This window comes from Burkholderia sp. BKH01 (genome assembly GCF_025685725.1).
Lineage (GTDB): Bacteria > Pseudomonadota > Gammaproteobacteria > Burkholderiales > Burkholderiaceae > Burkholderia > Burkholderia pyrrocinia_C.
This window is the reverse complement of the sequence record NZ_JAOTQT010000034.1, coordinates 1-55,791: the sequence shown is the minus strand read 5'-3', so window position 1 is coordinate 55,791 and position 55,791 is coordinate 1. Positions and strand designations below refer to the sequence as shown.

Annotated in this window: 55 protein-coding genes, 1 tRNA gene, 1 pseudogene and 1 riboswitch (1 of these 58 only partly in view); of the genes and pseudogenes, 22 read left to right on the top strand and 35 right to left on the bottom strand. The window is 68.1% G+C overall.

Annotated elements, in window-relative coordinates; translation table 11 throughout:
- Nucleotides 1-287 carry the beginning of an NADP-dependent malic enzyme gene (locus tag OEJ37_RS31940; RefSeq protein ID WP_175920845.1) on the bottom strand. 1,984 nt of this gene lie to the left of the window's left edge, so 287 of the gene's 2,271 nt are visible here — the first part of the coding sequence; its start codon is at nt 285-287; the stop codon falls past the left edge of the window.
- 459 nt (nt 288-746) lie between these two features.
- Here OEJ37_RS31940 and OEJ37_RS31935 point away from each other — a divergent pair, with 459 nt between their 5' ends.
- The 7 genes from OEJ37_RS31935 to OEJ37_RS31905 all read left to right on the top strand — a co-directional run bounded on the left by OEJ37_RS31935 (nt 747) and on the right by OEJ37_RS31905 (nt 8,250).
- On the top strand, nt 747-1,433 hold the full coding sequence (locus tag OEJ37_RS31935) for an orotate phosphoribosyltransferase (RefSeq protein WP_034183954.1): 687 nt from the start codon (nt 747-749) through the stop codon (nt 1,431-1,433).
- Nucleotides 1,434-1,675: 242 nt separating this feature from the next.
- Complete coding sequence (locus OEJ37_RS31930) at nt 1,676-2,269, top strand: YbhB/YbcL family Raf kinase inhibitor-like protein (protein WP_175920843.1); 594 nt, start codon at nt 1,676-1,678, stop codon at nt 2,267-2,269.
- Between the two features lie 219 nt (nt 2,270-2,488).
- Entirely contained in the window at nt 2,489-3,061 is a 573-nt protein-coding gene (locus OEJ37_RS31925) for a flavodoxin family protein (RefSeq protein ID WP_174421962.1), read from the top strand.
- A 154-nt stretch (nt 3,062-3,215) separates the two neighbouring features.
- Nucleotides 3,216-4,166, top strand: coding sequence for an N-acetyl-gamma-glutamyl-phosphate reductase (gene argC / locus OEJ37_RS31920; RefSeq protein ID WP_174421963.1), 951 nt, complete (start codon nt 3,216-3,218; stop codon nt 4,164-4,166).
- Between the two features lie 430 nt (nt 4,167-4,596).
- The gene (locus OEJ37_RS31915; RefSeq protein WP_263348894.1) at nt 4,597-6,018 is read left to right on the top strand and encodes a DUF2957 domain-containing protein; all 1,422 of its coding nucleotides are present in this window, start codon (nt 4,597-4,599) and stop codon (nt 6,016-6,018) included.
- Nucleotides 6,019-6,158: 140 nt separating this feature from the next.
- Nucleotides 6,159-7,400 (top strand): DUF2957 domain-containing protein, encoded by a 1,242-nt coding sequence (locus tag OEJ37_RS31910; protein WP_263348892.1) that lies wholly within the window; start codon nt 6,159-6,161, stop codon nt 7,398-7,400.
- Nucleotides 7,401-7,416: 16 nt separating this feature from the next.
- Entirely contained in the window at nt 7,417-8,250 is an 834-nt protein-coding gene (locus OEJ37_RS31905) for an OmpW/AlkL family protein (protein ID WP_174421966.1), read from the top strand.
- Between the two features lie 184 nt (nt 8,251-8,434).
- Here the strand turns inward: OEJ37_RS31905 and OEJ37_RS31900 are convergent, their stop codons facing one another.
- Nucleotides 8,435-9,364: a LysR family transcriptional regulator gene (locus OEJ37_RS31900; RefSeq protein WP_263348891.1), complete on the bottom strand. Its 930-nt coding sequence runs from the start codon at nt 9,362-9,364 to the stop codon at nt 8,435-8,437.
- Between the two features lie 97 nt (nt 9,365-9,461).
- Between OEJ37_RS31900 and OEJ37_RS31895 the strand changes: the two genes are divergently transcribed.
- A complete protein-coding gene (locus OEJ37_RS31895) occupies nt 9,462-10,745 on the top strand; it encodes an MFS transporter (protein WP_263348889.1) in 1,284 nt (427 codons plus the stop codon).
- An 85-nt stretch (nt 10,746-10,830) separates the two neighbouring features.
- Here the strand turns inward: OEJ37_RS31895 and OEJ37_RS31890 are convergent, their stop codons facing one another.
- The gene (locus OEJ37_RS31890) at nt 10,831-11,472 is read right to left on the bottom strand and encodes a LysE family translocator (protein WP_263348887.1); all 642 of its coding nucleotides are present in this window, start codon (nt 11,470-11,472) and stop codon (nt 10,831-10,833) included.
- Nucleotides 11,473-11,551: 79 nt separating this feature from the next.
- On the bottom strand, nt 11,552-12,628 hold the full coding sequence (locus OEJ37_RS31885) for an NAD(P)-dependent oxidoreductase (protein ID WP_263348884.1): 1,077 nt from the start codon (nt 12,626-12,628) through the stop codon (nt 11,552-11,554).
- On the opposite strand from OEJ37_RS31885, the gene OEJ37_RS31880 reads away from it, so the two are divergent.
- Nucleotides 12,518-13,276 (top strand): Mut7-C ubiquitin/RNAse domain-containing protein, encoded by a 759-nt coding sequence (locus tag OEJ37_RS31880; RefSeq protein ID WP_263348880.1) that lies wholly within the window; start codon nt 12,518-12,520, stop codon nt 13,274-13,276. The genes OEJ37_RS31885 and OEJ37_RS31880 overlap by 111 nt on opposite strands.
- A 77-nt stretch (nt 13,277-13,353) precedes the next feature.
- Here the strand turns inward: OEJ37_RS31880 and OEJ37_RS31875 are convergent, their stop codons facing one another.
- Complete coding sequence (locus OEJ37_RS31875; RefSeq protein ID WP_263348879.1) at nt 13,354-13,770, bottom strand: hypothetical protein; 417 nt, start codon at nt 13,768-13,770, stop codon at nt 13,354-13,356.
- 219 nt (nt 13,771-13,989) lie between these two features.
- Between OEJ37_RS31875 and OEJ37_RS31870 the strand changes: the two genes are divergently transcribed.
- Genes OEJ37_RS31870 through OEJ37_RS31855 form a run of 4 tightly spaced genes read left to right on the top strand, consistent with a single transcriptional unit; the run spans nt 13,990 to nt 18,252 of the window.
- Nucleotides 13,990-15,195, top strand: coding sequence for an efflux RND transporter periplasmic adaptor subunit (locus OEJ37_RS31870; RefSeq protein WP_263348877.1), 1,206 nt, complete (start codon nt 13,990-13,992; stop codon nt 15,193-15,195).
- 7 nt (nt 15,196-15,202) lie between these two features.
- Nucleotides 15,203-15,901 (top strand): ABC transporter ATP-binding protein, encoded by a 699-nt coding sequence (locus tag OEJ37_RS31865; protein ID WP_263348874.1) that lies wholly within the window; start codon nt 15,203-15,205, stop codon nt 15,899-15,901.
- Nucleotides 15,902-15,922: 21 nt separating this feature from the next.
- Nucleotides 15,923-17,077, top strand: coding sequence for an ABC transporter permease (locus OEJ37_RS31860; protein ID WP_175920832.1), 1,155 nt, complete (start codon nt 15,923-15,925; stop codon nt 17,075-17,077).
- 8 nt (nt 17,078-17,085) lie between these two features.
- Nucleotides 17,086-18,252, top strand: a complete 1,167-nt coding sequence (locus OEJ37_RS31855; protein WP_174422316.1) for an ABC transporter permease — start codon at nt 17,086-17,088, stop codon at nt 18,250-18,252.
- 13 nt (nt 18,253-18,265) lie between these two features.
- Here OEJ37_RS31855 and OEJ37_RS31850 read toward each other — a convergent pair whose 3' ends face one another.
- Genes OEJ37_RS31850 through OEJ37_RS31840 form a run of 3 tightly spaced genes read right to left on the bottom strand, consistent with a single transcriptional unit; the run spans nt 18,266 to nt 20,551 of the window.
- On the bottom strand, nt 18,266-19,597 hold the full coding sequence (locus tag OEJ37_RS31850; RefSeq protein ID WP_263348871.1) for a carotenoid oxygenase family protein: 1,332 nt from the start codon (nt 19,595-19,597) through the stop codon (nt 18,266-18,268).
- Nucleotides 19,598-19,613: 16 nt separating this feature from the next.
- A complete protein-coding gene (locus tag OEJ37_RS31845) occupies nt 19,614-20,234 on the bottom strand; it encodes a DUF2239 family protein (protein ID WP_263348867.1) in 621 nt (206 codons plus the stop codon).
- Entirely contained in the window at nt 20,231-20,551 is a 321-nt protein-coding gene (locus tag OEJ37_RS31840) for a hypothetical protein (RefSeq protein ID WP_263348865.1), read from the bottom strand. Before OEJ37_RS31840 ends, OEJ37_RS31845 begins: the two co-directional genes overlap by 4 nt.
- Here OEJ37_RS31840 and OEJ37_RS31835 point away from each other — a divergent pair.
- Entirely contained in the window at nt 20,550-21,890 is a 1,341-nt protein-coding gene (locus OEJ37_RS31835; protein WP_111015538.1) for an MFS transporter, read from the top strand. The two genes, OEJ37_RS31840 and OEJ37_RS31835, sit on opposite strands and share 2 nt — an antisense overlap.
- 62 nt (nt 21,891-21,952) lie before the next feature.
- Complete coding sequence (locus OEJ37_RS31830; RefSeq protein WP_263348862.1) at nt 21,953-23,350, top strand: enolase C-terminal domain-like protein; 1,398 nt, start codon at nt 21,953-21,955, stop codon at nt 23,348-23,350.
- A 165-nt stretch (nt 23,351-23,515) separates the two neighbouring features.
- Here the strand turns inward: OEJ37_RS31830 and OEJ37_RS31825 are convergent.
- The 5 genes from OEJ37_RS31825 to OEJ37_RS31805 all read right to left on the bottom strand — a co-directional run bounded on the left by OEJ37_RS31825 (nt 23,516) and on the right by OEJ37_RS31805 (nt 25,965).
- Nucleotides 23,516-23,591 (bottom strand) — tRNA-Ala (locus OEJ37_RS31825).
- A 66-nt stretch (nt 23,592-23,657) separates the two neighbouring features.
- The gene (locus OEJ37_RS31820; RefSeq protein WP_411859302.1) at nt 23,658-24,005 is read right to left on the bottom strand and encodes a c-type cytochrome; all 348 of its coding nucleotides are present in this window, start codon (nt 24,003-24,005) and stop codon (nt 23,658-23,660) included.
- An 11-nt stretch (nt 24,006-24,016) separates the two neighbouring features.
- Nucleotides 24,017-24,808 carry a BON domain-containing protein gene (locus OEJ37_RS31815; protein ID WP_174421640.1) on the bottom strand — a complete coding sequence of 264 codons (792 nt, stop codon included), beginning with the start codon at nt 24,806-24,808 and terminating at the stop codon, nt 24,017-24,019.
- A gap of 17 nt (nt 24,809-24,825) precedes the next feature.
- The gene (locus tag OEJ37_RS31810) at nt 24,826-25,410 is read right to left on the bottom strand and encodes an SIS domain-containing protein (protein ID WP_263348859.1); all 585 of its coding nucleotides are present in this window, start codon (nt 25,408-25,410) and stop codon (nt 24,826-24,828) included.
- A 126-nt stretch (nt 25,411-25,536) separates the two neighbouring features.
- Nucleotides 25,537-25,965, bottom strand: a complete 429-nt coding sequence (locus OEJ37_RS31805; protein WP_174421657.1) for a YraN family protein — start codon at nt 25,963-25,965, stop codon at nt 25,537-25,539.
- 46 nt (nt 25,966-26,011) lie between these two features.
- Here OEJ37_RS31805 and rsmI point away from each other — a divergent pair, with 46 nt between their 5' ends.
- Nucleotides 26,012-26,890 carry a 16S rRNA (cytidine(1402)-2'-O)-methyltransferase gene (gene rsmI, locus OEJ37_RS31800; RefSeq protein WP_152862348.1) on the top strand — a complete coding sequence of 293 codons (879 nt, stop codon included), beginning with the start codon at nt 26,012-26,014 and terminating at the stop codon, nt 26,888-26,890.
- Nucleotides 26,891-26,968: 78 nt separating this feature from the next.
- Here the strand turns inward: rsmI and OEJ37_RS31795 are convergent, their stop codons facing one another.
- Nucleotides 26,969-27,580: a septal ring lytic transglycosylase RlpA family protein gene (locus OEJ37_RS31795; RefSeq protein WP_152862350.1), complete on the bottom strand. Its 612-nt coding sequence runs from the start codon at nt 27,578-27,580 to the stop codon at nt 26,969-26,971.
- 655 nt (nt 27,581-28,235) lie between these two features.
- Here OEJ37_RS31795 and OEJ37_RS31790 point away from each other — a divergent pair.
- The 3 genes from OEJ37_RS31790 (at nt 28,236) to OEJ37_RS31780 (ending at nt 30,086) form a co-directional block, all read left to right on the top strand.
- Nucleotides 28,236-28,880 carry an MBL fold metallo-hydrolase gene (locus tag OEJ37_RS31790; RefSeq protein ID WP_175948438.1) on the top strand — a complete coding sequence of 215 codons (645 nt, stop codon included), beginning with the start codon at nt 28,236-28,238 and terminating at the stop codon, nt 28,878-28,880.
- Nucleotides 28,877-29,536, top strand: coding sequence for an exonuclease (locus tag OEJ37_RS31785; protein WP_174421637.1), 660 nt, complete (start codon nt 28,877-28,879; stop codon nt 29,534-29,536). The genes OEJ37_RS31790 and OEJ37_RS31785 overlap by 4 nt, the downstream gene beginning before the upstream one ends.
- 79 nt (nt 29,537-29,615) lie before the next feature.
- Entirely contained in the window at nt 29,616-30,086 is a 471-nt protein-coding gene (locus OEJ37_RS31780; protein ID WP_006477376.1) for an Lrp/AsnC family transcriptional regulator, read from the top strand.
- A gap of 42 nt (nt 30,087-30,128) precedes the next feature.
- Here OEJ37_RS31780 and OEJ37_RS31775 read toward each other — a convergent pair whose 3' ends face one another.
- The 3 genes from OEJ37_RS31775 to OEJ37_RS31765 form a co-directional block, all read right to left on the bottom strand.
- Entirely contained in the window at nt 30,129-31,286 is a 1,158-nt protein-coding gene (locus OEJ37_RS31775; protein WP_175920814.1) for a cation diffusion facilitator family transporter, read from the bottom strand.
- Between the two features lie 239 nt (nt 31,287-31,525).
- Nucleotides 31,526-31,819, bottom strand: a complete 294-nt coding sequence (locus OEJ37_RS31770) for an H-NS family nucleoid-associated regulatory protein (RefSeq protein ID WP_152862471.1) — start codon at nt 31,817-31,819, stop codon at nt 31,526-31,528.
- 355 nt (nt 31,820-32,174) lie between these two features.
- On the bottom strand, nt 32,175-32,834 hold the full coding sequence (locus OEJ37_RS31765) for a HugZ family protein (protein WP_174421635.1): 660 nt from the start codon (nt 32,832-32,834) through the stop codon (nt 32,175-32,177).
- A 445-nt stretch (nt 32,835-33,279) separates the two neighbouring features.
- Here OEJ37_RS31765 and OEJ37_RS31760 point away from each other — a divergent pair, with 445 nt between their 5' ends.
- Complete coding sequence (locus OEJ37_RS31760) at nt 33,280-34,497, top strand: MFS transporter (protein WP_175948441.1); 1,218 nt, start codon at nt 33,280-33,282, stop codon at nt 34,495-34,497.
- Between the two features lie 85 nt (nt 34,498-34,582).
- On the opposite strand, the gene OEJ37_RS31755 is transcribed toward OEJ37_RS31760, so the two are convergent.
- Nucleotides 34,583-35,725: a branched-chain amino acid ABC transporter substrate-binding protein gene (locus OEJ37_RS31755; protein ID WP_263348849.1), complete on the bottom strand. Its 1,143-nt coding sequence runs from the start codon at nt 35,723-35,725 to the stop codon at nt 34,583-34,585.
- 443 nt (nt 35,726-36,168) lie between these two features.
- Complete coding sequence (locus OEJ37_RS31750; RefSeq protein ID WP_174421632.1) at nt 36,169-37,248, bottom strand: NAD(P)H-dependent flavin oxidoreductase; 1,080 nt, start codon at nt 37,246-37,248, stop codon at nt 36,169-36,171.
- A 233-nt stretch (nt 37,249-37,481) separates the two neighbouring features.
- Here OEJ37_RS31750 and OEJ37_RS31745 point away from each other — a divergent pair, with 233 nt between their 5' ends.
- Both OEJ37_RS31745 and OEJ37_RS31740 read left to right on the top strand, forming a co-directional pair.
- Complete coding sequence (locus OEJ37_RS31745) at nt 37,482-38,174, top strand: dienelactone hydrolase family protein (protein ID WP_174421631.1); 693 nt, start codon at nt 37,482-37,484, stop codon at nt 38,172-38,174.
- Between the two features lie 81 nt (nt 38,175-38,255).
- On the top strand, nt 38,256-39,734 hold the full coding sequence (locus tag OEJ37_RS31740; RefSeq protein WP_263348960.1) for an amidase: 1,479 nt from the start codon (nt 38,256-38,258) through the stop codon (nt 39,732-39,734).
- A gap of 87 nt (nt 39,735-39,821) precedes the next feature.
- On the opposite strand, the gene metF is transcribed toward OEJ37_RS31740, so the two are convergent.
- The 16 genes and pseudogenes from metF to OEJ37_RS34970 all read right to left on the bottom strand — a co-directional run.
- A complete protein-coding gene (metF, locus tag OEJ37_RS31735) occupies nt 39,822-40,652 on the bottom strand; it encodes a methylenetetrahydrofolate reductase [NAD(P)H] (protein ID WP_152862366.1) in 831 nt (276 codons plus the stop codon).
- A 13-nt stretch (nt 40,653-40,665) separates the two neighbouring features.
- The gene (locus OEJ37_RS31730; RefSeq protein WP_011882923.1) at nt 40,666-41,019 is read right to left on the bottom strand and encodes a phage holin family protein; all 354 of its coding nucleotides are present in this window, start codon (nt 41,017-41,019) and stop codon (nt 40,666-40,668) included.
- Between the two features lie 157 nt (nt 41,020-41,176).
- Nucleotides 41,177-42,595: an adenosylhomocysteinase gene (gene ahcY, locus OEJ37_RS31725; protein ID WP_152862368.1), complete on the bottom strand. Its 1,419-nt coding sequence runs from the start codon at nt 42,593-42,595 to the stop codon at nt 41,177-41,179.
- Nucleotides 42,596-42,627: 32 nt separating this feature from the next.
- Nucleotides 42,628-42,755, bottom strand: a riboswitch (S-adenosyl-L-homocysteine riboswitch).
- Between the two features lie 85 nt (nt 42,756-42,840).
- Complete coding sequence (locus tag OEJ37_RS31720; RefSeq protein ID WP_085041358.1) at nt 42,841-43,575, bottom strand: RNA polymerase sigma factor FliA; 735 nt, start codon at nt 43,573-43,575, stop codon at nt 42,841-42,843.
- Between the two features lie 22 nt (nt 43,576-43,597).
- Nucleotides 43,598-44,416 carry a MinD/ParA family protein gene (locus OEJ37_RS31715; protein ID WP_175920800.1) on the bottom strand — a complete coding sequence of 273 codons (819 nt, stop codon included), beginning with the start codon at nt 44,414-44,416 and terminating at the stop codon, nt 43,598-43,600.
- On the bottom strand, nt 44,409-46,193 hold the full coding sequence (gene flhF, locus OEJ37_RS31710) for a flagellar biosynthesis protein FlhF (protein ID WP_263348836.1): 1,785 nt from the start codon (nt 46,191-46,193) through the stop codon (nt 44,409-44,411). The genes OEJ37_RS31715 and flhF overlap by 8 nt, the downstream gene beginning before the upstream one ends.
- Nucleotides 46,190-48,289 carry a flagellar biosynthesis protein FlhA gene (gene flhA / locus OEJ37_RS31705; protein WP_174422194.1) on the bottom strand — a complete coding sequence of 700 codons (2,100 nt, stop codon included), beginning with the start codon at nt 48,287-48,289 and terminating at the stop codon, nt 46,190-46,192. Before flhA ends, flhF begins: the two co-directional genes overlap by 4 nt.
- Nucleotides 48,286-49,485, bottom strand: a complete 1,200-nt coding sequence (gene flhB / locus OEJ37_RS31700) for a flagellar biosynthesis protein FlhB (protein WP_175920794.1) — start codon at nt 49,483-49,485, stop codon at nt 48,286-48,288. The genes flhA and flhB overlap by 4 nt, the downstream gene beginning before the upstream one ends.
- 343 nt (nt 49,486-49,828) lie before the next feature.
- Nucleotides 49,829-50,209: a DUF805 domain-containing protein gene (locus tag OEJ37_RS31695; protein ID WP_174422192.1), complete on the bottom strand. Its 381-nt coding sequence runs from the start codon at nt 50,207-50,209 to the stop codon at nt 49,829-49,831.
- A gap of 419 nt (nt 50,210-50,628) precedes the next feature.
- Nucleotides 50,629-51,126, bottom strand: coding sequence for a VOC family protein (locus OEJ37_RS31690; protein WP_065498774.1), 498 nt, complete (start codon nt 51,124-51,126; stop codon nt 50,629-50,631).
- A 161-nt stretch (nt 51,127-51,287) separates the two neighbouring features.
- The gene (locus tag OEJ37_RS31685; protein ID WP_263348828.1) at nt 51,288-52,538 is read right to left on the bottom strand and encodes a DUF3443 domain-containing protein; all 1,251 of its coding nucleotides are present in this window, start codon (nt 52,536-52,538) and stop codon (nt 51,288-51,290) included.
- A 16-nt stretch (nt 52,539-52,554) separates the two neighbouring features.
- Nucleotides 52,555-53,058: a DUF2844 domain-containing protein gene (locus OEJ37_RS31680; RefSeq protein ID WP_174422189.1), complete on the bottom strand. Its 504-nt coding sequence runs from the start codon at nt 53,056-53,058 to the stop codon at nt 52,555-52,557.
- A gap of 273 nt (nt 53,059-53,331) precedes the next feature.
- Nucleotides 53,332-54,063: a protein phosphatase CheZ gene (cheZ, locus tag OEJ37_RS31675; RefSeq protein WP_174422188.1), complete on the bottom strand. Its 732-nt coding sequence runs from the start codon at nt 54,061-54,063 to the stop codon at nt 53,332-53,334.
- Between the two features lies 1 nt (nt 54,064).
- Nucleotides 54,065-54,460 carry a chemotaxis response regulator CheY gene (cheY, locus tag OEJ37_RS31670; RefSeq protein WP_026045350.1) on the bottom strand — a complete coding sequence of 132 codons (396 nt, stop codon included), beginning with the start codon at nt 54,458-54,460 and terminating at the stop codon, nt 54,065-54,067.
- Between the two features lie 67 nt (nt 54,461-54,527).
- Entirely contained in the window at nt 54,528-55,619 is a 1,092-nt protein-coding gene (locus tag OEJ37_RS31665) for a chemotaxis response regulator protein-glutamate methylesterase (RefSeq protein ID WP_152862380.1), read from the bottom strand.
- A pseudogene (locus tag OEJ37_RS34970) lies at nt 55,616-55,791 on the bottom strand (chemoreceptor glutamine deamidase CheD); the annotation flags it as partial. The pseudogene OEJ37_RS34970 and the gene OEJ37_RS31665, both read right to left, overlap by 4 nt.

The following is a 55,791-nucleotide window of genomic DNA, read 5'->3' as shown; positions in this document are numbered from 1 at the left end:
CAGCCCTTGCCTTCCATCACCGGCTTCGCGGCGAGCGGGCCGATGTTGCCGAGGCCGAGCACGGCCGTGCCGTTCGTGATGACGCCGACGAGGTTGCCGCGCGACGTGTACTTCTGCGCGTCGAGCGGATCGGCGTGGATCGCCTCGCACGCCGCGGCGACGCCCGGCGAATACGCGAGCGACAGATCGAGCTGGTTCGACAGCGGCTTGGTCGGGGTGACCGAAATCTTGCCGGGTTTCGGGTTCAGGTGATAAGCGAGAGCGGCCTGCTTCAGTTGTTCGTCCATGATTGACCTGCGAGAGACATGCGAAATTTTGACGGTTCAGTACACAGCACCTTCGGCCGCGTCTGCTTGAATCGAGGGGATGGTCGACTGAGAGACGGCACGCGACGCGCCGGGTCGGCGCGCCATCGAACCTTGGCGGGTGGCAAGAGGAAAGTACAAAGTACTGAACGATTTCTAAGGGTCGCCTAGTGTACACCCCGCGCATGACACATGTTGGTGCAGCGCCGCATCCCCGGCATCGGGGCGCCGCGGTCGGTCCCCGTTTGTTTCGCCAGTGGTGAGCCGCACCGCGAACCTGCGCGAATTCCGCCGAAAACCAGCCTGAATCGGGTAAAATAGCGGGCTACGCGCGCAGCGATGCGATTGGCCCTCCGATCGCGCCCCGGCCCCCTGGGCAGGTTCCCCTTGCTGCGCCACCGGGCCCGCGCCCGCTCCTCGCTCAACACCCAAGGAATGCCCATGACAGGCTACGATCGTCAGTCGATCTCGGATACGACCGCCAAAATCCTGCTCGAAGTGCAGGCGGTGCACTTCAACGCCGAAAAACCGTTCATCTTCACGTCCGGCTGGGCAAGCCCCGTCTATATCGACTGCCGCAAGCTGATCTCGTATCCGCGCGTGCGCCGTGCACTGATGGAAATGGCGGAAACGACGATCACGCGCGACATCGGCTTCGAGCAGATCGACGCGGTGGCGGGCGGCGAGACGGCCGGCATCCCGTTCGCGGCATGGATCGCGGACCGGATGATGGTGCCGATGCAGTACGTGCGCAAGAAGCCGAAGGGTTTCGGCCGCAACGCGCAGATCGAAGGCCATCTGGAAGAAGGCTCGCGCGTGCTGCTGGTGGAAGACCTGACGACCGACAGCCGCAGCAAGATCAACTTCGTCAACGCGCTGCGCACCGCGGGCGCGACGGTGAACCATTGCTTCGTGCTGTTCCACTACGACATCTTCAAGGAAAGCGTGTCGGTCCTGAAGGACATCGACGTCGACCTGCACGCGCTGGCGACGTGGTGGGACGTGCTGCGCGTCGCGAAGGCATCGGGCTACTTCGAAACGAAGACGCTCGACGAAGTCGAGAAGTTCCTGCACGCGCCGGCCGAGTGGTCGGCCGCGCACGGCGGCGCGACGGGCGCCCAGGAGTGAGACGCCGCGCCGGCATGCATGCCGGCGCCCTGGCTGAAAAAGCCGCCTGCTTCATCGCAGGCGGTTTTTTTTCGTCCGTCGCTTCACGCAATGACCGATCTCAATCGCCGGCCCCGGTGTGCGTCGCTCATCGAACCCTAATGCTAGACTTGATCCATCGCCGCCATCAGCTACGCGGGCAACGCACAACGCCAACAACGCCGGGAGCATCAGTCCGGCCCACGTGACGGGAGAAGCGCCATATGCGTGTGGATCGCCGGATCACTCCGCCTGCGCCATCGGGTCGCCCGTCTCCGTTTCTCGCCCTCCTCCTTTGCAGCGCCGTCTTCGCGGCGCCGCCCGCCCATGCGGAAGGCCCGTTCACCGTGTCGAGCGACGACCTGACGCCCGGCGGGCACGTCCGCGCCGCGAACGTGTTCGACCGCGGCGACTGCAAGGGCGCGAACCGCTCGCCGCAACTCGCGTGGCACAACCCGCCGCCCGGCACGCGCAGCTACGCGGTCACGATCTTCGATCCCGACGCGCCCGGGCGCGGCTGGTGGCACTGGGCGGTGGCGGGCATCCCGGCCACGGTCACGAGCCTGCCCGCCGACGCGAGCGCGTCCGGCTTCCTGCGACGCATCGGCGCGATCGAGGCGCGCAACGACTTCGGGATCGACGGTTACGGCGGCCCGTGCCCGCCGCCCGGCAAGCCGCACCGTTACGTGATCACCGTCTACGCGCTGAAGGGCAGCGACCTGCGCATCGCACAGGGCCGCCCCGCGCCGATGTTCGAGCACGAGATCGGCACGCTCGCGATCGGCAACGCTCAATTCACGGTCAACTACGGGCAGTGACCACGGTAACGGGCGCCACGCGCCGCCATGTCGCGATTGCCGGCCGCCGCGAATTTCGGTGCGCCGCATGCGCGCGTTTTCCCGTCATTTCGGCTTGCTAGACTCGTCGTCACCGGTCGCGGCATCACTCGCCGCGCATCCGTCGCGCCGCCCGCCGGCGACGCGTGACCCGGCAGGCCGCTGCGGCCGCCGTTCCCGTCCCTTTCCGGAGAACGCTTCATGTCGAACATCGTCATCGTCTATCACAGCGGCTACGGTCACACGCAGAAACTGGCCGAGGCCGTTCACGCGGGCGCTCAGGACGCCGGCGCGACCGTACGCCTGATCGCCGTCGGCGACCTCGACGACGCGGGCTGGGCCGCCCTCGACGCGGCCGACGCGATCGTCTTCGGCGCGCCAACCTACATGGGCGGCCCGTCGGCACAGTTCAAGCAGTTTGCCGACGCGACGTCGAAAGCGTGGTTCACGCAGAAGTGGAAGGACAAGATCGCCGCGGGCTTCACGAACTCCGCGACGATGAACGGCGACAAGTTCTCGACGATTCAATATTTCGTCACCCTGTCGATGCAGCATGGGATGGTGTGGGTCGGCACGAGCCTGATGCCGGCCAACTCGAAGGCGGCCACGCGCAACGACATCAACTACCTCGGCGGCTCCACGGGCCTGCTCGCGCAGTCGCCGGCGGATGCAACACCCGACGAAGGCCCGCTGCCGGGCGACCTCGAGACCGGGAAGGTATTTGGCCGGCGCATCGCCGAAGCGACTGCCCGCTGGGTTGCCGGCAACCGCTGAGCCCGCCCCGGCGCCCGCGCCGTCAGGCATCAAAGGGACACAAGGCGGCCCGCCGGCCGCCTTTTTTTCGCCCCGCGCGGTGCAGGCGCGCCGGATGACGTCTTAAAATGGCGGTCTCCGGGCGCGGGCCCCCGTTTCATCCAGTGAGAGCGAAATGAGCACCAAAGTTTTTGTCGACGGCCAGGAAGGCACGACCGGCCTCAAGATCTTCGAATACCTGTCGGCACGCCACGACATCGAGATCCTGCGCATCGATGAAGCGAAGCGCAAGGACGTCGACGAGCGCCGCCGCCTGATCAACGCGTCGGACGTCACGTTCCTGTGCCTGCCGGACGTCGCGTCGCGCGAATCGGCATCGCTCGTCGAGAACCCGAACACGACGCTGATCGACGCGAGCACCGCGTTCCGCACGAACGCCGACTGGGCCTACGGCCTGCCCGAACTGACCCGCGCGCAGCGCGAGAAGATTCGCACGTCGAAGCGCATCGCAGTGCCGGGCTGCCACGCATCGGCCTTCGTGCTCGCGATGCGTCCGCTCGTCGATGCGGGCATCGTCGCGCCGACGTTCGCCGCGCACAGCTACTCGATCACCGGCTACAGCGGCGGCGGCAAGTCGATGATCGCCGACTACGAAAACGCGGCACCGGGCGGCAAGCTCGCGAGTCCGCGCCCGTATGCGCTCGGCCTCGCGCACAAGCACCTGCCGGAAATGGCTGCACACACGGGCCTCGCGAACCCGCCGATCTTCACGCCGATCGTCGGCCCGTTCCTGAAGGGCCTCGCGGTGACGACCTACTTCACGCCCGAACAGCTTGCGAAGCGCGCGACGCCGCAGGACGTGCAGCGCGTGTTCGCCGAGTACTACGCGGACGAAGCGTTCGTGCGCGTCGCGCCGTTCGACGCGGACGCGAACCTCGACAGCGGCTTCTTCGACGTGCAGGCGAACAACGACACGAACCGTGTCGACCTGTTCGTGTTCGGCAACGAAGAGCGCTTCGTCACGGTCGCACGCCTCGACAACCTCGGCAAGGGTGCGTCGGGCGCCGCGATCCAGTGCATGAACCTCAACATCGGTGCGGCCGAGGATGCGGGCCTCACGCGCTGATCATCCTCTCTTGCGATGCAAAGCCGGCCGCTGGCCGGCTTTTTATTTACCCGTATCACGCAATGAATAAAATCCTGTTCGCGCATTTACAAATATTTACAAGCTTTCCATTGCGCGATTACCAGCGGATTAACTCCACCCTTCTTTCTCCAGTCAATCCCGAATAGGGATAAACCGGATACCGCCGCTTTAAACGCTGCCGTTGTGCGCGGGAAGGTTCTTCGCCAGCCTTCCGCGCGTGGCACATCCCCCACTCCGGCAGCTTTTGCCAGCCCCTCGCGCGTTTTAATTCTTACTGAATTCCGCGTCGTACAAGGATTCAAAACACGACATCCGTTTCAATCGCCTTTTTTAGACGAGTTCATCAATTGACAGCAAAAATCAAGGCAGCGACATTAGCTCGCACAATTAAACGATTGGAGACAGCGGCATGTCGCACGCCTTATCGAAGGGGGTGGCAACGGCCTTTGCCATTGCCCCTTTCCTGGTTGCATGTGGTGGAGGGGATTCCGGCGGCGCGCTCGCGCCGATCAATGCGCCCCAATGTTCCGGATCGAGCTGCGGCACGCAAGGGCCGCCGCCGTCACAGCCCGTCAACGGTTCGCTTTGTCCGGCCAACGCCGACATCGTGAAGAGCACGTATCTCGGCGGTGCCGGTAGCGGCGAGATCGTCAGCGTCAACATCGACGCGGTCGCGATGACGTACACGCTCAAGTGGCTCGAATCGCCGATTCCGCTGAAGACGGGCACCGTCACGCCCAGCCGCGTCGGCACGACGATCACCGGCAAGGTCATCCACCCGCCGACCGGCACGCTGCCGACCGCCGAGCAGACGCGCTGCGCGTTCGTCCTCACGCCGGGCTCGGGCCCCGCGCCGGACGGCTCGACCTATTCGACGGCCGCCGACTTCAACCAGGCGAACCCGCCGATGCTGCTCGTCGGCATGGGCGTCGCGGGCGGCGGCATCCCCGGCGCGACGATCCAGTACGACGGGCTGACGATCATCCCGGGCCTCGTGCAGAACGTCGGCCAGGTACCGAACCGCCACTTCGATTTCTATCCGTTCCTCGGCTTCGCGAACACGACGACCGACCTGTCGAAGCTGCCGGGCACGTACAACGCGCTGATCTACCATCTCGTGCCGTCGAGCAACTACGCGACGAAAGGATCGAACTCGAGCGAGACGTTCGATGCGAACGGCGCGTGCACGTCGACCGGTTCGGGCGGCTGCCAGACGACCGGCGATCCGTGGAAGACAAGCGCGAACGGCGGCTACTTCGACAGCACGAAGGCACCGCAGATCCTGCCGCAGACGCAACTGCCGATCGTTGGCGCGACCGGCAAGTCGGCGACCGCGCACATGGTGATCGGCCAGCTCAACGGCGCGACGGTGCCGGTGATCGTGCGCACGGGCAACGTGAACCTCGGCACGCCGCCGCTGCACACCGACGCGCAGGTCGACGACGAATCGGGCATCGCGGTGCTCGGCGCGGCGACGGCAATCACGTCGGGCGCGATCGACGGCGGCTACGCGGGCGCGGATTCGAACTTCAAGTACACGGCTGCGCTGATCCGCGGCAGCAACGCGTCGTTCATCAACCCGACCACGCAGGCCGAGGAGGACGGCTTCACGCTCGACTACGGCCAGGCGACGCCGGGCCTGCTGAACGCGAAGACGACGCCGCCGAGCGGCGCGACCTACCCGTCCGCTTCGGGCGTGTTGATCGCGACGGGCGGGCTGTACGCGGCACTCGTGCAGGGCACGGTGAACGGCGGCGTCACGTCGACGTCGGCGAACTCGACGACTTCGTCGACACCGTACTTCGGCGTGGGTGCGCAGATCAGCAAGTAGCGATCGGGAACGCGGCGGCGGCACACCCGCCGCCGCGCGACGGACGAAGCGCATGGCACGGCGCACGCAGGACGAGCACAAGCAACAGAAGCGGCCGACAGGGAGCTGGCCGCCACACAAGACAAATCTGGAGGAGCAACATGAAGCGCAACCTCATTCTGGCGGCGGCCCTTGCCGCCCCCCTTCTTTCCGCCTGCGGCGGCGGCAGCGACAACCCGCCCCCGCTCGTCGAGGATCGGCTCTGTCCTGCGTCGCTCGACTACAGCACCGTGTTTACGGGCGGCGCGGGCAGCGGCGAACTCGCCAAGGTCCAGCTCGACACGACCAAGATGACCTGGCAGGTCACCTACATCGAATCGGCGGTTCCGCAAACGACCGGCACCGTCGTGCCGACCCGCGCGGGCACCGTCGACAGCGGCACGCTCACGCAGGAAACGCTGCTGCCGACCAACAAGCTGAACCAGTGCGCGTTCCGCCTGAACGGCGCGAGCCTCGACTCGACGCGCCCGGCGCGGATCTTCGTCGGCTTCGGCGTCGCCGGCGGCACGATTCCCGGCAAGGAAATCCAGTTCGGCGGCGTGCTCGGCCAGGCCGCGGTGCCCGACACGAAATTCCCGTACTACCCGTTCATCGGCTTCTCGTCGATCGAGACCAACATCGCGAACGTCGCGGGCACGTACAGCCATGTCGGCTTCGGCGAGGTGCCGTCGCAGAACTTCGCGCCCGCGTCGATCGACGCGAAGGTGACGATCAACGCGGACGGCTCGTGGACCAAGTGCGACACGACTGGCCAGTTCGCCGGCGGCGCGTGCACGCAGCAGGGCACGAACTTCGTGCAGTCCGCGGACGGCAGCGGCGCGTTCCAGTCGAACAACTACCAGAGCCAGTTGAAGCCGACGCTGTCGGCGACGCCGCAGGGCAAGGGCTTCATGATCGTCGGCAAGCTGCGCAACCAGCTCGTGCCGATCCTCGTGCGCACCGGCGTCGCGAACCCGAACCCGACGCCGGACCGCAACGGCGTGCCGGGCCTCACCGCCGACGACGAATCGAGCATCTCGATCCTCGCGCCGCAGACGGCGGTCGCGGCCGGCTCGCAGAACGGCGAGTACATCGGCGTCGACAGCGAGTTCAACTACCGGACCACCGCGCTGATCAACACCCAGGCGACGCTGCTCGATCCGTTTCAGCCGTCGCAGGCCTCGCTCACGCGAGTGCTCGACCTCGACTACACGCAGAAGGTGCCGGGCACGGTCACGACGATCCACACGGGTTCGGGCAGCACGTCGCCGACCGGCAAGTTCATCTTCTCGGGTGGCGTGTTCGGTTTCCTCGATAACGCGGGATCGACGCCGTATTTCACGATCGGCGCGTTCGTCCAGTAAGCGGAGGGAAGCCGTGATGAAGAAAACCCTTCTCTGCGCGGCGGCCGGCGCCGCCGCACTGGCGCCGCTCGCGGCGCACGCGCAGAGCGCCGGCAGCAACGTCGTCACGCTGGGCTGGTTCCACGTGATGCCGCAGCAAAGCAGCACGCCGATGACGACCAACGTCGCGCCGACGCCGATCAACACGCCGCTGCGGCTGCCGCCGTCGTTCACGTCGCCGGGCACCGGGTTGCGCACGAGCGGCGCCGACACCGTCGGCCTGACGATCAGCCACTTCCTGACCGACCACATCGCGGTCACGTCGGTGGCCGGCGTGCCGCCGGTGTTCAAGGTGTCGGGCCAGGGCACGATCAAGCCGCCCGGCCCGGCCGGCGCGCTCGGCACGCAGAACATCGGGCTCGCGTCGGTCAACCCGATCGTGAAGAGCGTGCGGCAGTGGAGCCCGGCCGTGCTGCTGCAGTACTACTTCGGGCAGGCGACCGCGAAATTCCGGCCGTTCCTCGGCCTCGGCGTGTCGTACAACTGGTTCAGCGACCTGCAGCTCAACACGAACTTCATCAAGCAGACGCAGGACAACCTCGGCGCGATTCTCGCGGCGGGCGCGGGCAAGCCGGGTACGACATCGGTAGAGGCGAAGGCGTCGTCGTCATGGCAGCCAGTGTTCAACGCGGGCCTGCAGTACAACATGACCGAGCATTTCGGGCTGATCGCGTCGGTGACGTACATCCCGCTGAAGACGACGTCGACGGTGACGATCAAGGCGGCCGACGGTTCGGTGCTCTCCGAGTCGAAATCGGACCTGAAGGCCGACCCGATCATCAGCTACGTCGGGATGACGTACAAGTTCTGAGCCCGGCGACGGACCACGAACGGAAAGCCGCGGCAAAATCGCAGGCAAAAAAAAGCCCGCCTAAGAGGCGGGCTGAATCCATATCAGAGGAGACATGGAGGAGACAGGTGCAACTATAGCGAATCGGTTTCCGCAATGCAACATTTCCGTAGAGAAAATAAGGATTTTCCCTCGAATGCTGCCTCTAGTTCGTTTCCACTGCATCTGACCCCTTCCCGTTCTCCCGGTCGAGCACCTCACCCAGCGCGTCGCGCAGTAGCGCGACGGGCCGCACCAGCCGGCCCGGCAGCGCGCCGTGCACGATCCACACGTTGATCCGCGTCTCCAGCCCCGCCGTTTCCACCACCCTCAGCGCAGCGCGATGCGCGCTTCGCGCCAGCGCGTTCGGCGGCGCAATGCCGATTCCGGCGCCGCGCGCGACGAGCGACAGCTGCAGCTCCGAGCCGAACGCCTCGACCGCGACGTCGAACGGCAGCCCGGCCGCGCCGAGCGCGCGGCTCAGCGCCGAACGCATCCCACAGCCGTCCTGGCTCAGCACCCACGGAAAACCCGACAGCGTGTCGAGCGACAGCGGACCGTCCGGCAGCGGGAAGTCGCGCGCGGCGACGAGCACCGTCGGCTGCGTGGCGAGCAGCGTCGCCGTGAAAGCGTCGGGCAGCACCGCGCTCGCCGGCACCATCACGGCCGCGACGTCGAGCGTGCCGCGCTCGATGCCCTGCATCAGCGCCGGCGACCAGCCGGCCGTCACGCGCAGCGTCAGGCGCGGGAATGCGTCGCGCAGCCGGTCGATCGGCCGCTCGAGCGCCAGCTCGGACAGGAACGGCGGGACGCCGATGCGCAACTCGCCCGACGGCTCGCTGTCCGGCGCGCCCGCCGCCATCAGCTCGTCGACCGCGCCCAGCACGTTGCGCGCGAGCGCGTAGACGTCGCGCCCGGCGGCGGTCGGCTTCAGCGGCTTGCTTTGCCGTTCGAGCAGCGGCATGCCGAGCAGCGTTTCGAGATTCTGCACGCGCCGCGTCAGGCCCGGCTGCGTCAGATGGAGCTTCGCGGCAGCGGCGACCATCGACCCACTGTCGACCACCGCGACGAACGCCAGGAGATCACGCGTATTCAAAACAAACTCGCATAATCATGTTAGACATATTTCAATTGTCGCATAAACATCGGCCGCCTACGATGGGAATTCCTTCGACCCACACCCCAGGCTTCCGATGAACTGCCCTGCCGACTCCTGTCCCGCCGCCGTTCGCACGCCCGTCGACGCGCCGCCCGCGCTGAGCGCGGGCATGACGCTGTTCTTCGCCGCGACGGTCGGCGTGATCGTGATGGACCTGTTCGCCGCGCAACCGCTGACAGGCCCGATCAGCGCCGACCTGCACCTGCCGGCGGGCCTCGCCGGCCTCGTCGCGATGCTGCCGCAGCTCGGCTACGCGGCCGGGCTCGTGTTGCTCGTGCCGCTGGTCGACCTGCTCGAAAATCGCCGCCTGATCGTCACGACGCTCGTCGCATGCGCGGCCGCGCTCGCGCTGCCCGCGTTCACGCGGTCGGGCACCGTGTTCCTGCTGGCGACGCTCGCCGCCGGCGCCGCGTCGAGCGTGATCCAGATGCTCGTGCCGATGGCCGCTTCGATGGCACCCGAAGCGCAGCGCGGCCGCGCGGTCGGCAACGTGATGAGCGGACTGATGCTCGGCATCCTGCTGTCGCGGCCGCTCGCGAGCCTGATCGCGGGTACGGCCGGCTGGCGCGCGTTCTACGCGCTGGCCGCGCTCGCGAACGCGGCGATCGCCGTCGTGCTCGCGCTGCGCCTGCCGTCGCGCACGCCGTCGATCACGGCCGGCTACCGCGCGCTGCTCGCGTCGATGGGGCGCCTGCTCGCCGACGAACCGGTACTGCGCCGGCATGCGCTGTCGGCCGCGCTCGCGATGGCCGCGTTCAGCGCATTCTGGACCGCCGTCGGGCTGCGGCTCGCGCAGCCGCCGTTCGGACTCGACCTGCACGGCATCGCGCTGTTCGCGTTCGCCGGCGCCAGCGGCGCGATCGTCACGCCGCTCGCCGGCCGCGCCGGCGACCGCGGCCACGGCCCGGCCGCGCAGCGGATCGCGCACGGCACGATGCTCGCGGCGCTCGTCGTGCTTGGCATCGCGGGCGCCGGCTGGTTCGGCTTCGACGCGCACGCGCATCGCGGCCTCGCGCTGGCGCTGCTTGCCGGCGGCGCGGCGCTGCTCGACGCGGGCGTCATCGTCGACCAGACGATCGGCCGCCGCGAGATCAACCTGCTGAACCCGGCCGCGCGCGGGCGCCTGAACGGGCTGTTCGTCGGGCTGTTCTTCGTCGGCGGCGCGCTCGGCGCGGCGCTCGCGGGCAGCGCGTGGGCATGGGGCGGATGGGGTGCTGTGTGCGGCGCCGGGTTCGCGTTCGCCGGTGCGGCGGCCACGTTCGGCCTCTCGGCCGGGCGTGGGGCCGGCGCGACGGCGTTGACTCGCCCGCGTGCATGAGCGGATGTGAAGCGGACGCGAAAAGACGAACGCCCCGCCCCCTTGCGAGGGGCGGGGCGTTCGGCGCGCCTGAGTCAGTCGGGAATCAGTGACGGACCAGCGCCATCATCGCGCCGAAGCCGACGAACAACCCGCCCGTCAGCCGGTTGAAGATCTTCGCGACACTCTGGCTCTTCAGCGTCGCGCCGATGCGCGTGCCGAACGACGCGTAGACGAGATACCAGCTCACCTCGATCACCGCGAACGTGACGACGAGGATGCCGAACTGCGGCAGCGTCGGCTCGGCCGCGTTGATGAACTGCGGCAGCAGCGCGGCCGCGAACAGGATCGCCTTCGGGTTGCTGCCGGCGACCAGGAAGCCGTTGCGGAACAACACCCAGCGCGACGCCGGTACTGCCTGGCGCGGCACGGTTTCGACGTCGGCGGCCGACGGCGCGTCGTCGACGCGTGCGCGCCACGCCTTCACGCCGAGATAGATCAGGTAGGCCGCGCCCGCGAAGCGCAGCGCGTTGAACATCGCCGGCCACGCTTCGAGAAACACGCCGAGGCCCGCCGCCGACACCGACAGCATCAGCACCAGCGCGCTCAGGCAGCCGGCCATCGTCGACGACGAGCGCCGCAGCCCGTGCCGCGCGCCGTGCGTCATCACGAGCAGCATGTTCGGGCCCGGAATCGCCGACACGACGAACACCGTCGCCATGAAAAGCCACCACGTATGCAAGTTCATACCCGCCTCTGCGTGAAAGAAAAAAGAAAGACGAAGCGTCGATTATGCCGCGCGCGCCACGCTTCTGTCGCGCCCGGGGTCAGCGGCCCGCGCGGCGCAGCGCGACTTCGCCGAGCACCGCGAAATCCTGCTCGCCGCCGCCGTGCGCGAGCGCATCGAGCAGGCTGTCGCGCACGACGCTCGCCACCGGCAGCGGCACCGACGTGGCGTCGCCGGCCTCCAGCGCGAGCCGGACGTCCTTCAGCCCGAGGCGCGCCTTGAAGCGCGCGGGCTCGTAACGCCGCTCGGCGATCATCGAACCGTAGCCTTCGTAAACAGGCCCCGGAAACACGCTGCTCGTGATCACGTCGAGGAAGTCGCGCATCGCGACGCCGTGCGCGCCGAGCAGCGCGGACGCCTCGCCGAGCGTCTCGATCGCCGACGCGAGCGTGAAGTTCGCCGCGATCTTCGCGATGTTCGCGTGCTGCGGCAGCGAACCGAACCGCCAGGTCTTCTGGCCGATCGCGTCGAACAGCGGCTGCACGCGGTCGATCGCCTCGGCCGGGCCGCCCGCCATGATCGTCAGGCGTGCGGCGGCCGCGACGTCGGGCCGCCCCATCACCGGCGCGGAGACGTAGTCGATGCCGCGCGACGCGTGCGCATGCGCGAGCGATTCGGCGAGCGCGACCGACACCGTCGCCATGTTCACGTGGATCAGGCCGCGCGGCGCCTGCGCGAGCAATGCGTCGTCAAACACGGCGCGCGCAGCCGCGTCGTCGCCGAGCATCGAGAACACGGCATCGCCCCGAAATGCGTCGACCGGCGTGTCGACGATCTGCGCGCCGAATGCCGCGAGCGGCTCGGCACGCTCGCGCGACCGGTTCCAGACCCGCACCGTGTGCCCCGCCTTCAGCAGGTTCGTCGCAACCGCCTGCCCCATTTCGCCCAGCCCGATAAACCCGAGATCCATTGCCCGCTCCTTCGCTCCGTGAAGCCGCGAGTTAAACACAGATGCCGGCCGTCTGCAGCGCCTGCCGCCGGCCGCGCGCGGTGCGATACTGCACTGATGGCGACCGCGACCTTCCGCTTCCACGGCGAACTGAACGCCTTTCTTCCGCGCGCGCGGCGCGACCGCGCGTTCGGGCACGCGTGCGCGTGCGATGCGACGGTGAAGCATGCGATCGAGGCGCTTGGCATCCCGCATACCGAAATCGGCCGGCTCCGCGTGAACGACGCGCCGGCCGCGCTCGACCGGCCGCTCGACGACGGCGACCGTGTCGAAGCCTTTCCGGAGCGCGCGCAGCGGGCTGCGAACACGGCAACGGCGCCGCAATCGGAGCAATGGCGCTTCGTCGCCGATGCGCATCTCGGCGGCCTCGCGCAACTGCTGCGCCTTGCGGGCTTCGACACCTGCTACGACAACCACTACCGCGACGACGAGCTCGCTGCGCTCGCGGGCCGCGAGGGCCGGATCGTGCTGACCCGCGACCGAGAGCTGCTCAAGCGGCGCGCGGTCGCGCGCGGCTGCTACCTGCACGCGGTGCTGCCGGGCGACCAGCTACGCGAACTGTTCGAACGGCTCGATCTCGCGCCGCACATGCGGCCGTTCCGGCTGTGCCTGCGCTGCAATGCGCCGCTGCATCCGCTCGACGCGGAGGCCGCCGCGCCGCACGTGCCGGACGGCGTCCGGCAGCGGCACCGGCGCTTTGCCGCGTGCGACGTGTGCCGGCGCGTGTTCTGGGAAGGCTCGCACTGGCGGCGCATGCGTTCGGTGGTCGACGCAATGCGCGCGCCCGCGCCTCTGTCCGGCCCCGGCGACGCCTGAAAAAACAAAACCCCGCATGCCGGAGCATGCGGGGTTTTTCGACGGACGGCCGGCAGTGCCGGCCCCGGCCGAGGCGCTTAGTTTGCCGCGCCCTTGTCGTTCGTGCCGGCTGCCGAAGCGGCGGCGGCCTTTGCCTTGCCCTTGGCCGAACCGTGTTGCTTCAGCTGGTGCTTCGGCTTGCTGTGATCCTTCTTCATCGGTGCCGAAGCGGGAGCCATCGCGTCAGCTGCCGGCGCGGACGCCTGTGCGAATGCCGAAACCGATGCGAGTGCGAATGCTGCGGTCATGATCGAAGCGAGCGTCTTCTTCATTGTTCTTCCTTTAGCGGAGAAAAAATCAAACGTACCGGTAAGAGATGCGAGGCATTCGCATCGGAACGCCAGTCGCGCCGGGGGTTCCGGTCGCCGCCGGGCGGCCGGCTTGCGCCGTTTCGCCGCGACAAAGACTGACGTACTGGCTCCATAACGCGCTGCCTTCGCGGCAAGTTGACACACGGCTTGCGCCTCGCGGGTTTTCCCCGAGGACGCCGGTTTCCGCCCGCCCCGGCACGCGTGTCCGGCATCGAGCGGCCCGCCCGCCGGCAGCCGCGGCGGCCCGGCAAACCGGCTCTCGCGCGCTGCCCCGCGACGCTATACTGGGCGTCCATCCGTCCCTTTCCCCGGAAACCGGATCGCGGCCGGTCGCCAGACCGCCGCCGTCGCGAGGCGCTCAAATTGCCCGATCACAATCTGGACAAACTGAAAATCGACCGGCGTCCAATCGCACCGGCGCCACGCCGGCGCCGGTGGGCCCGCTATGCGGTCGCCGCCGCGATCGCCATCGTCGCGATCGTCGCCGGCGTCGCGCTCACCGGCCGGCCGACGGTCGAAACGACGTCCGTCACGTCCGCCTACCCGTACCAGAACGACGCGCAACTCAATGCGACCGGCTACGTCGTGCCGCAGCGCAAGGCCGCGGTCGCGTCAAAGGGCCAGGGGCGCGTCGAATGGCTCGGCGTGCTCGAGGGCACCCGCGTGAAGAAGGATGAAATCATCGCGCGCCTCGAAAGCCGCGACGTCGAGGCGTCGCGGGCACAGGCGCTCGCGCAGGCGAAGGTCGCCCGCGCGAACCTCGGCGTGCAGCAGGCCGAGCTGAAGGACGCCGAAATCGCGTTGCGCCGCACCGCGGCGCTCGCGCCGAAGGGCGCCGTGCCGGCCGCGCAGCTCGACATCGACACGGCCCGCGTGAACAAGGCTCGCGCGTCGCTCAGCAGCGGCGAGGCCGCGATCGCGTCCGCCGACGCCAACGCACAGGCCGCGCAGGTCGCCGTCGACCAGACGGTGATCCGCGCGCCGTTCGACGGCATCGTGCTCGCGAAGCATGCGAACGTCGGCGACAACATCACGCCGTTCTCGTCCGCGTCGGACAGCAAGGGCGCGGTCGTGACGATCGCCGACATGGACACGCTCGAAGTCGAGGCCGACGTCGCCGAATCGAACATCGCGAAGATCCGTGCCGAGCAGCCGTGCGAGATCCAGCTCGACGCGCTGCCCGACATGCGCTTCGCGGGCCGCGTGTCGCGCATCGTGCCGACCGTCGACCGCTCGAAGGCCACCGTGCTCGTGAAGGTGCGCTTCGTCGACCGCGACGACCGCGTGCTGCCAGACATGAGCGCGAAGATCGCGTTCCTGTCGAAGCCCGTGTCGGCGCAGGACCGGCAGCCCGTGACGGCCGTGCAGGCGAGCGCCGTCGTCGAGCGCGACGGCCGGCCGGTCGTGTTCGTCGTGAAGGACGACACCGTGCGCGCGGCGGCCGTGACGACGGGCATGCGGATCGGCGAGCTGGTCGCGATCCGCGGCGTGAAACCCGGCGACACGGTCGTGCTCGCGCCGGGCGCGAAACTGAAGGACGGTGCGAAAGTGACCGTCGCGAAGAAGTAGCGCCAGCGTGAACGACACGCCGCCGCCCCTCGTCGAGCTCAGCCACGTCGCGAAGTCGTACCGGCGCGGCAACCAGATCGTGCCCGTGCTGACCGACATCACGCTCGACATCGGCGAAGGCGACTTCGTCGCGCTGATGGGGCCGTCGGGCTCCGGCAAGAGCACGCTGCTGAACCTGGTGGCCGGCATCGACCGGCCCGACAGCGGCGAGTTGCGCGTGGGCGGCCTCGACATCTCGCAGCTCGCGGAAGCGCAACTGGCCGAATGGCGCGCGGCGAACGTCGGCTTCATCTTCCAGTTCTACAACCTGATGCCGGTGCTCACCGCGTTCGAGAACGTCGAGCTGCCGCTGATGCTCACGCACCTGTCGCGCCGCGAGCGGCGCGAGCGCGTCGAGCTCGTGCTCGACATGGTGAACCTCGGCGACCGGACGACCCATTACCCGTCCGAGCTGTCGGGCGGCCAGCAGCAGCGTGTCGCGATCGCGCGTGCGCTGATCTCCGATCCCGTGCTGATCGTCGCCGACGAGCCGACCGGCGACCTCGACCGCGCGTCGGCCACCGACGTGCTCGCGATGCTGCAGCGGATGAACGCCGAGCTCGGCAAGACGATCATCATGGTGACCCACGACGCGCACGCGGCCGGCGCCGCGCGGTCGCTCGTGCATCTGGAAAAAGGGGAGCTGATCGATGGGCACGCCAGCTGACCGACTGCGGGAGCGCGCGCGATGTACGTGCTGAAGCTGATCGCGCGCAACGCGCTGCGGCACCGGCTGCGCACGCTGCTGACCGTGCTCGGGCTCACCATCGCGGTGCTGGCGTTCGGGCTGCTGCACACGGTCGTCGACGCGTGGTACGCGGGCGCGGCCGCCGCGTCCAGCGGACGGCTCGTCACGCGCAATGCGATCTCGCTCGTGTTTCCGCTGCCGGTCAGCTACGAGAACCGGATACGCGGCATCGACGGCGTGACGGCCGTGGTCCGCTCGAACTGGTTCGGCGGCATCTATCGCGACCCGAAGAACTTCTTCGCGAGCTTCGCGGTGTCGGAGAACTATCTCGACCTGTATCCGGAATTCATCGTGCCCGCGCAGCAGCGCGCCGACTATGACCGCGACCGCCGCGGCTGCCTGGTCGGGCGCCAGCTCGCGACACAGTTCGGCTTCAAGGTCGGCGACGTGATCCCGCTGAAGGGCACGATCTATCCCGGCACGTGGGATTTCGTCGTGCGTGGGATCCTCGACGGCCGCGACGACTCGACGATCACGCGCCAACTGGTGTTCCACTGGGATTACCTGAACGAGACGGTGCGCCAGCGCACGCCGAAACAGGCCGACCAGGTCGGCGTATTCGTGCTCGGCGTCGCGAACCCCGACGACGGCGCGACGATCGCGCGCAACGTCGACGCCGTGTTCAAGAACTCGCTCGCCGAGACGCTGACCGAGACCGAGCAGGCGTTCCAGCTCGGCTTCGTCGCGATGTCGAACCAGATCATCGCGGCGATCCGCCTGGTGTCGTACGTGGTGATCCTGATCATCATGGCCGTGATGGCCAACGCGATGGCGATGAGCGCGCGCGAACGCACGGCCGAATACGCGACGCTGAAGGCGCTCGGCTTCGGCCCCGGTTTCCTCGCGCTGATCGTGTTCGGCGAATCGGTCGTGATCGCGGTGGCCGGCGGCGGGCTCGGGATTCTCGCGACGCCGCCCGCCGCGAGCCTGTTCAAGCAGGCGGCCGGCGGCATCTTCCCGGTGTTCAAGGTGTCGGCCGAGACGGTCGCGCTGCAGGCCGCATGCTCGGTCGCGGTCGGCATCGCAGCCGCGATCGTGCCGGCGTGGCAGGCGGCGCGCGTGCGCGTCGTCGAAGGCCTGCGGGCGATCGGATAGACACGCGCATGGCGATCCCGCTCACCTACATCGCGCGCAACCTGTGGACCAGGCGGCTCACCACCGCGCTCACCGCGGGCGGGATGGCGCTCGTGATCTTCGTGTTCGCGACGGTGCAGATGCTCGACGCGGGGCTCACGCAGACGCTCGTGTCGACCGGCGAACCCGACAACGCCGTGGTGATCCGCAAGGGCGCCGAAACCGAGATCCAGAGTTCGATCGACCACCAGCAGGCCAACGCGCTCGAGATGCACCCGGCCGTCGTGCTCGGCCCCGACGGCCGGCCGCTCGTGTCGAAGGAAGCCGTGGTGCTGATCTCGCTCGTGAAGACGTCGAGCGGCAAGCCGTCGAACGTCGTGATCCGCGGCGTGTCGCCGTCCGGCCTCGCGCTACGCCCGCACGTGAAGCTGGTGGCCGGCCGCATGTTCGTGCCCGGCTCGTCGGAAATCATCGTCGGTAGCGCGATCGCGAAAGGCTTCAGCGGCACGCAGCTCGGCGACAGCCTGCATTTCGCGCAGCGCGACTGGACCATCGTCGGCATCTTCGACGCGGGCGGCAGCGGCTTCGATTCGGAGATCTGGGGCGACGTCGACCAGCTGATGCAGTCGTTCCGGCGCACGAGCTACTCGTCGATGGTGCTGCGCATCCCGAGCGCCGACGGCTTCGCGCGCTTCAAGGCCGACATCGACGTCGACCCGCGGCTGACCGACGAGGCGAAGCGCGAGCAGACCTTCTATGGCGACCAGTCGAAGGCGCTGTCGAAGTTCATCAACATCCTCGGCATCACGCTGTCGACGATCTTCTCGATCGCCGCGATGATCGGCGCGATGATCACGATGTATGCGTCGGTCGCGAACCGCGTCGCCGAGATCGGCACGCTGCGCGCGCTCGGCTTCAAGCGCATGAGCGTGCTCGCCGCGTTCCTGCTGGAGGCGCTGCTGCTCGGCTTCGTCGGCGGCGTCGCGGGGCTCGCGTGCGCATCGCTGATGCAGTTCGCGTCGTTCTCGACCACCAACTTCCAGACCTTCGCGGACCTGTCGTTCCGTTTCGTGCTGACGCCCGCGATCGTCGTGAAGACGCTGCTGTTCTCGCTCGTGATGGGGCTCGTCGGCGGGTTCCTGCCGGCGATGCGCGCCGCGCGGCTGAAGATCGTCGACGCGCTGCGCGCGCAGTGACGCGCGCCGCCGCTCAGCGCACGCGCGGCACCCACGCGCCGTGGAACCCGGCCGGCACGCGGCGCGGCAGGTGCACGGTCGCGATCGGCCCCGCCTCGAGCGCGCGCGCATCGAGGATCACGACGTCGCTCGTATCCGTCGCCGCGCGGTAGACCATCACCAGCAGCCAGCCGTCGTCCTCGTCGACGCCGCCCGGGCGCGGCACGAACACGGGCTCGCCGTTCTGGTCGCCGGCCGGCACCGCGTAGCGCGTCGTCGTGCCGCGGATGTGGTCGAAGCGCATCACGCCGCGCATTTCCGCATGGTTCGGCTGCTCGGCCGCATACAGGTAGCGGTAGCGGCGCCCCATCCGGCTTTCGTTGATGCGCGGCAGCTCGATGCCGCCGTCGGCAAGCGGCCCTTCGTCGATCAGCCCGTTCGCCGTGTCGATCACGTAGCGCCACAGCTCGCCGACCGGGTTGTCGGCGAAGCGGCCCGTGCGCGCATCGAGCCGCAGGTACCACGGATAACGCACCGCATCGAGCACGATGCATGACGCGTCGCAATCGTACGCGTTCACGACGTGCTGGATGAAGCACGGCTCGATGCCGAACCAGCGCACGTCGCCGCCGTGGCGCGCGATCACGCCGATGCGCGCGGCCCGGTCGTCGTGCCAGCGCAGCGGCATCCGGTGGCCCTGCTTCAGCATCGAGAAGTCATAGCCGACGTTCAGGTCGAGCAGCAGGCTGCGGGTTTCCGTGATCGCGAGATCGTGCATCATCGACGGCGCAGGCAGGTCGACGGCGATGTCGACGCGCTGCACGCCGTGCGCGTCGACGACGCCGTAGCGCAGCCACGGCGCGCGCCAGTCCGCACGAAACGCGATCAGCTCGCCCGTTTCCGGATCGACCTTCGGATGCGCGGTCATCCCGCCATCGAAGCCCGCATGCCGCGCCGACACGCCGAGCGAATCGAGCGCGGCGGTGATCGCGAACGGCGCGCCGCCCTCCGCCAGCGCGAGCAGTTCGCCGGCGTGCTGCAGCACGTTCACGTTCGGATTGGTGTCGGGCAGATGCGGCGCCTGCGCGGGCGCATGCACGGCGGCCCAGCGGCGCGTGCGCGCCCAGCGATTCCGATAGCCGGCCGCGCGGCCGCGTTCGAACGCGATCGCGTGCAGCATCGCGGCTTCCGGCCACCACGACAGCACGTCGTTCCCTTCGAAGCGGCCGCCCGGCGGATTCGGGCCGTTGCGCAGCAGCGTGCCGTCGAGTTCGCGCGGGATGGTGCCGGTCACGCGCAGGTCGACGAGATCGACCTCGTCGGCGACCGGCGCGATCGCGCCGCGGTTCAGATCGAATGTGGTCATCGCGTCGGGCGTTCCGTCAGCAGTCTTCGGTGGACGGCGGCAGGTCGCCGCGCGCCAGCGCGAGCGCATGGTCGCGCACGTCGCCCGGCCAGCCGGCGATCAGCTCGGCCAGCCGCGCCGGGTCGTTCGCATACAGCGCCCGCGCGGCCTCCTCGAACCCGGGCAGGTCGCCTGCCATCGCCGACATGAAGTGGTATGCGCGTGCCTGCGCGTCGCGGCGCCGGTCGGCCGCCGCATGCGTGCGCCGCGCGTCCTCGACGAGCTTGCGCAGCGCGACGGACGCGCCGCCCGGCTGCGCGCCGAGCCATTCCCAGTGACGCGGCAGCAGCGTGACCTCGCGCGACACGACGCCGAGCTTCGGTCGGCCGCGGCCGCGCTGCTCGCCCGCGCCGGCCGGCTCGCCGGCGGCACCGGACACGCCGCCCGGCGGAGCGTAGCGCGCGCGGATATCGTCCGCCGTGCCGCGCAGGTCGAGATCGATCGAGCGGCCCGTCGTGTCGTCGAAGATCAGGATCGTGCCGGACATTGCGTCGCCGGCTTGCCTGACCGCGAGCGCGACCGTCGCGAGCGGGCCCGACGCGAGCCGCCGGTGGCCGTCGAAGGCGGTGTATGAAGGAAGAATCGTGGAGGTTGTCATCGTGGTCGCCCGCAGGCAGGAATCGGAATGTCGTTATTTTTATCCGGGTATAAATAGAATGTCAATATCACCCGGGTAAAAACATGACGGCGTACCGCCGCTGGCCGCGTCGCGACCATCGATTCAAATGCTGAATCGATCAAGTCAGCAATTGGCATGAAAGTGCAAATATCGACATGACAGAATGGCCTGGACGCCCTGCCCGCATCGGCGTCCGGCGCCCGGCCTCCGGCCGGCGGCGCCTTCACAAACAACGCGCGCACCCGACGCGCCTGCCGCACGACGGCAACCTTCCGCCATTCGGAGGAGACAGTCATGAATCCGCTTCAAGCGCTGCCGGCGTCCGCGTCGGCAACCGCCCGGCGCACGCGCGTGCGCTGGCTCGTGCTGGCCGTCCTGTTCGCGGTCACGACGATCAACTACGCGGATCGCGCGGCGATCGCGATCGCCGGACCGAGCCTCGCCCGCGCGCTGCACCTCAGCCACGTGCAGATCGGCTTCATCTTCTCCGCGTTCGGCTGGTCGTACGTGGTCGCGCAACTGCCGGGCGGCTGGCTGCTCGACCGCTACGGGTCGCGCATCGTCTACGCGTTCAGCATCTTCTTCTGGTCGCTGTTCACGCTGCTGCAGGGCGCGATCGGCTTCTTCGGCGGCGCGGCCGCGTTCGCGCTGCTGTTCGGGCTGCGCTTCCTGGTCGGCGCGGCCGAGGCGCCTTCGTTTCCGGCCAACAGCCGGATCGTGTCCGCGTGGTTCCCGGCCGCCGAGCGCGGCACCGCGTCGGCGATCTTCAACGCCGCGCAGTACGCGGCAACCGTCGTGTTCGCGCCGCTGATGGGCTGGCTCGTGCACGCGTTCGGCTGGCAGTCGGTGTTCGCGGTGATGGGCGTGCTCGGCTTCGCGTTCGTCGCGGTGTGGAACCGCACGATGTACGACCCGAAGGACCACCCGAACATCAACCGCGCGGAACTCGACTACCTCGCCGAAGGCGGTGCGCTCGTCAACATCGACCAGGCGACGGGCGCGCACGGCGGCGGCCCGTCGATGCGTCACGTGAAGGCGCTGCTGAAGAGCCGGATGCTGATCGGCGTGTATGTCGCGCAGTACTGCATCAACGCACTCACCTATTTCTTCATCACGTGGTTTCCCGTCTATCTCGTGCAGGCGCGCGGGATGTCGATCCTCAACGCGGGGCTCGTCGCGTCGATCCCGGCCGTGTGCGGGTTTCTCGGCGGGATTCTCGGCGGCGTCGTGTCCGACGCGCTGCTCAGGCAGGGCCGCTCGCTGTCGGTCGCGCGCAAGGTGCCGATCGTGTTCGGCATGCTGCTGTCGATGTCGATGATCGTCTGCAACTACACCGATTCGCACGTGCTCGTCGTGCTGTTCATGGCGCTGTCGTTCTTCGGCAAGGGGCTCGGCGCGCTCGGCTGGGCCGTCAACGCGGACACCGCGCCGCGCCAGATCGCGGGGCTGAGCGGCGCGCTGCTCAACACGTGCGGCAATCTGTCGAGCATCACGACGCCGATCGCGATCGGCTATATCGTCGACCGCAGCGGCTCGTTCAACGGCGCGCTCGTCTATGTCGTCGCGCACGCGCTCGTCGCCGTGATCTGCTACCTGTTCGTCGTCGGCGAGATCCGCCGCGTCGAGCTTCATTGAACGGCGCGGGCCGCGCCGGTGCGTCGGGCGGCCCGCGCGCCACCGGAACCAGGAGCGAACCGATGTCCGAATCCCACCGTGCCGGCACCCCGCGCGTCACGCGCATGCAGGTGATTCCCGTCGCCGGCCGCGACAGCATGCTGCTCAACCTGTGCGGCGCACACGCCCCCTACTTCACGCGCAACCTCGTGATCCTCGACGACAGCAGCGGCCACACCGGCGTCGGCGAGGTGCCGGGCGGCGAAGGGATCCGCCATGCGCTCGAGCGCATGACGGATCTCGTGGTCGGCCAGTCGATCGGGCGCTACCAGGCGACGCTCAATGCAGTGCGCGCGGCGCTGTCCGGCGCAGGCGCGGGTGCGGGCCGCACGATCCGGCACGAGGTGACGTCGGCCGGCGAAGCGGCCGTGCTGCGCCAGCCACACGAGATCAACCTGCGGCTCGACAACGTGATCACCGCGATCGAGGCCGCGCTGCTCGACCTGCTCGGCCAGCATCTCGACGTGCCGGTTGCGGCGCTGCTCGGCGAAGGCCAGCAGCGCGACGCGGTGCCGATGCTCGCGTACCTGTTCTATATCGGCGACCGGCGCCGCACCGATCTGCCGTATCGCGACGAGACGCACGCATCGGACGCGTGGTTCCGGCTGCGCAACGAAGCGGCGCTCACGCCGGCCGCGATCGCGCGGCAGGCCGAAGCCGCGGTCGAGCGCTACGGCTTCGCCGACTTCAAGCTGAAGGGCGGCGTGATGGCCGGCGCCGACGAGATGGAAGCGATCGCGGCGATCAAGGCGCGTTTCCCGGACTCACGCACGACGCTCGACCCGAACGGCGCATGGTCGCTCGACGAGGCCGTCGCGCTGTGCCGTGGCCAGGGCCACCTGCTTGCGTACGCGGAGGATCCGTGCGGGCCGGAAGGCGGTTATTCGGGCCGCGAGGTGATGGCCGAATTCCGCCGCGCGACGGGCATTCCGACCGCGACCAACATGATCGCGACCGACTGGCGGCAGATGGATCACGCGGTGCGGCTGCAGGCGGTCGACATCCCGCTCGCCGATCCGCATTTCTGGACGATGCAGGGCTCGGTGCGGCTCGCGCAGTTGTGCCGCGACTGGGGGCTCACCTGGGGCTCGCACTCGAACAACCACTTCGACGTGTCGCTCGCGATGTTCACGCATGCGGCGGCGGCCGCGCCCGGCACGATCACCGCGATCGACACGCACTGGATCTGGCAGGAAGGCGACGCGCGGCTCACGCGCGAGCCGCTCGCGATCGTCGGCGGCAAGGTGGCCGTGCCGGAGCGACCGGGGCTCGGGATCGAGCTCGACATGGCACAGGTCGAGGCCGCGCATGCGCTGTACAACGAGGTGGGTGGCACCGCGCGCGACGACGCGGTCGCGATGCGCTATCTCGTGCCGGGGTGGACGTACGATCCGAAGCGGCCCAGTTTCGGGCGGGGGTGACGGGAGGGCGGGTGACGGGTGACGGTGCGGCATTCGCGGCGCTGTCGGTACCGACGTGCAAGGCCGTCAACGATCTGCTGCACTAGCCGCCGCGCAAGCGCCGCAAGGCGGCCCCGCCAAAAAACAAAAAGGCCCGATCTTGCGATCGAGCCTTTCGAATTCCGTTGGTGGAGCGGAGGAGGATCGAACTCCCGACCTTCGCATTGCGAACGCGACGCTCTCCCAGCTGAGCTACCGCCCCAACAGTCAGTAATCATACACACGCATTTCCGCGCTTGGCAATAGGGGTTTCAGCACCCATAAAGCGTTACTTTGACGGCGCGCCGGCCAGCACCCATTCGACCACCGAACGGATGTCGGCGTCGCTCATGCGCGGGTGCGCCGGCATCGGAATCGCCCCCCAGACGCCGGAACCGCCTTCCTTCACCTTCTTCTGCAGCTTCGCCACGGCCTGCGGATCGGACTTGTAGCGGGCGGCGATATCCTTGAACGACGGGCCGACCAGCTTGCGGTCGACCGCGTGGCAGCCCATGCACGCGTTGCCGCGCGCCACCTTCAGGCCGTCGCCGACGTCCGCGTGCGCGGCGCCCAGCGTGCCGGCCACGAGCGCCACGGCCGCGGCGCCCTGCACCATCCACTGTTTCATCTGCTTCATCCGCACGATCTTCATTGCGACGGTGCCTTCGGGTTGCCCGGGTGCACGTTCGACGAATTCGAGATCGGCGCGGGCGGCTGCAGCGGCGTGGACTGCACCGACGCGTCGGGCACCGCACCGACCGTCGCGGTGTCCGCCGGCGCGGCGGCAGCCTGCGTGCCGGACGCGGGCGACGCGGCCTGCAGCGCCTGCGCATCCTGCGGCTTGACGTACTGGAACACCTTCACGACCTTCTCGACGCCCGGCACCTGGCTCGCGGCTTCGGCGCCGCGATTGCCTTCGTCGACCGTCACGAGGCCCATCAGGTAAAGGTTGCCGCGCTCGCTGACGACCTTGTAGTAGTTCGCCGAAATGCCCTTCGTCGCGATCAGCTCGGACTTCACGCGCCCTTCGAGGTACGAGTCGTTCGCGCGCGACGACAACGACGCCGCCGGCTCGACCGACAGCTCGTTGACGATGCCGTTCACGTTGTTGATGCCGCGCACGATCTCCTCGGCGCGCTGCTTCGACGCATTGTTCGGCACTTCGCCCGTCAGCAGCACGCGGCGGTTGAACACCGTCACGTTCACGTGCGACTGGTCCGGCAGCCCGTTGTTGATCTGCGAAAGTGCCTTGACCTGGATCTCGCGATCTTCCGTCTGCGCACCGAGCGTACGGCGATCGGTCGCGATCAACGCGCCGCCGCCGGCCGCTGCACCCACGACCCCGAGCACACAACCCTGCAGCGACACGGCGAGGCCCGCCGTCAGCGCGGCGAGCAGCGTGGTTCTGACGAGCGTCTGTTTGACGCGGCTTTGATTCATCGACGGCTCTCCTTCGTTCAATCCTCACCCAGCAGCATCGCGTCGATGCCGTCGCACAGGCAGTGGATAGTCAGCAGATGGACTTCGTGGATGCGCGCCGCGCGAATGGCGGGCACGCTGATCGGAATATCGGTGTCGGACAGCGCGGCCGCGACCGCGTGGCCGTTGCCACCCGTCAGCGCGACGACGGTCATCTCGCGCTCGTGCGCTTCGTCGATCGCCGCGAGCACGCGCGGCGATGCGCCGCCCGGGTCGAGCACCAGCAGGATGTCGCCGGTCTGGCCGAGCACGCGCACCTGCTGCGCGAACAGTTGCTCGGCGGCGGCCGCGCCCGCGAGGCCGGCCTGCGACGCATCGGTGGCGAGCGCGATCGCGGGCAGGCCCGGACGCTCGCGCTCGAAGCCGCCGACGAGCGACGCCGCGAGATAGTGTGCGGCGGCGGCCGACGGGCCGTCACCGCACGCGACGATCTTGTTGCCGTTCGCCAGCGCGGCGAACATCGCGTCGACCGCGGCTGCGATCGGCAACGACAGCGCGTCGGCCGCTTCGGCGTGAAGCGCGGCGCTGTCGCGAAATTGTTGCTGAATACGTTCGACTGACATCGATTCCTGGTGAACTGGGCGCGTGGCACGCATCGCGCGACATCGTGGGTGCGGCGAGTTTACCGTACTCCGGCACCCTCTCCAGCGGTCCGGCAAGAACTCTTTACATCTCGTCACAGCTCGCGGCTACGCATCGTCGGTACGAAATGCGTCGCGCAGCCACACGAGCCGCCCGGCTTCGAACGCGACGACGTCGAAACGGCACGCGGCGCCGGCACCGTGCCGCGCCCAGAACTGGAGCGCCGCGGCGACCAGACGCCGCCGCTTGCGCCAGCCGACGCTCGCGGCCGCGCCGCCATGCCTGACGCTGCGCCGCGCGCGCACTTCGACGAACACGAGCATGCCGTCGGGCTCGCGCATCACGAGATCGAGCTCGCCGCCGCGCATCGTCACGTTCGCCGCAACGAACACGAGCCCGCGGCGTTCGAGAAACTGCCGTGCACGCTGCTCGAATGCCGCGCCGACCGGTTTGGATCGCGCCGCACCGGAAAAGTTGTCGCCCGCGCGCGGCAAACCGCGCCCGCCATCCGGCCGCGCCGGCGCCGCGTGGCACAATGCCGTCCTTGTTCCGCTTGCGCCGCGATTGCGCGCATTGCCTGCCATGACTGCCCTCCTCGAACTCGCGCATACGCAGCACTACCCGAGCGCCACGCTCTACGTGGTCGCCACGCCGATCGGCAACACCGCCGACATCACGCTGCGCGCGCTGCACGTGCTCGGCCTCGCCGACCGCATCGCGGCCGAAGACACCCGCAACACGGGCCAGCTGCTCGCCCGCTACGGGATCTCGAAGCCGCTCCTTGCCGTGCACGAGCACAACGAACGCGAAGCCGCTCAGCGCGTGATCGAACTGCTGCGCGCCGGCGAACGCGTGGCGTACGTATCGGACGCCGGCACGCCGGGCATCTCGGACCCCGGCGCGCGGCTCGTCGACGCGGTACGCACCGCCGGCTTCGCCGTGATTCCGCTGCCGGGCCCGAGCGCGGCCGTGACCGCGTTGAGCGTGGCCGGCGACTGGGCCGGCTCGTTCACGTTCGCGGGCTTCCTGCCGCCGAAGGCCAAACAGCGCGCAACCGCGCTGCAGGCGCTGGTATCGCACCCGTACGCGCTGGTGTTCTACGAAGCGCCGCACCGGATCGCCGAAACCGTCGCCGCGCTCGCCGACGCGTTCGGCCCCGCACGCCGGCTGCTGATCGCGCGCGAGCTCACCAAGCTACACGAGCAACTGTTCCAGGGCACCCTGGCCGAAGGACAGATCTGGCTCGCCGGCGATGCGAACCGGCAGCGCGGCGAATTCGTGCTGGTCGTCGAAGGCGCGCCGGCGGCGAGCGGCGAAGCCGACGACACCGCGCACGACGCGCTGCTCAGGCTGCTGCTGGAAGAAGTGCCGGTGAAGAGTGCGGCCAAGCTCGCGGCCGCGCTGACGGGCGCGTCGCGCAACACGCTGTATGCGCGCGCGCTCGCGCTGAAGGAAGGCTGACGCGCGACGGCGCCGCGCGGAAACGACAAAGGGCTGCCGGAAGGCAGCCCTTTGTACATGAGCGGATGATCCGCCGCGTTACTTCGCCGAGACCGACGCGAACATTTCGTCGCGCGCGTCGCGCGCTTCCCGCGGCGACAGCCCTTCGATCTTCACGCGGCCGGTGCCGGCGTGCACGAGGCCGATCATCTTGGCGGCGGCATACGACAGGTCGAGCACGCGGCCGCGCTTGAACGGCCCGCGATCGTTGACCTTCACGACGACCCACTTGCCGGTCGACGCGTTCGTCACCTTGATGTACGACGAAAGCGGCAGCGTGCGGTGCGCGGCGGTGAGCGCGTTCATGTTGAAACGCTCGCCGTTCGCGGTGCGGCGGCCGTGGAAATCCCGCCCGTACCAGGAGGCGCGACCCGTCTGGCGGAAGTCGGACACATCCTTGCCGTCGATCGGCTCGGCGTCCGCCAGCGACGGCTTCTTCGCGTCCTTGCTGTCGGCAGCCGGCATCGACGCCAGCGCGGAATCGAAATTCAGTTGTTGCTTGTCGTTGTCCGCCTTCGCGGCAGCGGCCGTCTTGTCGACCGCGTTCTTCTGGTTCGCGCTTCCGGTGGTCTGGCTGGGTGGCACCGCACAGCCCGTCAACGCAAAAAATAATGCAATGGTCCCGAATCGACTCGGAAATCGTACGTTCATCGACGTGTCGCCTTCTGGTTCGGGCCGCCGCGTCAAAACGCTGCTTAACAACGCAGACACGCAGCCCGGACGGCAAATGCGTGCACGCCCCGCTCGAATGCGAGCAGGCGGCTAGCATGGGCGCGGCTTTCGTCTATGCCGCAACCGTCCTGATTAGCTTTCACGTCTGGCGCAACCTGTCCCCAACAGCCTGACCAGACCCCACATGCCGCCATCGAACATGGCTTCACGTTCGCGCGCGTCGATACGACCGACTCACAGGAACGGCGGCACAGGCCTCATCCGGCGGCGCGGCAGCAGGGCCGCAGGCGGGCGCGCAGCACCCGGCCGGACAAGACGTGAGCACCGACTACTCGGTGCTGGATACACCGCCGGACTCCCCGGCGGCTGATGCTTGACGGTGAATCCGACGCCCCATTTAACGGGGCCGAAACACCAGCGAATTGCGTAAAACTCACGCTCAATGGGGCGCATTATACATAAACCAAAACGCCGTCTCGAAAAGCGGCCCGTCCGGAGCATTGATTCTCGCTATGGCGGTAACAATCGACATGCTCCGGGATTGCCCGTAGACACGCGTCGCGCGGTGCGCCGCTCGGGCGGCAGGCAGCGCGCGCGACCGGTACAATCGCTCCTTTTAGCCGCCGGTGCCTCCATGAAAGTCACGCTCATTCCGGTCACGCCGTTCCAGCAGAACTGCTCGCTGCTCGTCTGCGAGAAGACGGGCCGCGCCGCCATCGTCGATCCGGGCGGCGATCTCGACCGGATCGAACAGGAAGTCGCGCGGCAGAACGTGCAGGTCGAGAAGGTGCTGCTCACGCACGGACACATCGATCACTGCGCGGGCGCGAAGACGCTCGCGACGCACTACGGCGTGCCGATCGAGGGGCCGCAGGAAGAAGAGCGCTTCTGGATCGAGAAGCTGCCGACGCAGAGCGAGCGCTTCGGCTTTCCGGCCGCCGACGCCTTCGAGCCGGACCGCTGGCTGAACGACGGCGACACCGTGCGGTTCGGCGACGAGACGCTCGAGGTCTATCACTGCCCGGGCCACACGCCGGGCCACGTCGTGTTCTTCAGCCGCGCGCATCGCGTCGCAATCGTCGGCGACGTATTGTTCGCGGGCTCGATCGGCCGTACCGACTTTCCGCGCGGCAATCACGCGGATCTCGTCCGTTCGATCAAGGAAAAACTGTGGCCGCTCGGCGACGACGTCACGTTCGTGCCGGGCCACGGCCCCGTGTCGACGTTCGGCGACGAGCGCCGCACGAACCCGTTCGTGTCCGACAAGGTATTCGGATGAACCAGACCGCCATTCAGGAAATCTACGTCAGCACCGACGTCGAGGCCGACGGCCCGATTCCCGGCCCGCATTCGATGCTGAGCTTCGCATCGGCCGCCTATACCGAGGACAAGCAGCTGATCGCGACGTTCTCGGCGAACCTCGAGACGCTGCCCGGCGCACAGGCGCATCCGGTTCAGGAAGCGTGGTGGAAGACCGAGCCCGATGCATGGGCTGCCTGCCGGCGCGACCTGCAGGCGCCCGAGGCGGCGCTGGTCGCGTACGTCGACTGGGTCGAGGCGCTGCCCGGCAAGCCCGTGTTCGTCGCGATGCCGGCCGGTTTCGACTTCACGTTCATGTTCTGGTACATGATGCGCTTCGCGGGACGCTGCCCGTTCTCGTGGTCGGCGCTCGACATCAAGACGCTCGCGTTCGCGATGACGGGCCTGCCGTACCGCAAGGCGATCAAGCCGCGCTTTCCGAAGCACTGGTTCGACGACCACCCGCATACGCACGTCGCGCTCGACGACGCGATCGAGCAAGGCGCGCTGTTCTGCAACATGCTCGCCGACCTGCGCCGGCAGCAGGCCGCGCTCGCGGGCCTCGCCGTGTCGGATACCGATCGGTCGGAAAACGCGGGGGTGGGACAAAATCCCACGGATCCGCGAGCAAATTAGCGAATCTCGCTCAACAGCGCCGCGCCAGATTGCCTTTCCTTTCCCGGCCCTCTAACATTCAGCGTGTTGTAGCTGCCGCATGGAGGCGCAGGTGACGCTCGATTCCTTTTCGCAAAAAATCCTTCGCCTGTTGCAGCTCGACGCGCGCCGTTCCGTACAGGAAATCTCCGATCAGGTCGGCCTGTCGAGCACGCCGTGCTGGCGCCGCATCAAGGACATGGAACAGTCGGGCGTGATCCAACGCTACACGGCGCTGCTCGATCGCGAGAAGCTCGGCCTGCACGTGTGCGCGCTCGCGCACGTGCACCTGACCCGCCACAACGAAGGCGGCGTCGAGCAGTTCGAGCGCGAGATCGCGACCTGCCCGGAAGTCACCGAGTGCTACAGCACGACCGGCGAAGCCGATTACATCCTCAAGATCGTCGCACCCGACATCAAGGCCTACGACGTGTTCCTGCACGAACGCATTTTCAAGATTCCGGCCGTGTCGCAAGTGCGCACGAGCGTCGTGCTGCGCGAGATCAAGTTCGACACGCAACTGCCGCTGTAACACGCGGGCCCGCACGGACGGCCCGCGTTCGCGGGCATCGCGTCACGCCTGCGCGGGCACCGTGCGCGTGAAGCCGATCCGGCGCGCGCCGAACTCGCGCTTCAACGCGTCGGCGTCGAGCCGGCCGGCCAGCGCCGCATCGGTGTCGCCCGGATCGCTGGCGAGCGTCACGTCGATCTCGAGCCCCGTACTCAGGTAATGCAGGTTGATCGCCGCCGCGCGCAGCCCGCGCTGCGCGAGCGCCGCCTCGAGCCGTGCCGCGATCTCGCCGCGCGGCGGCAGCGCGAGCGCCGGACGGCGCGCCGCGTCGTTCTCGGGGTCGACGTGGATCAGCGCATCGAGCACGCGCGGGTCGGACAGCACGCGTGCGCGCGCGGTCTCGGCGATGTAATGCCCTTCGGACACGGAGATCTTCGGGTCGACGAGGATGTGCGCGTCGACGAGCGCGGCATCGCCCATCTTGCGCGTGCGCAGGTCGTGCACGTCGCGCACGCCGGGGGTCGCCGCGAGCAGCGCGTGGATCTCGGCCGTGTCGGCCGTGTCGAGCGCGCGGTCGGAGAGGTCCTGCAACGCGTCATAGCCGAACGTCCAGCCCATGCGCGCAACCATGAAGCCGACGATCGCCGCCGCGATCGGGTCGAGCAGCCGCACGCCGGCCAGGCTGCCGACGATGCCGATCGCGACGACGAGCGACGACGCGGCGTCCGAACGCGCATGCCATGCGTTCGCGACGAGCATCGCCGAGCGGACGCGCCGCGCCTCGCGCAGCATGTAGCGAAACAGCGCTTCTTTCGACACGAGCACCGTCAGCGCGACGATCAGCGCGGAAAAATGCACGGCCGGGATGTTTTCGAGATTAACGAGCCGGTCGCCGGCGCGCCAGAGCATGCCGATTCCGACCGCAATCAGGATCGCGCCGAGAAACAGCGACGCGACCGTCTCGTAGCGGCTGTGTCCGTAATTGTGGTCGGCGTCCGGCGATGCGCCGCTATGCCGATTCGCAACCAGCACGACGAAATCCGAGATCAAATCGGAAATCGAATGCACACCGTCGGCAATCAACGCCTGCGAATGCGCAATCGTGCCGACGACGATCTGAAATGTCGCAAGCACGACATTCAGCACAATACTGACGAGCGTGCTCTTGCGCGCAACTGCGTGCTTATCTGCGCTTTGCGCGTCGCCGGAAAACGTGGACATGAAATATGAGATATCGGTGTGCGATACGCAATTCTATCAAAGGCGCCCCGCAAGCTCCGCCAATACCCACAAATTTCTCATTCAAATCAACCGCTTATACGAACGTGTCGCATTTTCATTCACACGGCATTATTACAGTTCCATGACACTTCCCGCGCACCGGCCGGTGTCCGGAAACAAAAAAGCCGCGCTCCTGAACGGACACGCGGCTCTTTTGAGCAGACGACTTAAACAAGCGTTTAAATCGCAAACTGTTCGCGGTTCTTGCCGGCGATCCAGCGCGGCGGCTTGCCGCGGCCCGACCACGTCGCGCCCGATTCCGGATCGCGGTATTTCGCGGCCACGCCTGCGCGCGGACGGCCAACCTTACCTGCCTTCGCGCGGTTGAGGCCGAGTTCGGCGAGCGAAAAGCCGTAGTCGGCAATTTTCTGCTTCACGTCATTCAGCACTTCAGCGTATTCACGCGACTTCGCTTCTTCGATTTGCTTCTCCAGCTTTTCCCGCTGGGCCAGCAGGTCCTTGTAAGAAGACATAGTTTCCCTTTCTATCTGACTAATGGCGCCGGTCTGCAGCCAGCTCACCATTCATGAAATATATGTGCCTCGGATTTTCGAAGGCAGAGATTAGCACAAAAAAGATTTGATAGAAGCGAGATTCATGAAAATCCCTAGATCAATTGTAATTCGCACATGTCATTTTGACCGGACACGGCCTTTTCTCAAATTTTTACGCTCCTCCACAGAGATTAGGACATTAGCGATCGTCTATTAAGGCTATCAACATACGCAATTACCCTGCATACTAAAAATCAAAGCTTTCATAGGACGACAGGTTTGCGAAAATCGGATGGTGCGGCTTGCTGAACTGACAAACCGGTAACCCGCGGCGTCACGTCACATCCCGCGCGCATGCGATCAGCCGGTCGCGCAGTGCGCCGGCATCGGCCGGCGGCGCATCGAACTGCGTGCGCACGCGGCGGCCGTCGCACCGCCAGTCGGCGCCCTGGCGATCGACGCCGAGCAATTCGAGCCCGTCGCGGCGCGCATCGCCGGCATCGTATGCGTCCCACAGTGCCTGCTCCTCGTCAAACCCGAGCGGCGGCAGCGTATCGAGATGCTTGCCGTCGACCCAGCCCATGCGCCCGAAGCCGCCGATATAACGCAGCCGCTCGATATCGAGCGCGCGGAACGTGAAATCGCCGAGCGCGAGATAACGCGCGGCGTCCGGCTCGTAGCGCAGGTAGCGCGCGGTGACGTGCGGATCGTCGCCGAGCGGCACGAAACGGCCGAGCAGCGTCGCGCGTTCGGCGTTCAGCACGTCGCCGTCGGGCGCGTCGACGACGAGGAAGCCCGCGCGCGGATCGGCGTCGAGATTGCGCGTGTGTTCGGCGAGGCCGCTCACGAGGATCACGGGACGATGGCTTGCATCGGGCACAAACGGGACGACCGTCGGATACGGGAAGCCCTGCGGATCGCGCGCATGGGTGGCAAGCGTGCCGAGCGCGCAGCGGTGCAGCAGATGCAGGGCGAAGGCGGGATCGATGTTCAAGAGGACTCCTGCGGTCGAAGGGCGGCGCTTCGGGCACGCCGCATGCGCTTCGATGTTACCCGCGGGCGCTGCGCGTCGCGTATCGGCCGAATGGCCGATACGGTGCCAGGCACCGGACGGACGGCGCGCTGCCGCGACGTGGCCTGATCGCCTGATCGCCGGTTCGCCGGTTCGCCGGTTCGCCGGTTCGCCGGGTCGCCGGGTCGCCGGGTCGCCGGGTCGCCGGGTCGCCGGGTCGCCAGTTCGCCAGTTCGCCAGTTCGCCAGTTCGCCAGTTCGCCAGGTCGCCAGGTCGCCAGGTCGCCAGGTCGCCAGGTCGCCGGATCGCCGGATCGCCGAACTATCCACCGAACGAGCAGCGCCCGGCAGGATCGTAAGCGGTTCGATAGAATCGGACGATTCCGACGGGCGCCGCGTGCGTCCGCGCATCCTTTGACGAGCCTTCCGTGTCCGAATCCTCCTCCCCCGAATCGTCGTCCCCGTTCGCCGCACCGCCCGACTCGCATCGTGTGCTGTCGCTCCCGGCCCGCCAGCGTGCACGCACGGCGTCGATGGCGCTGTTCTTCGTCGCCGGCATGATGTACGCGTCGTGGGGCGTGCACGTGCCGACCGTGCGCGACAAGTTCGTGCTGAGCCCCGGGCTGCTGTCGATCGCGCTGTTCGCGGTCGCCGGCGGCTCGATCGCGGCGATGCTGACCATCGCGCGCTGGATCGCGCGCGTCGGCTCGCGCACCGCGTGCCTCGCCGGTGGGCTCGTGATGTCCGCGTGCGCGGCGCTGATCCTCGTCGTGCCCGACTACTGGATGCTGCTCGGCGTGCTCGCGCTGTTCGGCTTCTCGATGGCGACGCTCGACGTCGCGATGAACGCCGAGGCCAGCGCGGTCGAGATCGCGCTCGGCAAGCCGATCATGTCGTCGCTGCACGGCATGTTCAGCATCGGCGGGATGTCGGGCGCGGCGGCCGGCGGCGCGCTGCTGTCGGCCGGCATGGCGCCGGCCGTGCATCTCGCGCTTGCGGCGGCGGCAAGCGCCGCGGTGCTCGTGGCCGCGAGCCCGGCCGTGCTGCCGCATGTGCCGCACCACGAACACGCGCACGGCGGCGGCAACCGCTGGCGCTCGCCCGCGCTGTGGATGCTCGGCGGCATCGCGCTCGTTGCGTTGATCGCCGAAGGCGCGATGTACGACTGGGCGACGGTCTACATGCGCGACGTCGTCGCGGCGAGCCCTGCGCTTGCAAGCGCCGCGTACGCGGCGTTCTCGGGCGGGATGGCCATCGCGCGCTTCGCGGGCGACGCCGTGCGCGCCCGCTTCGGCGCGCCGCAGCTCGTGTTCGCAAGCGCGTCGCTCGCGTGCGCGGGGATGATCGGCGCGCTGCTGCTGCCGTATCCGCCCGCCGTGCTGACCGGCTTCACGCTGATGGGCCTCGGCCTCGCGAACATGATGCCCGTGCTGTTCGCGGCCGCCGCGCGCGTGAAAGGCATCCACGCGGCCGAAGGGCTCGCGCATGTGGCCGGGCTTGCGTATTTCGGACTGCTGTTCGGCCCGGTCGTGATCGGCGCAGTCGCGCAGGCCGCGAACCTGACGATCGGCCTGTCGGTCGTCGCGCTGTGCGCGGCGCTCGTCGCAGCCGTCGCGCCGAAGGTGCTCGCGCACCTGAAGATCTGACGGCATGGCGCCCGTCAGCCAGAAAGAAAGCGCGCATGCGTTGCCGCATGCGCGCTTTCGCCCCTACTGTTGACCGCCTGTTGCGTTACATCTTCACTTCGTCGAGCAGCGTCTTCTTGCCGCTCTTGTAGTTGTACAGCGAGATCACGCCGTGCTGCAGGTCGCCCTTCGAGTCGAAGGTCGTCGTGCCGATCACGCCCGTGTAGTTCGTCGCCGGCATCGCCGCGAGGATCTTCGCCGGGTCCGTCGAGTTCGAGCGCTTCATCGCGTCGACGACGATGTACACGGCGTCATACGTGAACGGTGCGTAGATCTGGATCGGCTGGCCGAAGCGCTTCTCGAACTTCGCCTTGAACGTGCTGCCGCCCGGCATCTTCTCGAGCGAAGCGCCCGCTTCCGAGCACACGACGTTGTCGGTCGCGTCGCCGGCCAGGTCGGCCAGCTTTTCCGTGCACACGCCGTCGCCCGCGAGGATCTTCGCGCGCACGCCAAGCTGCTTCGCCTGCTTCGCAAACGGGCCGCCGGTGGCGTCCATGCCGCCGTACATGATCGCGTCCGGGTTCTCACCCTTGATCTTGGTCAGAATCGCGCGGAAGTCGACCGCCTTGTCGTTCGTCGCGTCGTGCGACATCACCTTCAGGCCGAGCGCCTTCGCCTTCTTCTCGAACTCGTTCGCGAGACCCTGGCCGTATGCGGTCGAATCGTCGACCACCGCCACGCTCTTCACGCCCTTCGACTGCGCGTAGCTCGCGAGCGCCGGGCCTTGCTGCGCGTCGGTCGCGACGACGCGGTAGGTCGTCTTGAAGCCTTGCTGCGTGTAGGTCGGGTTCGTGGCCGACGGCGAGATCTGCACGATGCCGGCGTCGCTGTAGATCTTCGACGCCGGGATCGACGTGCCCGAGTTCAGGTGGCCGATGACGGCGACGACCTTGTCGTCGACGAGCTTCTGCGCAACCTGCGTGGCCTGCCGCGGGTCGGCCGCGTCATCCTGCGGGTCGAGTTGCAGCGTGATTTTCTGGCCGCCGACCGTGAGACCCTTGGCGTTGATCTCCTCGACTGCGAGACGCGCACCGTTTTCGTTGTCCTTGCCCAGGTGGGCAATGCCGCCCGTCAAGGGCGCGACGTGGCCGATCTTGACGACTTGATCGGCGGCCGCGTTGCTTGCAGCTGCAACGCACAGCATCGCCGCAGCGGTGATCGGCAACAGCTTCTGCATTTTGATATTCATGTAAGTCTCCAGTTTCGGTCCCAAAAAACGCCATCGCCCGGTGCCCCGCTGCCATCCCTGTGTTTGCATTCACTGGACGATTCGCCGGTTGCATCCTTCATGCACTTGGCCTCAAGCACGTGAAAACAGCCGCTTTTAGCAACCGCCCGTCCGTACTTGCGCGCAAGTGTAGGTGATCAAATTAATTTGTGGGACTTTTTTGGGGTAGTGGTAACACTACCGATATGCGCACTTTGGAATGATGACTCGAATATCGCTACAAGCCACGCCGAATAAGGGTTTCCGCTAGTTTCCGGCAGCTTGTCGAAAGGTGGTTTCAAAAGACTCCCGGGGCATTTCGATTCGGTATTTTGTGCCCGCGATCATTGAATGAAACGCGCGTGACAACACGCGCGTTTCGTCGCTCGATACGAACGGTTCAGGCGGTCGATGAAGCGTACCGTTCAGGCGGCCAATGCGCGCCATTCGGCGTCAAGTGCAGCGACGAGCTGCGACGTCGTCGGTGCATCGCCGCGCCGCCGTGCGAGCGGCGCGCCCTGCCCGGCCCACAGCGACAGGTAGTCGCCGTCGTTCGCGCGCGCGGCGGCCTGGCGCAGCGGCTGCGTCAGCGCGTTCTGCACCGGGTACGGCGCGGCGTCGGCCACGCGTTCGCCGAGCCGCGCCATCAGCGTGTTGCGCAGCCCGCGCGCATGGCGGCCGGTGATCGCGCGCGTGACCTGCGTCGACGTATCCGCGCAAGCCAGCAGGCGTGCCTTCCAGTCCGCCGCGATCGCGCTTTCCGCGCAGGTCAGGAACGCGGTGCCGAGCTGCGCGCCCTGCGCGCCGAGCGCGAGCGCGGCCGCGATCCCGCGGCCGTCCATGATGCCGCCCGCGGCGAGTACGGGCAGGCCCGTCGCGTCGACGAGCTGCGGCACGAGCGCGAACGTGCCGATCAACGCGTCTTCGGCGGCGCCGATGAACGTGCCGCGATGGCCGCCCGCTTCGGCGCCCTGCGCGGACAGCGCGTCGGCGCCGGCCGCCTGCCACGCGAGCCCTTCGGCGACGTGCGTCGCGGTGCCGATCACATAGGTGCCGGCGGCCTTGAGCCGCGCGACGTCGGCCGCATCGAGCACGCCGAACGTGAAGCTCGCGACCGGCACGCGCAGCGACACGAGTGCATCGAGCTGTGCGCGGAAGTCGGGCGCGTAGCGCGCGGGCGCGGCGCCCGGCGGCAGCCCGAGCGTCGCGTTCAGCGGGTCGATCGCCGCGAGTGCACGCGCGACGGTCGCCGCATCGGGTGCGACGTCCGGCAGCACGAACAGGTTGACCGCGAACGGGCGATCGGTCGCCGCGCGAATCGCCGCGACTTCGGTCGCGAGACGATCGGGCTCGAACGCGCCGGCGCCGAGGCTGCCGAGCGCGCCGGCGTTCGACGCGGCGGCGACCATCGCGGCCGTGGTCGCGCCGACCATCGGCGCCTGCACGAGCGGCAGGCGCAGGCCGAAACGTTCGGAAAAGGGCGTGGAATACTGGCGGGCAGACATGACGAATCCTTCGATGACGATGCGCGAAAGCGCTTTGTAAAAACCGGCACATCGACTCTAGCGAAGCGGCTTGCCGCCGAAAAATGAATAATCGAGATCGAAACGATCGCTGCGCGAGAAGCTGGCGCACGCGTTGCGCGTGCCCTGCAACACCAGACGATTGGTGGCACACTAGGCCGCCCTATTCCACCCGGGGCGCGCTCGGCGCACCCCGTTCGCCAGGAGTTCAAAACGTGACTGCCCAATGGATCGACATCCCGACCGGTAACGACAGCTTCGGCGGCTATCTCGCGCTGCCCAAGCGCGGCAAGGGCCCCGCCGTCATCATCATCCAGGAGATCTTCGGCGTGAACTCGCACATCCGCGCGGTCGCCGACCAGTACGCATCCGACGGCTACGTCGCGCTCGCGCCGGACGTGTTCTGGCGCACGCAGCCGCGCGTCGAACTGACCTACGAAGGCGCGGATCGCGACAAGGGCATCGAGCTGATGAAAAAGACCGACGTCGGTCTCGCGGTCGCGGACATTGGCGCGGCGGCCGACGCGTTGCGCGCGCGCCCCGAAGTGGCCGGCAAGCTCGCCGCGATCGGCTACTGCTTCGGCGGCCAGCTCGCGTACCGCGCGGCCGCGACCGGCAAGCTCGACGCGGCGGTCGCCTATTACGGCGGCGGCATCCAGAACGCGCTCGATCTGGCCGGCAAGGTCACGCAGCCGATCCTGTTCCACTACGCGGAAAACGACCACGGGATCCCGCTCTCGGCCGTCGATCAGGTGAAGGCCGCGTTCGCCGGCCACGGCCACGCATCCTTCCACGTGTATCCGGGCGCCGAGCACGGCTTCAACTGCACCGATCGCGCGTCGTACAACCAGCGCGCGGCGGCGCTCGCGCACGGCCGCACGCTGACGTTCCTCGCCGAGCACCTGTAACAACGCCCGTCCGCGGGCCCATCGCGCCGGGCCCGCGTTATTCTCCCTTCATCGCCACGAGTCACAACGGGGGTGACAGCGATGCACTCGGACTATCTCGCGCATGACGCGATCGGCCTCGCCGCGCTCGTGCGCGACCGCAAGGCCAGCCCGCGCGAATTGCTCGATGCCGCGATCGGCCAGGCCGAAGCGGTCAATGGCGCGATCAACGCGATCGTGCTGCAGGACTACGAAGCCGCGCGCCAGCGCGCGGCCTCCGCGCCCGAACCCGGCGTCGACGCGCCGTTCGCGGGCGTTCCATATCTCGTCAAGGATCTCGGCGCGGCGGTCGCCGGGCTGCCGCTGTCGATGGGCAGCCGGCACTACCGGTACTACGTGCCCGCCGACGATTCGCCGGTGATCGCGCGCAGCCGTGCGGCCGGCCTCAACGTGTTCGGCAAGACCAACACGTCGGAGATCGGCCAGATGCCGTACACGGAACCCGAACTGTTCGGCGCGTGCCGCAACCCGTGGAATCTCGACCACACGCCCGGCGGCTCGAGCGGCGGCGCGGCGGCGGCTGTCGCGGCCGGCATCGTGCCGCTCGCGCATGCGTCCGACGGCGGCGGCTCGATCCGCATCCCGGCATCGTGCTGCGGGCTGTTCGGCCTGAAGCCGAGCCGCAACCCGATGCTCGTCGACCAGCCGTCGAACGGCGAGCTCGTCGTCCAGCATGCGGTCTCGCGCAGCGTGCGCGACAGCGCGCTGCTGCTCGACGTGACGACCGGCCAGACGCTGCCGCGCGGCGCGCCCGGCACGTTCCTCGGCGAACTCGATACGCCGCCCGGCCCGCTGCGGATCGGCCTCGTCGTCGACCCGATGCTTGCGCCGGCGCTCGCCGACGACACGCGCGCGGCGCTCGACGATGCGGCCGCGCTGCTCGAATCGCTCGGCCACCACGTCGAGCCGGCGACGCTGCACATCGACTACGCGCGCGCGGCCGAAACTTTCCTCACGCTGTGGGCGACGATCGCCGAGGAGATGGTGCTCGGCGCGCGCGAGCTGACCGGCCGCGCGCCGCGGCGCGGCGAATTCGAAGCGGCGACGTGGGCGATGGCCGTGGTCGGCCGGCGCCTCGCGCGCACGCGCCTGCCGGACGTGCTCGAGTGGCAGCGCCAGCTCACCGTGCAGGTGGCCGGCCTCGTGTCGCGCCATGACGCGATCCTGTGCGCATCGCTCGCGGGGCCGCCGGTGAAGATCGGCGAACTGCAGCCGACGCCGTTCGAATCGGCGCAGATGAAGCTGCTCGCCGCGCTGCCGGTAAAGCCGCTGCTGAAGGAAATGCTCGCGAAGTCGTCGGAGAAGGCGTTCGCGTGGGCCGGCTGCACCGAGCTGTTCAACCTGACCGGCCAGCCGGCGATGTCGGTACCGCTCTACTGGAATGCGCGCGGGCTGCCGATCGGCGTGCAGTTCGCCGCGCGCCACACCGACGACGCGCTGCTGCTCAGGCTCGCGCGGCAGCTCGAACAGGCACGGCCGTGGTTCGACCGCCGCCCGCCGCTGATGCAGGCGCAGCGCTGACGCGCGCGGCCGCTTCCGCAAGCATCGAAAAAAAACCCCGCCGGCAAGACCGGCGGGGTTTTGCGCATGCAAAACGCGCGGCGGCGCTTACACGCCGAGCCGTTCGCAGATCGTCCGCGTCGCGGTCGCTGCGTTCAGCGTGTAGAAATGCAGCCCCGGCACGCCCGCGTCGATCAGGCGGCGGCACAGATCGGTGACGACATCCGCGCCGAACGCGCGGATCGCGTCGCGATCGTCGCCGAAGCTCTCGAGCCGGCGCGCGACCCAGCGCGGCACTTCGGCGCCGCACATCTCGGAGAAGCGCATCAGCTGCGAGAAGTTCGTGATCGGCATGATGCCCGGCACGATCGGCACGTCCACGCCCAGCTTGCGCACATCGTCGACGAAGCGGAAATACGCGTCGGCGTTGAAGAAGTACTGCGTGATCGCGGAATTCGCGCCGGCTTTCACCTTGCGCGCGAAATTCTCGAGATCGGCCTTCGGCGAGCGCGATTGCGGGTGGTACTCGGGGTAGCCCGCGACCTCGATGTGGAACCAGTCGCCATGCTCGGCGCGGATGAAGCTGACGAGCTCGGACGCATAGCGCAGCTCGCCCACCGCGCCCATCCCCGACGGCAGGTCGCCGCGCAGCGCGACGATATGCCGGATGCCGTGCGAGCGGTACTGGTCGAGGATCGCGCGCAGGCTGTCGCGCGACGAGCCGATGCACGACAGGTGCGGCGCGGCCTCGAGGCCGTCCTTCTGCATGTCGAGCACGGTATCGAGCGTGCCCTGCTGCGTCGAGCCGCCGGCGCCGAACGTCACGGAGACGAATTTCGGCTTCAGCGGCAGCAACTGCGCACGGGTTGCGCGCAGCTTTTCGACGCCGTCCGCCGTCTTCGGCGGGAAGAATTCAAACGAGAGTTCGATCGGTTTCATGATTCGAAAGGGGTCAGCCGATGTCGCGCTGGCCGAAGATCAGCGCGGACAGCAGCCAGGACACGATGCTGTACAGGATCGAACCGAAGAACGCGGACCAGAATCCCGACACCTCGAAGCCCTTCAGCAGCGACGACGCGAACCAGAAGCACAGCGCGTTCACGACGAGGATGAACACCCCGAGCGTGACGATGGTGACGGGCAGCGTCAGCAGGATCAGCACCGGGCGGATCACCGTGTTGATCAGCCCGAGCACGACCGCGACGATCAGCGCGGTGCCGAAGCTCTTGATGTGGATCGACGGCACGAGGTACGTGATGATCAGCAGCGCGAGCGCGTTGATGACCCAGGTGAGGATGACGCTCATGGAGTGCTCCGGTTCGGTTGTCGATCTGTGCGATCAGTGGCCGCCGCCGGCCGCCGCGCGCGCCCGAAGGCGCAACGCAACGGCCGGCGATCCACCGTGCCGCCGCCGCACCGCGGGCCCCGCAGCGGGGCGCGAGCGGCACGGCGGCGGCGGCGCATCAGTAGCGGTAGTGGTTCGGCTTGAACGGGCCGTCCTTCTGCACGCCGATGTACGAAGCCTGCTCGTCCGACAGCACGGACAGGTTCGCGCCGATGCGCGCGAGGTGCAGGCGCGCGACCTTTTCATCGAGATGCTTCGGCAGCACGTACACCTTGTTCTCGTACTCGCCGCCGCGCACGAACAGCTCGATCTGCGCGAGCGTCTGGTTCGCGAACGAGTTCGACATCACGAACGACGGGTGGCCGGTCGCGCAGCCGAGGTTCACGAGGCGGCCTTCCGCCAGCAGGATCACGCGCTTGCCGTCCGGGAAGATGATGTGGTCGACCTGCGGCTTGATGTTTTCCCACTGGTACTGGCGGGTCGACGCAACGTCGATTTCCGAGTCGAAGTGGCCGATGTTGCAGACGATCGCGTTGTGGCGCATCGCCTTCATGTGATCGTGGTTGATCACGTGGTAGTTGCCGGTCGCCGTCACGAAGATGTCGGCCTTGTCGGCCGCGTATTCCATCGTCACGACGCGGTAGCCTTCCATCGCCGCCTGCAGTGCGCAGATCGGATCGATTTCGGTGACCCACACGGTCGCGCCCAAGCCGCGCAGCGACTGCGCGCAGCCCTTGCCCACGTCGCCGTAGCCCGCGACGACCGCGACCTTGCCCGCGATCATCACGTCGGTCGCGCGCTTGATGCCGTCGACGAGCGATTCACGGCAGCCGTACAGGTTGTCGAACTTCGACTTCGTAACCGAATCGTTCACGTTGAACGCCGGGAACGGCAGGCGGCCGTCCTTTTCCATCTGGTACAGGCGGTGCACGCCGGTCGTGGTTTCTTCGGTCACGCCCTTGATGTGCGCGAGGCGCTTCGAGTACCAGGTCGCGTCGATGTCGAGGTGCTTCGCGATCGACTTGTACAGCGCGACTTCTTCCTCGTTGGTCGGCTTCGCGATCACCGAACGGTCCTTCTCGGCCTTCGAGCCGAGGATCAGCAGCAGCGTTGCGTCGCCGCCGTCGTCCAGGATCATGTTCGCGAATTCGCCGTTCGGCCATTCGAAGATGCGGTGCGAGAACTCCCAGTATTCGTCGAGCGATTCGCCCTTGAACGCGAACACCGGCGTGCCGGATTCGACGATCGCGGCCGCTGCGTGGTCCTGCGTCGAGAAGATGTTGCACGATGCCCAGCGGACGTCCGCGCCGAGCGCCTTCAGCGTCTCGATCAGCACGCCCGTCTGGATCGTCATGTGCAGCGAACCGGCGATGCGCGCGCCCTTCAGCGGCTGCTGCGCCTTGTATTCGTCGCGGATTTGCACGAGGCCCGGCATTTCGGTCTCGGCGATGTTCAGTTCCTTGCGGCCCCAGCCGGCCAGCGCCATGTCGGCGACGACGTAATCCTTGGAAGCTTGCGAATCGATAATGGCGTTCATCACGCCCTCCTTTCTAAAAAAGTTCTAGATTGGTGACGTGAGCGCCGTTCAGGAAGCGGAGCCGGCGCGACGGTCGCGAAACGCGCGCCGCACGGCTGCTTGGTGAAGCCTTCCGAGCCTGGCGGACGCAGGGTGGTCCGTCGCAACGCTCCTCGGAAAACGGGAGGGATTGTAGCAAATCGGCGCGCAAAATGCGCAAGCGACTCAAGCGCGCGGCGTCGGCGCGCGTTGCCGCCCGGAAAGGGTCAGGATTCCGCGCCGACCCACGCCTGTTCGCGCAGCCGCGCGCGCAGGCGCGCGACGGCCTGGCTGTGCAGCTGGCACACGCGCGATTCGCTCACTTCGAGCACCGCGCCGATCTCGCGCAGATTCAGACCCCGTTCGTAGTACAGCGACATCAGCAGCTTCTCGCGCTCCGGCAGCCGCTCGATCGCCTCGACGAGCGCCTCGCGCAGGTGCTCGTCGAGCAGCGACGACAGCGGATCGGCGTGATCGACGCGATAGCGGTCGAGGAACGGCTCGTCGTCGGCCGCGCGGTCGAAATCCTCGTAGTAGATGAGCTGGCTGCCGTGCAGGTCCTGCAGCATCCCCTGGTATTCGTCGAGCGGCATGTTCAGGTGCTGCGCGATCTCGGTCTCGCTCGCCGAGCGGCCGAGATGCTGCTCGACCTGGTGCACCGCGTGCTCGACCTCGCGCGACGTCTTGCGCAGGCTGCGCGGCAGCCAGTCGTTGCTGCGCAGCTCGTCGAGCATCGCGCCGCGGATGCGCTGCGTCGCGTAGGTCTCGAACTGCGCGCCCTGATCTTCCTTGTAGCGGCCAGCCGCATCCATCAGGCCGATCATGCCGGCCTGGATCAGGTCGTCGAGATCGACGCTCGCCGGCATCTTCGCGACGAGCTGCAGCCCGAGGCGACGCACGAGCGGTGCATATTGCGCGAGCACGTCGGCCTGGGACATCTTTCCTTGAGCGTTGTACATCATGGCTCTCTCCTTCCGGTAGCGCTCACGCGGCGTGTGCCGCGCCCGCCTCATACGACGGCTTGCCGCCCGCATGGACGGCACGGCCCGCGCCCGAACGCGGGCGCATCGGCCAGTACAGCAGGTCGGCGGCAATCTGCCGGTAGTCGCGCGCGGCCGACGACGACGGGAATGCGTCGACCACCGCATGCGTCAGCTCGCGCGCGTGTTCGACGAGCGGATCGGCACTCACGCAGCCCGCGTCGGCGATCGACACGGTCAGGTAGCGGCTCGCGACGCCCGCCAGGTTGTCGAAGGCCGTCTTCGCGTCCGCATGGCTGCCGACGTGATTGGTCAGCACGCGAAACTGCGCGAACGCGTGCGCGAAATGCAGCCGCTTCATGCACGCGTACGCCTCGGTGATCGCCTGCGCGGCGACCCGCGTGACGACCAGCACGTCGTGCGCTTCGCGTGCGAGCGCCGAGAACGAGCCGTCGGCGCCGAGCTGCGCGTCGACGAGGACGATGTCGGCCGGGCCGTCGATGAAGTCGCTCAGTTGCGCGTCGCTGTAGCCGGCGCGCGCGAACCGCGCGGCCGCGCACAGGCCGAAGCCGGCGGCCACCCGCGTGCGCTCGCCGTCGCGCAGCCATGCGCCCACGAGCGTCGCGCTGGCCGAATGCACGTCGGCGCGCTCGTCGACGACGAGCACATCCTTGCCGAGCGACGCGAGCGCCGCCGCCAGGTTCACGGTGGTGGACGTGCAGCCGACACCCGCCGGCCCGCCCGTCACCGCGACGATGCGCGACGCGCGCCCGGCCAGCAGGCGCCGCAGCCCTTCGGCCTGGTCGATGATTCGTTTATCCAAATCGCACCTCGTGCAGCTCGGCGGTGGAACGTGCGGTCAGTGCGGAGAGCAGCGTCGGCATGTCTTCGTCTTGCGGCACGAAGGGCGAGCCGTCGCGCGGCACGCAGAACGCGCTCTTCAGCAGGAACTTGGTCGATGCGACATACAGGTTTTCCGGCACCTTCTGGCCGGTCGACACGTAGTGGACCGGCAGCTTGTAGCGGATCACCGTGTCGAGCACGCCGCCGAGGTGGGTCGCCTCGTCGAGCTTCGTGAGGATGCAGCCGGCGAGGTCCGGATGCTCGCCCGCGCTGCGATACGCCTGCACGACCTCGTTGAGCGTGTCGCCGTGGCTCGTCGCGTTGAGCAGCAGCAGGCGCTGCACCGGTGCGTTCGCGCCGTGCAGCATCGCGATCTGGTCGGACACCGCGCGGTCGCGCTGGCTCATGCCGATCGTGTCGATCAGCACGATGTGCTTGTTGCGCAGCTCGGACAGCGCGAGCGCGAGATCGCCCGCATCCTTCACCGCGTGCACCGGCACGCCGAGGATCTTGCCGAAGATGCGCAGTTGCTCGTGGCCGCCGATCCGGTAGCTGTCGGTGGTCAGCAGCGCGACCTTGCTCGCGCCGAAGCGCATCACGCAGCGCGCGGCCAGCTTCGCGGTGGTGGTGGTCTTGCCGACGCCCGTCGGCCCCATCAGCGCGAACACGCCGCCGCGCTCCATCAGCGCGTCCTCGCTGTCGAGCACCGGCAGGTTCGCCGCGAGCACCGACTGCGCCCATTCGGCGGCCTGTTCGAAGGTCTGCGCGCCGTCGCCGGACGGCAGGTTGTCGACGAGCATCCGCACGAGCTGCGCGGACAGGCCGGCCGCGAACAGGTGCTTCGTCAACGCACCATGCACGGCGCTGCGACGCTGGCGGTCGTGCCACATCAGGTTGTCGAACTGTTCTTCCATCATTCCGCGCAGTTCGCCGAGCTCGTGCATCACCGTGTCGTTGACGACCCGCTCGATGCGCGACTTCACCGCATCGGCCACCGCAGCGGCCGTGTCGGCGGACAGGCGCGTGCGCTCGGCCGCTTTCGCTGCGTTCGCTGCGCTCGTGTCGGGCATGCGCGGCGCGGCTGCCGGCATCCGGCGTTCGGCATCGCGCACGATGTCGCGTGCCCAGTCGGGCGACGGTGCGCTCGCGGCGATGTGCGGCGCGGGTGCGCCGGCTTGCGGCGCGGCTTGCGTCGCCTGCGTGCGTGCGATCAGCGCGTCGCGCTGCTGCGTCAGGCGCTTCGCGTGCTCGACGAGCCACGGCGCGGGTTCGGAAGCGGCGGCGGCGGGCGTACCTGCTGCGGGCGTACCGGCGGCCGGTGCGGCGAGCGACGGCGATACCGCAGCCGGTGCTGCCGCATCGATCGTCGAAGGGTGCGCCGTCGTTTCGTCCGCTACGTCCGCTACGTCCGCCTCGGCGCTTGCGCCGAACACGGACGAGAACACGTCCGGCAGCCCGCCGACGCCTGCCGCATACGGATTGGCGCTCGGGCGCGCGAGCGCGGCGCCCGGGCGCGACACGATGCCCTGCACCGCGGCGGCCGGCACGGAATCCGGCACGCGCGGCGCGGCGATGCGCGGCCGTGCAGCGGCCGGCGGCGTCACCGCGGCCAGGTCCGAATCGGCGAGTGCGACGATTTCGACGCTGCCGTCATCGAGCGTGCGGTTCGACAGCACGACCGCGTCGGCGCCGAGCGCCTCGCGCACGAGACGAAGCGCGTCGCGGCTCGTTGCGCCGGTGAATTTGCGAATGTTCAAGCGGAACCCCCGATGACGTTAACGACTTTGATCGTGCGTGTGTCCGGCACTTCGGCGTACGACAGCACTTTCAATTGCGGCAGGCTGCGGCGCAGGAAACGCGCGAGCATCGCGCGCAGCGCGTGCTGCACCAGCAGCACGGGCGGCAGCCCGAGATTCTGTTGACGCAGCATCGCTTGCTGCGTGCCGGTCAGAAGGTTGTGCGCGAGGCCGGGCTCGAGGCCCGGGTTCGCGCCGGTGGCGAGCGCCTGCGACAGCACGCGCTCCAGATTCGAGTCGAGGCCCATCACCTGCATCTCGCCCGCACCCGGATACCACTGCTGCGTGATCGCGCGGCCGAGCGAGAGCCGCACCGCGGCGGTGATCTCGAACGCGTCGCCGCGGCCCGCATGTTCGGACACGGCTTCGAGGATCGTGCGCATGTCGCGGATCGGCACGCCTTCCTCGAGCAGGTTCTGCAGCACTTTCTGCAGCGTCGTCAGCGAGATCGTCTTCGGCACGAGGTCCTCGACGAGCGACGGCGCGTCCTTGCCGGTGCGCTCGACGAGCGCCTGCACTTCCTGGCGGCCGAGCAGCTCGGCCGCGTGCTGGACGACGAGATGGTTCAGGTGCGTCGCGACGACCGTGCTCGCGTCGACCACCGTGTAGCCGTACACCTGCGCCTGTTCGCGCAGCGCGACGTCGATCCACACGGCCGGCAGCCCGAACGCGGGATCCTGCGTCAAGGCGCCCGGCAGCGCGGCCGTCACCTGGCCGGGGTTGATCGCGAGCCACTGGCCCGGGAACACTTCGCCGACGCCGATCTCGACGCCCTTCAGCGCGATCCGGTACGCGTTCGGCCGCAGTTCGAGGTTGTCGCGGATATGGATCACCGGCGGCAGGAAGCCGATTTCCTGCGCGAATTTCTTGCGGATGCTCTTGATGCGCTTGAGCAGCTCGCCGTCGCTGTTCTTGTCGACCAGCGGGATCAGCCGGTAGCCGACCTCGAGGCCGAGCGGGTCGATCAGCTGCACGTCGTCCCAGGTCGCCTCGTGGCTGTCGGACGGCAGCACGGCGGGCGGCGCGATGTCGGTCACGTCGCCGGCCGCCTTGCGGGCCGCCGCGCGCTTCGTCTGCGTGCGGGCCAGCCAGATCGCGCCGCCGCCGAGCGCGAGGAACGCGAAGTGCGGCATCCCCGGGATCAGCCCCATGATCACGATGATCACGCCGGTGATCGTCAGCACGCGCGGATTCGTGAACAGTTGCCCGGTGATCTGCGTGCCGATGTCCTCGTCGGTCGCGACGCGCGACACGATCACGCCGGCCGCGGTCGAGATCACGAGCGACGGGATCTGCGCGACGAGGCCGTCGCCGATCGTCAGCAGCGTGTAGTTCGTGCCGGCCGCCGCGAAGCTCATGTCGTGCTGGACCATCCCGACGATCAGCCCGCCGATCACGTTGATCGCCATGATGATCAGGCCGGCGATCGCGTCGCCGCGCACGAACTTCGACGCACCGTCCATCGACCCGTAGAACTCGGCTTCCTGCGACACGGCCAGGCGGCGCTTGCGCGCCTGTTCCTCGTTGATGAGGCCCGCGTTCAGGTCGGCGTCGATCGCCATCTGCTTGCCGGGCATCGCGTCGAGCGTGAAGCGCGCGGACACTTCGGCGATCCGCCCAGCGCCCTTCGTGATCACCATGAAGTTGATGATCATCAGGATCACGAACACGACGATGCCGACCGCGAAGTTGCCGCCGACGAGGAAGTGGCCGAACGCCTCGATCACCTGGCCGGCCGCGTCGGGGCCGGTGTGGCCCTCGAGCAGCACGACGCGCGTCGACGCGACGTTCAGCGACAGGCGCAACAGCGTCGAGAACAGCAGCACGCTCGGGAACGCCGCGAAATCGAGCGGCTTCATCGTGTACATGCTGACGAGCAGCACCATCACCGACAGCGCGATGTTGAACGTGAACAGCAGATCCAGCAGCAGCGGCGGCAGCGGCAGGATCATCATCCCCAGGATCATGCAGATGAGGACGGGGCCCGCGAGTGCGCGCAGGTTGGTGCCCGCGAACGGGTTCGTGCGCTTCGCGAACAGGCCGGTCGGGGTGCTCATGCGGAAGTTCCTTGCTTGCCGAGCGTGTCCTCGGCTTCCTCGCGTTCATCGTCGGCGGACACCGACGTGCCCTTGTCGAGTTCGGCCGGCACGTCGAGATCGACCGGCACCGCGGGGAACGCGCCGCCTTCCGAACGGAAGCGCTTGAGCTGGTAGACCCACGCGAGCACTTCGGCGACGGCCGAGTACAGCGAGCCGGGAATCTCGCGTTCGAGTTCGACGTTGTGATACAGCGCACGCGCGAGCGGCGGCGCCTCGAGCAGCGGCACGTTGTGCTCGGCCGCGAGTTCGCGAATGCGCATGGCGACGAGGTTCACGCCCTTCGCGACGACCTTCGGCGCGCGCATCTCGCCGTCCGTGTATTGCAGCGCGACGGCGAAGTGCGTCGGGTTCGTGACGACCACGTCGGCCTTCGGCACGGCCGCCATCATCCGGCGGCGCGCGATCGCGCGCTGCTGCTGGCGGATCCGCCCCTTCACGTGCGGATCGCCTTCGTTCTCGCGATGCTCGCGCTTCACTTCTTCCTTCGTCATGCGCAACTTCTTGTTGTACTGCCAGATTTGGTAAGGCACATCGAGCGCGGCGACCACCAGCATCCCGGCGACCGTCGTGCCGCAGCACACGGCGACGAGATGCAGCGCGTCGGGCAGCGCCGCGCCGAGCGGCTGCGTCGCGAGGCCGAGCAGCTCGTCCTTGCTGCGCCAGATCGCAATGCCGCCGATCCCGCCGACGACCAGCGTCTTCGCGAGCGACATGCCGAGCTGGATCGGCCCCTGGATCGAGAAGATCCGGCCGAGGCCCGAGATCGGGTTCAGGCGGTCGAACTTCAGCTCGAAGGTTTTCTGCGAGATCAGCCAGCCGCCGAGCGCCATCGGCGCGAGCAGCGCCGCGAGGCCGGTGAGCACGAGGATCGGCAGCAGCGCGGCGAAGCCTTCGAGGCTCGCGCTGCCGGCCGCCGACAGCATCCGGCTCGTGTCGAACGCGGTCGCGCGGTCGAACGTGAACGCGCCGCGCAGCATCGCCTGCAGATGCGCGCCCGACGGGCCCGCGAGCAGCCATGCGCCGTAGAACCCGGCCGCGAGCAGCGCGAACGAAGCCAGTTCGCGCGAACGCGCGACCTGCCCCTCCTCGCGCGCCTTCTCGCGGCGCCTGGGAGTGGCGGCTTCGGTCTTGTCGAGATCGCTCTCGTCTGCCACGGGGCCTCCAGTCGGGTACGGCGGAATGCCGCTTTCCAGTGACACCGATTATTCATGGAGGCGTCAAACGCCGATCGGTCGAGCAAAGCCGGGAAAGGGGGGTATTTCGGGGAATCGGGCGAGCCGGTGCGAACGAGGCTGGATGAGGGACGGAGCGGCGCGCGAAATGGCGTGACGCGGCGGAAAAACGCGGCGATCGGCGCGACGATGGAGCGCGGTTCCCGGCGAGGTTCCCGGACGGGACGGTGGTGGAATGAAGCGGGGAACGGTGAAGCGAAGAAGCGGAAAAAGCGGGGAAATCAGGCCCCGACGCGACGGCGTCGCGCGTCGGGGCGGGCGGCGCTCAGACCGCCGGGATCGGATCCTCGCCGAAGCGGTTCGGGCCTGCGGTGCCGCGCGAGCACATCCACACGAGCAGCAGGATCGCGCCGACGATCGGAATGAACCCGAGCAGCAGGAACCAGCCCGAGCGGTTCGTATCGTGCAGGCGGCGCACGCTGACCGCAATGCTCGGAATGATCAGCGCCAGCGAAATCAGGAAGATCGCGCCCAGCAGCAGCAGCATGATCAGGCTCGCGTCGCGGCCGATCGCGCCGATCGCCTGTGCAGCGACAGAAAGAACGCAGGTCAGCAGCGCGAAATACCAGTATTCGGCACGCCGCGCGCGGCCTTCGAATTTCGCGTATTGATTGAGTACGGAACGAACAGCCTCGGAAAAATTCATCTTTATTACCCTCCTGTTTTATATTGGCGACCCCGGAAACAACGCCGGAATTATATGTTTGAATTTCGGCAGGCTCCATCTCTTTTCACACGCCGGGCCGGCGCATACCCCGTCGCACGGCGCTGGAACGGCTGTCATGCCGTGATGCGGCGCCACGGACTTGCATGCCGCGTCATTTTAATAAATTTTGAAGACCTGACAGAGTCGACAGCCTCGGATAATCCAGTATTTGATTACAACCGAATGAATCCGGACGCGATCGATAATCGATCCGGTCGCGCGGCATTCGATTTACCGGTCAGCATTACGCCGTCGCGCCGGCCGACGCGGCGCGCATCGAAAGCACCGCGTACGGGCCCGGCCACCGCTTCCTCGACCATACGAGGGCGGTGCGCGGCGGCCGGCCTCCGGCCTGGGCCCTAACCGGCCGCCGCCCGCTGCAGCGCACCGAGATCGAGCTTCTTCATCGTCATTACCTGCGCCATCACGCGCTCGGCGCGTGCCGGATCGCCCGTCATCAGCTCGGACATCTGCACGGGCACGACCTGCCACGACACGCCGAAGCGGTCGCGCAGCCAGCCGCACTGCTGCGCGCGCTCGTCGCCGCCTTCGGACAAGCGTGCCCAGTAGCGGTCGATCTCGTCCTGGTCGCGGCAGTTGACGACGAACGACACGGCCGGCGTCATCTGGAACACGGGGCCGCCGTTCAACGCGACGAACGCCTGCCCGTCGAGTTCGAACGCTACCGTCATCACCGCGCCCTCGGCCTGCCCGGACGCGTGCGCGCCGGCCTTGCCGTAGCGCGCGACGTGCACGATGCGCGCGTTGTCGAACACCGACACGTAGAAACCGGCGGCCGCCTCGGCGTCGCGGTCGAACCACAGGAACGGCGTGATGCGTTGTATGCGCGGGCTCATGGCGCTGTCTCCTCGACGTCGTGCAGGCACCGGTGCCGGTCTTACATCGTAGGCGCTGCGCCCGCGCACGGCGGCGATCCGATCCGTAGTGCGCGCGCGGCCTCCGGATAAAAAAGGGGGCGATCGCTCGCCCCCTCTTTGCTGCCCGCGGCCGTGCCGCGTCAGAACGCGACGAAAGGCGCCGCGCCGCCGCTCGAGCGCTTGTCCATCCCGAAGTAGATCGTCTTGCCGTAGAAGTGCGGCATGCCGAGATCGAGCCATCCGGGCGAACCGAACGGGCCCGCGATGTCGTTGAACGCGAACGTCGACGCGTTCGAGAACAGCGTATCCGCGTTCGCGACGGGCATCGACACGGTGCCGCTCGCGCTGTTCTGGCCGGTCAGCGTCGCCGTATAGGTGGTCGTCGACGACGGGCAGTAGAACTGCGTGTTCCTCGAACAGACCGTCTGCGCCGAATCGTTGAAGAAATACGCGTTCGAACCGGTATCGAAGAAAGCCGTCACCGTGCTGCCGAGGAACGACGCGCTGACGTCGCCCGTCGTGGTCGACGTCATGACGGTGGACGCACCGAGCCCGTTGTTGCCCTGCGTGCCGATCCCGAAGATCAGCAGGCCCGTCGCGCTGGCCTGCCCGCTGGTCGAGATGGCCGGCATCTGCACGATCACGCCGTTGTTGTCGGTCGCGAAACGATGAACCGGGTTGGCGACCTGCTGCGCGACCGGCACGAGCGCAACCGCGCAGCTCGCATTGCCGTTCGGGCATGCGTAGTAGTTGTTGCTCGACGACGTCGACGTCGCGCAGGTCGTACCGCAGTCGACCGGCGCCGGCCCGATGCCGAGGATCCCGTTCGCACCGAGCGCGCTCGCCGAGTTGGCCGATGCGCCGCCGTTCGTGCACGAGCTCGGCACGTTCGTCGTGCCGAGGTCGCCGATGATCTGCACGGGCAGCGAGCTCGCCTGTTCGGTGCCGATCGACAGGTCGACCGTGCGCACCGAGCCCCACGTGTAGCTCGACACGAACTTGCCGCACTCGGCGACCGGCGCGCCGCCGCTCGTCACCTGCGGCAGGCTGTTGAGCACGCCCGACACCGCGCTGCCGACGAGCCGCAGCCCGTAGGACGCAGTATCGACGAGCACGTTGTTGACCACCTGGCAGGTCGACGTGCCCGGCGCGCAGACCTTCACGCTGACGGTCGGGATGTTGATCACGTTCGCGGCGCCGGTGCCGACCGTGATGACGGCCGTGTTCGCGGTATTGCCGTCCGACACGGTCGAACCGTTGCCGTTGCTGCCGCCGTTGTTGCCGGAACTGCCGCCGCCGTCGCCGCCGCCGCATGCCGTCACGAGCACGGCCGTCGCGGCCGCGAGGCCCAGCACGCCGAGCCAGCGCTTGAATGTACGAGGAATTCTCAAGATCGCTCTCCCGCTGTCACTGGATGTCGTTGCCGGCGAGGCCGGCAGGCAGCGCCGCCGGCAGCCACGCCTGGCCCGAGAAGGCGCCCATGTGGCCGCCCGTCCGGATCACGAGGCCGCTGGTGTCGACGGACACGGGCGCGCGCCAGCCGCGCGCCGCGTGCGCCGCCTGGACGCCGGCGGTGTACTGCGGGAAATAGCTGCCGAGCAGCGACGCGAGATCCGGCATCGTCGGTCCGCGCCATGCGAGGCCGAACACGCTGCCGGCCGCCGACGTGTATTCGTGGATGACGGTGCCCGATCCGAGCGTGATCTCGCGGACGGTATAGGCGGCCGTGCTCGTCTGCACGCCGTCGGCCGAGCGCATCGCGCGCTGCATCGCGCGCACGGTTGCAGCCTGATCGTCCGCCGGCGGCGACATCGGCGCGCCGCCCAGTTCCGCGTGTGCGTGGACGGTCCACAGCACACCCATTGCAGCCGCCGCATGCGCGACGGCCCAGCCCAAGCGTTCCAGCTTCACGTTCCCTCCCAAGGGACTGGCTTCGTTGCCGGAGGCGCAGCCATCGTGCCCGCGCCGCCAGCCAACATATGAAAGTCGTTTGAATGACGCTCCGTTGCTGCTGACGCGTAGTATGCCTGCTGAGTGTGTCAAAGTGTCAATTCGACACAGCCCGTACAGGGTCGCGCATGCGGGGTGCGTGCGGGGCGAGCGTGGGGAAACGTGGTGGGAACGGCGCGACGCATGCATCGGGCGGCCCCGCGAAACGGGGCGCGCCGATGCGCTGCAGCAGGATCAGAAGCCCAGGCTCGCGAGCAGGTCGTCGACCTGCCCCTGGTCCTGGACCACGTCGGATTTGCCTTCCGGCGCGATCTGCGGGCCGTTCAGCAGCGACTCGGGGCTGCCGGTCGAGCTCATCTGCTCGGCCGCGAGCGCGGCCGCGGTGGCCGCGAACTGTTCGCGCCGCTCGGGCGCGATGTTCTCGACGAGCACGGTGAGGAGCTGCTGCTCGATCAGGTAGACCATGTCCATGATCTTCTTGATCACCTGCCCGGTCAGGTCCTGGAAATCCTGCGCGAGCATGATCTCGAGCAGTTGCGCGCTGGTCGCCGACGTCGACTCGGGCAGCGTGCGCAGGAACGTGCGCGTGTCGTCCATCAGCTCGCGCACTTCCGCGTGCTCGATCGGCGCCGCGTACCACTGCGCCCAGCGCGCGTCGAGCGCCTCGGCCTCGTTCTGGATACGCTCCTGCACGGGCTTCGCGACCTCGATCGCATTCAGCACGCGCACGGCGGCCTGCTCGGTCATCGTCGCGACGTAGCGCAGCCGGTCGCGTGCATCGGGCACGGCTTCCGCCGCGCGCTCGACATGCTTGTCGAGCCCGAGCTCGCGCATCGAATCGCGCAGCGCCCGCGTGACCTGGCCGATGCGCGCGAGAATGCGGTCGCTCGCGAAATCGGCGCCTTCTGGGTGGCTGTCGGCGCTGAACCCCGCGCCGGCGAGCGCCGCATGGATCGGCTCGTTCACGTCAGCTCCCGGTCTTCGCCATCTTGTCGATGATCTTGTTCAGCTTCTCGTCGAGCGTCGCGGCCGTGAACGGTTTCACGACGTAGCCGCTCGCACCCGCCTGCGCGGCCGCGATGATGTTCTCCTTCTTCGACTCGGCCGTCACCATCAGCACCGGCAGGTGCGTAAGCGTCGCGTCCGCGCGGATTTCCTTCAGCATCGCGAGGCCGTCGAGGTTCGGCATGTTCCAGTCCGAAATCACGAAGTCGAAGCCGCCGCCGCGCAACCGCGCGAGACCGGCCGCGCCGTCCTCGGCCTCGTCGACGTTCGTGTAGCCCAGTTCCTTGAGCAGGTTGCGGACGATCCGGCGCATCGTCGGGAAATCGTCCACCACCAGGATTTTCATGCTCTTGTCCATCGTCGTTCCTTTCCAGATTCGTTTCCGTCGGGACGCGTATCGTGGCACGCGCCCCGTGACATTCCATTCACACGCGCTGCACGCGGTCGCCCATCGTCGCCAGTCGCGCCATCACGCGGCGGCTCATGTCGGCGAGCGGTGCGATCTCGTCCGCGCCGCCGAGCGCGATCGCCTCGCGCGGCATCCCGAACACGATACAGCTCGCTTCATCCTGCGCGAACGTGTAAGCGCCCGCGCGTTTCATTTCCAGCAGGCCGGCCGCACCGTCGCGGCCCATCCCGGTGAGGATCACGCCGATCGCGTTCTTGCCCGCGTGCGTCGCCGCCGAGCGGAACAGCACGTCGACCGACGGGCGGTGGCGATTCACCGGCGGCTCGTCCGACAGCTGCGCGATGTAGTTCGCGCCGCTTCTCGCGAGCAGCAGGTGCGCATGGCCCGGCGCGATGTACGCATGGCCCGGCAGTACGCGCTCGCCGTGCTCGGCTTCCTTCACCGCGATCCGGCACAGGCCGTTCAGCCGCTGCGCGAACGATTTCGTGAAACCCGGCGGCATGTGCTGTGCGATCAGCACCGCCGGCGCATCCGGGGGCAGCGGCGTCAGCACTTCGCGGATCGCCTCGGTGCCGCCCGTCGACGCGCCGATGATGATCAGCTTCTCGGTACTGACGAGCGGGTTGTTGATCATCGGCGCGGCCGGCTGGCTGTCCGCCGTGCGCGCGGCGGCCTGCGGCTGCGGCGCCTGGCGCACGCGTGCGCGCGACGCCGCGCGGATCTTGTCGGCGAGCTTTTCCGCGTAGTCGAGCATCCCGTCGCGAATCCCGACGCGCGGCTTCGTGACGAAATCCACCGCGCCCAGTTCGAGCGCGCGCAGCGTGATCTCCGAGCCGCGCTCGGTCAGCGACGACACCATCACGACCGGCATCGGCCGCAGGCGCATCAGCTTCTCGAGGAAGTCGAGCCCGTCCATGCGCGGCATTTCGACGTCGAGCGTGAGCACGTCGGGGTTGTGCTGCTTGATGAGCTCGCGCGCGACGAGCGGATCGGGCGCGGTCGCGCACACCGTCATGTCGGGCTGGCTGTTGATGATCTCCGTCATCAGGCTGCGGATCAGCGCCGAATCGTCGACGCACAATACTTTGATCTTCTGCACTGCGGTCATGCCTCCTGCTTTTTCGATAGGTTCCCCGCGTACGCGCTTCCGGCGCCCGGGCTCCCGGCATAGGGATTCGCCGGCCGCACACCGCCGGCACTGCCCGCGCCGGTGCCGCCCGGGCTCGCGCCGCGCGCGCCGAACAGCTCGATGCGCGGGCGCGCCGGCTGCGGCGCGGCCG

Bases quoted from the DNA above. Each gene is read 5' to 3' on its own strand.
- OEJ37_RS31935 (WP_034183954.1), top strand. From the start codon at position 747: ATGACAGGCTACGATCGTCAGTCGATCTCGGATACGACCGCCAAAATC.
- OEJ37_RS31930 (WP_175920843.1), top strand. From the start codon at position 1,676: ATGCGTGTGGATCGCCGGATCACTCCGCCTGCGCCATCGGGTCGCCCG.
- OEJ37_RS31925 (WP_174421962.1), top strand. From the start codon at position 2,489: ATGTCGAACATCGTCATCGTCTATCACAGCGGCTACGGTCACACGCAG.
- argC (WP_174421963.1), top strand. From the start codon at position 3,216: ATGAGCACCAAAGTTTTTGTCGACGGCCAGGAAGGCACGACCGGCCTC.
- OEJ37_RS31915 (WP_263348894.1), top strand. From the start codon at position 4,597: ATGTCGCACGCCTTATCGAAGGGGGTGGCAACGGCCTTTGCCATTGCC.
- OEJ37_RS31910 (WP_263348892.1), top strand. From the start codon at position 6,159: ATGAAGCGCAACCTCATTCTGGCGGCGGCCCTTGCCGCCCCCCTTCTT.
- OEJ37_RS31905 (WP_174421966.1), top strand. From the start codon at position 7,417: ATGAAGAAAACCCTTCTCTGCGCGGCGGCCGGCGCCGCCGCACTGGCG.
- OEJ37_RS31895 (WP_263348889.1), top strand. From the start codon at position 9,462: ATGAACTGCCCTGCCGACTCCTGTCCCGCCGCCGTTCGCACGCCCGTC.
- OEJ37_RS31890 (WP_263348887.1), bottom strand. From the start codon at position 11,472: ATGAACTTGCATACGTGGTGGCTTTTCATGGCGACGGTGTTCGTCGTG.
- OEJ37_RS31880 (WP_263348880.1), top strand. From the start codon at position 12,518: ATGGCGACCGCGACCTTCCGCTTCCACGGCGAACTGAACGCCTTTCTT.
- OEJ37_RS31885 (WP_263348884.1), bottom strand. From the start codon at position 12,628: ATGCTTCACCGTCGCATCGCACGCGCACGCGTGCCCGAACGCGCGGTC.
- OEJ37_RS31860 (WP_175920832.1), top strand. From the start codon at position 15,923: ATGTACGTGCTGAAGCTGATCGCGCGCAACGCGCTGCGGCACCGGCTG.
- OEJ37_RS31855 (WP_174422316.1), top strand. From the start codon at position 17,086: ATGGCGATCCCGCTCACCTACATCGCGCGCAACCTGTGGACCAGGCGG.
- OEJ37_RS31850 (WP_263348871.1), bottom strand. From the start codon at position 19,597: ATGACCACATTCGATCTGAACCGCGGCGCGATCGCGCCGGTCGCCGAC.
- OEJ37_RS31845 (WP_263348867.1), bottom strand. From the start codon at position 20,234: ATGACAACCTCCACGATTCTTCCTTCATACACCGCCTTCGACGGCCAC.
- OEJ37_RS31835 (WP_111015538.1), top strand. From the start codon at position 20,550: ATGAATCCGCTTCAAGCGCTGCCGGCGTCCGCGTCGGCAACCGCCCGG.
- OEJ37_RS31840 (WP_263348865.1), bottom strand. From the start codon at position 20,551: ATGACTGTCTCCTCCGAATGGCGGAAGGTTGCCGTCGTGCGGCAGGCG.
- OEJ37_RS31830 (WP_263348862.1), top strand. From the start codon at position 21,953: ATGTCCGAATCCCACCGTGCCGGCACCCCGCGCGTCACGCGCATGCAG.
- OEJ37_RS31820 (WP_411859302.1), bottom strand. From the start codon at position 24,005: ATGAAGCAGATGAAACAGTGGATGGTGCAGGGCGCCGCGGCCGTGGCG.
- OEJ37_RS31815 (WP_174421640.1), bottom strand. From the start codon at position 24,808: ATGAATCAAAGCCGCGTCAAACAGACGCTCGTCAGAACCACGCTGCTC.
- OEJ37_RS31810 (WP_263348859.1), bottom strand. From the start codon at position 25,410: ATGTCAGTCGAACGTATTCAGCAACAATTTCGCGACAGCGCCGCGCTT.
- rsmI (WP_152862348.1), top strand. From the start codon at position 26,012: ATGACTGCCCTCCTCGAACTCGCGCATACGCAGCACTACCCGAGCGCC.
- OEJ37_RS31795 (WP_152862350.1), bottom strand. From the start codon at position 27,580: ATGAACGTACGATTTCCGAGTCGATTCGGGACCATTGCATTATTTTTT.
- OEJ37_RS31790 (WP_175948438.1), top strand. From the start codon at position 28,236: ATGAAAGTCACGCTCATTCCGGTCACGCCGTTCCAGCAGAACTGCTCG.
- OEJ37_RS31785 (WP_174421637.1), top strand. From the start codon at position 28,877: ATGAACCAGACCGCCATTCAGGAAATCTACGTCAGCACCGACGTCGAG.
- OEJ37_RS31780 (WP_006477376.1), top strand. From the start codon at position 29,616: ATGGAGGCGCAGGTGACGCTCGATTCCTTTTCGCAAAAAATCCTTCGC.
- OEJ37_RS31775 (WP_175920814.1), bottom strand. From the start codon at position 31,286: ATGTCCACGTTTTCCGGCGACGCGCAAAGCGCAGATAAGCACGCAGTT.
- OEJ37_RS31770 (WP_152862471.1), bottom strand. From the start codon at position 31,819: ATGTCTTCTTACAAGGACCTGCTGGCCCAGCGGGAAAAGCTGGAGAAG.
- OEJ37_RS31755 (WP_263348849.1), bottom strand. From the start codon at position 35,725: ATGAATATCAAAATGCAGAAGCTGTTGCCGATCACCGCTGCGGCGATG.
- OEJ37_RS31750 (WP_174421632.1), bottom strand. From the start codon at position 37,248: ATGTCTGCCCGCCAGTATTCCACGCCCTTTTCCGAACGTTTCGGCCTG.
- OEJ37_RS31740 (WP_263348960.1), top strand. From the start codon at position 38,256: ATGCACTCGGACTATCTCGCGCATGACGCGATCGGCCTCGCCGCGCTC.
- metF (WP_152862366.1), bottom strand. From the start codon at position 40,652: ATGAAACCGATCGAACTCTCGTTTGAATTCTTCCCGCCGAAGACGGCG.
- OEJ37_RS31730 (WP_011882923.1), bottom strand. From the start codon at position 41,019: ATGAGCGTCATCCTCACCTGGGTCATCAACGCGCTCGCGCTGCTGATC.
- ahcY (WP_152862368.1), bottom strand. From the start codon at position 42,595: ATGAACGCCATTATCGATTCGCAAGCTTCCAAGGATTACGTCGTCGCC.
- OEJ37_RS31720 (WP_085041358.1), bottom strand. From the start codon at position 43,575: ATGATGTACAACGCTCAAGGAAAGATGTCCCAGGCCGACGTGCTCGCG.
- flhA (WP_174422194.1), bottom strand. From the start codon at position 48,289: ATGAGCACCCCGACCGGCCTGTTCGCGAAGCGCACGAACCCGTTCGCG.
- OEJ37_RS31695 (WP_174422192.1), bottom strand. From the start codon at position 50,209: ATGAATTTTTCCGAGGCTGTTCGTTCCGTACTCAATCAATACGCGAAA.
- OEJ37_RS31690 (WP_065498774.1), bottom strand. From the start codon at position 51,126: ATGAGCCCGCGCATACAACGCATCACGCCGTTCCTGTGGTTCGACCGC.
- cheY (WP_026045350.1), bottom strand. From the start codon at position 54,460: ATGGACAAGAGCATGAAAATCCTGGTGGTGGACGATTTCCCGACGATG.
- OEJ37_RS31665 (WP_152862380.1), bottom strand. From the start codon at position 55,619: ATGACCGCAGTGCAGAAGATCAAAGTATTGTGCGTCGACGATTCGGCG.